Raw genomic sequence first — 40,448 nt, 5'->3', positions numbered from 1 at the left:
CTACGCCACCAACCCCGGACACGCAAATCGGCAGGTGGATCGGGTCGGCGTGCCTATCTCCGCAGGTCGAAGGCTATGCACGCCTGAGTCCGCTGCCCCCGGCATCCACACACTCGGCTGTGACGCCAGCCATATCGACGCAAAAGCAGAAACAAACGGGCTTCACGCGCGGGACAACGCCAAAATATGACCCGGCACGGCGAGGTCCGGTTCTACGTCCTCCGCGCGCTCTGCACCGCCCGCGGCTTCCTGAATCGGAACCACCCCCGCCCACACACCTCCAGCGACGATGTCGGCGTCGTCGTCGATCGGTCCGCCGGCACGCGCTTTCACGGATGCTTCGTACAGGGACAGCGCCAGCACGCTGGTCGCTGCAAGCTCTTTCCTCGTGTGCCCACGCAGGTGCGCGCTCCTACCTGGGACCACTTGATCGACTATGGCGTCCAGCGCACGCGTTCGTTCCTCTGGGTCCTCCACTCGACGCGGCCGCCCGACAACGACGGCGCTTCGATAGTTCATCGAGTGATGGAAAGCGGACCGGGCCAGGACCAACCCGTCGACGACCGTCACCGTCACGCAGATTTCCTGGTCAGGTGCCTCCATGAGGCTTCGGGCTGCGACCGAGCCATGGAGGTACAGGGTGCCCGCCCTGTCTGGCCCGTCCGGGTCCACGCCGTACACAGTCGGGAGAACTCGTGGCACGTTCCCCACGAGCACGCCCATATGACAGAGGCGGGCCGAGCGGAGAACGTCCATTAGCGCCGCCCGTTCCACACGGGCTCGCTGCCGACCACGGACCACCGTGGTTCGCGGAGTCGGGGACAGGGGTGCTTCGTCAACCGTCATGTCTACACGGTGCCGTGCATTTGGCCTGCAGTCATGGTCCAATGAGCCAGTATTTTGCTAGGCCACTTTCTGCCCTGGACGGGGATCCCGTAATGACCTTGCCGCCGAATTCGCTGTCGATCACGATCGATCGCGCTGACCGACGCACGCTGCCCGTTCAGGTGGCCGACAGTATCCGCGCGGCCATCGATCGTGGAGAACTCGAGCCCGATAGCCGATTACCCAGTACCAGAGCGCTTTCCGGCGAACTGGGCCTGGCTCGCGCAGTAGCGGAGCAGGCATACGAGCAACTCATTGCCGAAGGATGGCTCGACGCACGTCGCGGATCCGGGACGTACGTCCGAGAAATTCCGCATGCGGTTCGATCACGCCGTAACTCCCGACGAACGCCTCGAGACACTTCCCCGGCCGAACGCATCTCGCTCCGTCCAGGAATACCGTGGACTCCGCCGCGCGCATCCGATGCATGGAAACGAGCCTGGCGGGATGTAGGCGCATCTCCCCCACCTGCGGACTACCCCGATTCGGCGGGTTCACTCGAACTGAGAAGGCGCATCGCGGACTTACTGGGCCGTGCCCGCGGATTGCACACGACCGCAGATTCCGTCGTCGTCACAACCGGCAGCATCCACGGCCTGGACCTGGCGCTGGGCGCGCTGTCAGCGCCTGCTGGCATCGAACATGTTCTTGCACACGAGAATCCGGGCTACCGGGCTGCTACCGCCCTCGCTTCGCACCGTGGGTGGTCGGTTCACGATGTACCCGTCGACCCAGAGGGCCTGGTTGTCGAAGAACTCGAATCGGTACCTCTGGGAACCTCGGCGGTCTACGTCACTCCCTCACACCAGTATCCGACCGGCGGACTCATGCCCATCGGTCGTCGACGCGCACTGGCGGACTGGGCACGGAGTACCGGATCCACCATTATCGAGGACGACTACGATTCCGAATTCCGTTACGGCATAGCACCTTTGCCCACGGTCACCGAACTCGTTCCCGACCGTGCGGTCTACCTGGGAACCGTGTCGAAGACGCTGGGTGCAGGCGTACGCCTGGGATGGATGGTGGCTCCCCCGTCGATGGTCGAGCGCATCACCGAGACACGTCGCGCCATCGGTGACTTCCCCTCGATCCCCATCCAGCGGGCCATGACCTCGCTACTACGCGACGGCGAATGGGACCGAACCGTCCGCACTGCGCGTCGGATCTATCGGGCACGCGACCGCGTCGTTGCCGCGGCGCTCGCACGATTCGGCCAACTGCGAGGCGTCGGTGCCGGGCTGCACACTGTGCTGATAGTCGACGCAGACGTCGCACGCGACGTCGCGGCCGACTGTGCGGACAATGGAGTCGAGGTGAAGACACTCGCACAGTCGACACGATCGCCGACCGCCGACGGTGGGATCGTCGTCGGCTACGGCTCGATGACCGACGATCGATTCGAGCGCGGAATGCAGGTGCTCGTCCACGCTCTCGAGAAGTGGTCGGTCAGCTGACCCGCTCGATGCTTCCGCCCAGTGCGGTCAGGTTCTCCACGAATCGTGGATAACCCCGGTCGATGTGGAAAACGTCGTGTACCTCGGTTGTGCCGTCGGCCACCAGCCCTGCAAGCACCAGCCCTGCCCCGGCACGAATGTCGGACGACCACACCGGTGCACTGGACAGTTGCGGAACGCCGCGAACCACTGCATGGTGTCCATCGGTACGAGCGTCGGCACCCAACCGGATCATTTCCTCGACGAACCGGAAACGCGCCTCGAAGACATTCTCCGTGATCATCGACGTCCCGTCGGCGACGGTCGCGAGGCCGATGGCCATCGGTTGTAGATCCGTGGGAAACCCGGGATACGGCAAGGTTGCGAAGTTCACCGCTCGTGGCCGCTCGTGCTGAACGACGCGGAAGCCGTCCGGCTCGCTCGTCACCTCGGCACCTGCAGACCGCAGCTTGTCCAGTACCAGCGAGAGATGCTTCGGGTTGACGCCTCGCACTCGCACGTCGCCTCGCGTCATAGCCGCTGCGATTCCCCACGTGGCAGCGACAATTCGATCACCGATGACCCGATGAGTGGTCGGCTTCAGCGCGCTGACACCGCGAATGGTCAGGGTCGACGTGCCGGCACCCTGCACATCGGCACCCATCTCGTTGAGCATGTTGCACACGTCGACGATGTCCGGCTCGCGTGCCGCGTTGTCGATCACTGTCTCACCGGTGGCGAGTACTGCCGCCATCAGGATGTTCTCCGTTGCGCCCACGGACGGGAAAGCCAACCTGATGTTTGCCCCGCGAAGCTCGTCGGCTTCGGCAACGACGCATCCGTGCTGAATCTCGCTGCGTGCTCCCAGCAGTTGCAGACCGGACTGGTGCATGTCGAGGGGACGCGAACCGATCGCGTCACCACCCGGCAGAGCGACGACGGCTCTCTTGCATCGCGCCACCAGCGGACCCAAAACACACACCGAAGCCCGGAACTGACGAACGGCAGCAAAATCGGCGTGATACTTGGGCATCGCCGGGGTGGTGATGTGAACGACCGAACCCTCGAGCTCCACCTCGCACCCGAGCCCACGCAGAACCTCCGCCATCAACGGAACGTCCAAGATGTCGGGACAGTTGGTGATCGTGCTCGTGCCTTCGGCCAATAGCGCGGCAGCCATGAGTTTGAGGACGCTGTTCTTCGCGCCGCCGACCGCCACCTCACCGACGAGGCGGTTACCACCGTTGACCAAGAAACGTTCGCTCACTTCGACAGCGTAGCCAGCGGTACCGACCGACACCCGCGCGGTACCGTAGCCGCATGGCCGTTCACCTCACTCGTATCTACACCCGGACCGGCGACGACGGGACCACGGGATTGAGCGATTTCTCGAGGGTCTCCAAGAACGACGAGCGCTTGATCGCGTACGCGGACTGCGACGAGACCAATGCGAGCCTCGGAGTGGTTCTGGCACTGGGCAACCCGTCCGAATCGGTGCACGCGGTGATCCGCACCATCCAGAGCGACCTGTTCGATGCCGGGGCCGACCTCTCGACGCCCGTCGTCGAGAATCCGGAGTACCCGCCACTACGCATCGATCAGAGCTACGTCGACCGCCTCGAAGGCTGGTGCGACCAGTTCAACGACGATCTGCCCGCGCTGACGTCCTTCATCCTGCCGGGCGGAACGGCATTGGGTGCGCTACTGCACGTGTCGCGAACAGTGGCCCGGCGCGCCGAACGGTCGGCTTGGGCTGCGGTGCACGCAAGCCCGGAGTCCACCAGCGCACTCCCGGCGAAATACCTCAATCGGCTCTCGGACCTGCTGTTCATTCTGAGTCGGTATGCCAACCCGGAAGGCGACGTTCAGTGGGTACCGGGATCGTCTCGCACGTCCGGAGAGACCGCTACCGACGGGAACTGATCAAGCCGCTGGTCGGCCGCGCCGCGAGCGCCCCGACGGGCGAGATTCGACCCAGGACAGGAAAGCGGTCAACGCACTTCTGTCCAGAGCAATTTCGTAGTTCTTGCCGTTGTCCGACAGCTCCAGCACTGCGATGTCCGGAGTCATGATGTCGAATTCGGTGTCTCGCGGGGCCCGCCGGTCCCCCACGTGAATGTCCTGCCTGCCCAGACGATGATCGGGGCCGGGCCGCAGACTGGACAACTTGAAGAACACCAGCGTGTTGTCGCCGTACCGAATGATTCCGTGCCGCCAACCGGCACCACCTTCGGACGGCAACACACGCATGATCGCCGCCGTGCCTCCCCGCCGGAGCACCGCAAGACGATACGCAAAAGCCGCGACGAGCCCTGCAGGCAGCACAACCAGAATGATCAGTGCAATCAATCCGGAAGGCATCGCAGGTCTCGTCGCGGCTTCTCGTGAACCTAGGACCGCTCGACAGCGCGGATACGTCCCTTGGCCACCGCGATGGCCTCCAGGTCGTCGCCGTTCTCTGCCACTACGGACCGTGCCGCTTCGACATCGATGTCGTCGGCAAAATCGGCCGACTCCGCCAGCACGGTTACAGTCTTGCCCGTCACCGACAGAAATCCACCGTGGACGGCGGCAATGATCTTCTCGCCGTCGGTGGTCGTGATCGACACCGTGCCCGCCTCGACCAACTGGCCGAGGACAGGCTCGTGGCCGGCCATGATGCCGATTTCACCTTCGGTGGTCTGAGCACTGACGATGGTCGCGGTGCCGGACCACAGTTTCTGCTCCACAGCGACCAGAGAGACCTCCATGCCGCTCTTCTCGGAAGAAGTCACGTCGGTCTACTTTCCGGCCATCTTCTTCGCGGCTGCCTCGACATCGTCGAGACCGCCACAGCTGTTGAAGGCCTGCTCGGGAAGGTGGTCGTACTCACCCTTGGTGACCTTGTCGAACGCTTCGATGGTGTCGGAGAGCGACACGACCGAACCGGCCTCGCCGGTGAACTTCTCGGCGACGATGAAGTTCTGGCCGAGGAACTTCTGGAGGCGGCGTGCGCGACCGACCAGAACCTTGTCCTCTTCCTGAAGCTCGTCCATACCGAGGATGGCGATGATGTCCTGCAGTTCCTTGTACTTCTGCAGGATCCGCTTGACCTCGTTGGCGACGCGGAAGTGCTCGGCACCGACGATGCCGGGCTCGAGGATGCGCGAGGTGGAGCTCAGCGGGTCCACAGCGGGGTAGATACCCATCTGCGAGATCGGACGCGAGAGCTCGGTCGTTGCATCGAGGTGCGCGAACGTCGTGGCCGGGGCCGGGTCGGTGTAGTCGTCGGCGGGGACGTAGATCGCCTGCAGCGAGGTGATCGAGCGGCCACGGGTCGAGGTGATGCGCTCCTGGAGCTCACCCATCTCGTCCGCCAGCGTGGGCTGGTAACCGACGGCAGAGGGCATACGACCGAGAAGGGTCGACACCTCCGAACCGGCCTGCGTGAAGCGGAAGATGTTGTCGATGAACAACAGGACGTCCTGGCCCTGAACATCGCGGAAGTACTCCGCCATGGTCAGTGCCGACAACGCCACGCGCATACGCGTGCCGGGCGGCTCGTCCATCTGTCCGAAGACGAGGGCGGTGTCCTGGAGGACGCCCATCTCTTCCATCTCGAGGTGAAGGTCGGTGCCCTCACGAGTACGCTCGCCGACTCCTGCGAACACCGAGGTGCCCGAGAACTCACGTGCGATACGGGTGATCATTTCCTGGATCAGCACGGTCTTGCCGACGCCGGCACCACCGAACAGACCGATCTTTCCGCCCTTGACGTACGGCGTCAGCAGGTCGATGACCTTGATGCCGGTCTCGAGGATCTCGGTCTTGCCCTCGAGCTGATCGAAGGCTGGTGGCTTCCGGTGGATGCCCCACTGCTCGCCGTCGCGGCCGAGTCCGGGGGTGTCCAGGCAGTCACCGAGGGCGTTGAACACGTGGCCCTTGACGACGTCACCGACGGGAACCGAGATCGGCTTGCCGGAGTCGACGACATCGGTGCCGCGGACGAGTCCGTCGGTGGGCTGCATCGAGATGGTGCGGACCAGGTTGTCGCCGAGGTGCTGGGCGACCTCGAGCGTCAGGGTCTTGGCCACGGTCGGCAGAGTGATCTCTGCGTTGAGGGCGTTGAACAGTGCGGGAATCGAGCCGCGCGGGAACTCGACGTCCACAACGGGGCCGATGACCCGAACGACACGGCCGGACTGTGTGTCCGCTCCGCTCGCGTTCTCTTGGGCTACTGCTGCGGTCATTGCTTAGTCACTTCCTGCGCTGTCGGCCAACGCGTTGGCGCCACCGACGATTTCGCTGATTTCCTGGGTGATCTGGGCCTGCCGAGCCTGGTTGGCCTGACGGCTCAAGGTCTCGACCAATTCGTTCGCGTTGTCCGTCGCTGCCTTCATGGCGGTACGACGCGCCGCGGACTCCGACGCTGCTGCATCGAGCAACGACGCGTAGATCCTGGTGCTGATGTACTTGGGCAGCAGTGCCGAGAGCAGGGTGCCTGCTTCCGGCTCGAACTCGTACTGTGCCTGTACTTCCGCAGTCGGTGAGTCGGTCAACGCGTCCGCACCCATCTCGAATTCCTCGTCGGTGTACGAGATTTCGAGTGGTGCCATCCGGCGAACTTCGGGCTTCTGCGTGAGCATCGACACGAAGCGGGTGTAGACGATGTGTAACTCGTCCACGCCCTCGACGGTGCCTTCACCGTTGGGAGCGTCGACCTCGGTGCCGGATCCCGCCATGAACAACTCGACCAAGTGCTTGCTGGCCTTCGCTGCGTCGGCGTATCCGGGTTCCTGTGAGAAGCCGGTCCAGGCACCCTTCACGTCCCGCTCACGGAATGTGTAGTAGCCCAGGCCTTTTGCACCGAGGACGTAGATGACCGGATCCTTGCCCTCGGAGCGGAGAAGCTGGAACAGCTCCTCCGACTCCTTGAGGACGTTGGAGTTGTAGCCACCGCACATACCGCGGTCACTGGTCACGACCAGAACTGCGGCGCGCTTGGGCTCGGCTCGCTCGTTGAGCAGCGGGTGATCGAGCGAGCTCGATGCACTCGCCAGCGCGGAGAGCACCTTCGTGATCTCTTCCGCGTACGGCTTCGATGCGGCAACGCGGGCTTGCGCCTTGGTGATTCGCGATGTTGCGATCAACTCTTGCGCTTTGGTGATCTTCTTCGTCGAGTTGACCGACTTGATACGGGAGCGAAGCTCGAGAATGCTTGCCATCTAGCTGTTCACGCTCCCTTCTGTGCTCGTCATGTCACCTGTCATCGCAGGCCTACTTGCTGACTGTCTTGCGGGTGACGTTGACCTGTTCCTGGCTGACCTCGTCGGCGTTCAGAGTGTCTGCCTCGGCCTCGTTGACGACGCGGTTGCCGTCCGAGTCCACGAAGCCGGACTTGAACTTCTCGGTCGCTTCGGTCAGTGCCTTCTGGTTGTCCTCGTCGAGAGCCTTGCCACCGGCAATGCTGTCGTAGACGCCGCTGGCATTGCGGTGCAGATCCTCGAGCAGCTCGGTCTCGAAGCGGCGAACATCGCCGACCGGAACGGAGTCGTACGTGCCCTGGCCTGCGAGCCAGATCGAGACGATCTGGTCCTCGACGGCCACGGGTGCGTACTGATCCTGCTTGAGCAGCTCCACCAGGCGAGCACCGCGCTCGAGCTGCGCCTTGGACGCCGCGTCGAGGTCGGAGGCGAACGCCGAGAAGGCTTCCAGCTCACGGAACTGGGCGAGCTCGAGGCGAAGTGATCCGGAGACCTTCTTCATGCCCTTGGTCTGCGCGGCACCGCCGACTCGGGAGACCGAGATACCGACGTTGATAGCGGGACGAACACCCTTGTTGAACAGGTCCGACTCCAGGAAGACCTGGCCGTCGGTGATGGAGATGACGTTCGTCGGGATGTAGGCCGAGACGTCGTTGGCCTTGGTCTCGATGATCGGCAGCGCCGTCAAGGAACCTCCGCCGAGCTCGTCGGACAGCTTCGCCGAACGCTCCAGCAGACGGGAGTGCAAGTAGAAGACGTCACCGGGGTATGCCTCGCGGCCCGGCGGACGACGCAGCAGCAACGAAATCGCGCGGTAGGCCTCGGCCTGCTTGGTCAGGTCGTCGAACACGATGAGAACGTGCTTGCCCTGGTACATCCAGTGCTGGCCGATGGCCGAGCCGGTGTACGGAGCGAGCCACTTGAAGCCGGCCGAATCGGACGCGGGGGCCGCGACGATGGTGGTGTATTCGAGTGCGCCCTGTTCTTCGAGTGCAGCCTTGACGCCTGCGATCGTGGAGCCCTTCTGACCGATGGCGACGTAGATGCAGCGAACCTGCTTCTTGTCGTCGCCGCTCTCCCAGTTCGCCTTCTGGTTCAGGATCGCGTCGATGCAGACGGCGGTCTTGCCGGTCTTGCGGTCGCCGATGATGAGCTGACGCTGGCCACGGCCGATCGGGGTCATGGCGTCGATGGCCTTGATGCCGGTCTGCAGCGGCTCCTCGACGGGCTGACGCTCGAGCACCGAGGCAGCCTGCAGTTCGAGGGCACGGGTCTCGGAGGACTCGATGTCGCCGAGGCCGTCGATGGGCTTGCCCAGCGGGTCCACGACGCGACCGAGGTAGCCGTCGCCCACGGGGACGGACAGAACGTCACCGGTGCGCTTGACTTCCTGGCCTTCTTCGATGTGCTCGTAGTCACCGAGGATGACGGCACCGATTTCGGTGGCATCCAGGTTCAACGCGACACCGAGAACTCCGCCCGGGAACTCGAGGAGTTCGTTGGACATCGCCGACGGCAATCCGGACACGTGAGCGATTCCGTCGCTCGTGTCCGTAACCGTGCCGACCTCCTCGCGGGAAGACTCCGGTGAGTAGCTCGCGGTGAAGTTATCGATCGCGCTACGGATCTCGTCGGAGGAGATCGTCAGCTCCGCCATAGTGTTTCCTGCTCTTCCTTCGAATGATCGCGGTATGAAAAGCCTCGAATGCCGAGGCGATTCTTCTCGTTACTGTGTCCGTGTCGGACTATTTGAGCGTCTTTCGCAATGCAGCGAGGCGGCCTGCCCCGCTACCGTCGATGACCTCGTCGCCGATACGAACGACAAGTCCGCTGAGCAGTTCGGTATCGACCTCTACGTGCACCGTGACCTGCTTGCCGTATGTGCGGGTCAGGGTTGCGGTCAGCTTTTCGAGCTGACTGTCGCTCAGTGGGGCTGCGCTGCGTACGTGTGCAACTGCGCGGTCGCGCTGTTCGGCGGCCAGATCTGCCAGACCGTTCAGAACGTCGGCGGGTGCCGCCTTCCGTGGACGCGTGACAGCCTGAACTGCGAGCGCCTCGGTGACTGCGGTGACCTTGCCGTAGAGCAGACGACCGAGCAGTTCACGCTTGGCCTGTGAGGGCTTCGAGCGATCCGACAGGGCCTGCTCGAGCTGCGGGTTGCCGGCCACGATGCGCCCGAGTCGGAACAACTCGTCCTCGACCGTGTCCAGCTGATCCTGGTCGGCTGCAGCACGAAGCAAGGCTTCGCGTCCCAGCTCGACCAAGGAGTTCAGCAGGTCGCGGGCCGTGGACCAGCTTTCGCCGGCCGCGGCCTTCACGATGGTCGCCGTTGCGCTGGACACCTGGCCGGAGAAGACCTCTCCGGCCAGATTGCTCCGCCGATCGCCCTCGACCGAGGAGTCGGCGAGAGCGGTACGCAACGTGCGCTGCGCGTCGAGAGTCTCGACGACGGCGAACAACTCGGCACCGGTCTGAGCGGCGACGGCCGTGGCCTCGCCACCCGACGCGGACCCCAGAGCTTCGTGGGCGACCGACCGTGTGCGGGCGAGCGCCTCACGAGAAGTTGCGTACATGGTTCGACTCACTTTCCGGATGCGGAGTCCGCGGTGACGGAATCCAGCTCGTTGAGGAAGCGATCGATCGAACTGGAACGCTTCGCGTCGTCGGAGAGCTGTTCCCCGATGACCTTCTCAGCGAGTTCGACGGCCGTACGTCCGAGGTCGCCACGAAGTTCGGTGACGATCTGCTGACGCTGAGCAACGAGCTGACTGTGGCCTGCGGCCACGATCCGATCGCTCTCTTCCTGCGCCTTTTCCTTCATCTCGGCGAGGATCGCCTGTCCCTGGGTGCGTGCTTCCTCGCGGATCTGCGCAGCCTCGGAACGAGCGTCGGCGAGCTGAGCGTGGTACTGCTCGAGAGCAGCCTTCGCCTCGGCCTGTGCCTGCTCGGCCTTCTTGATTCCGCCTTCGATGAGCTCGGAACGTTCGGAGAGGACCGTCTGGAAACGCGGTACGACGTACTTCCAGAACAGGAAGCCGATGATCACGACACAGACGATCGACCAAACGATGTCGTATGTTGCGGGCAGCAGCGGGTTCTGGGATTCCTCCCCCTCCGCCCCGGCTGCGAGCAGCGTTATCGCGTTTGTCATCGCGCTCTCAGAGAATGAAGCCGGCGACGAGGCCGATCAGGGCGAGGGACTCGGTGAATGCAATGCCGAGGAACATGGTCGTACGGAGCTGACCGGCCAGCTCGGGCTGACGAGCGGTGGCTTCCATGTTCTTGGCGACGACGAGGCCGAGGCCGATGCCACCACCGATCGCTGCGAGGCCGTAGCCGATGGCGCCGTATCCGTTTGCGGTGATTTCCTGCGCCTGGGCCAGAACTTCAAGGCTCATTCGGTTTTCCGTTCCCTTTCTTCGGTCCACATCCGGGTGTCGGAGGTGGCGGGTGTAGCTAGTTCGGTCTGTTGGTCGGTCAGTGCGAGTCGGCGTGCAGCGACAGATCGATGTAGATCGCTGTCAGCAGCGCGAAGATGTATGCCTGCAGGAAGATCACGAGCATCTCGAACATCGTGAACAGGAAGCCCATGATGAGCGAAGGTGCCGCGAAGATCTTCAGGCCGGCCGAGGCCTCGAAGAGGAAGAACTGCGTGGCGCTGAAGAACAGCACGAGCATGATGTGACCGGCGAGCATGTTGGCCAGCAGACGCACCGTGAGCGTGAACGGGCGCAGCACGAAGTTCGAGATGAACTCGAGCGGGATCAGCAAGACGTGCATGGCCTTCGGGATGCCGGGGATGACGATCGTTCCCTTGACGAACTTGGCCGCTCCGAACTTCTTCACACCTGCGTAGACGAACGCGACGTACGCGACGGCTGCCAATACGATCGGTAGACCGATTCGCGCGTTGGCCGAGATGTTCAGGAACGGTATGACCGCACTGAGATTCACCGCGAAGACCGTGAAGAAGATGGTCATGATGACGGGCAGGAAGCGACGTCCCTGTTCCTTGCCGAGAACGTCCTCGGCCACGTGGATCCGAACGAAGTCGAGAGCGATCTCGGCGACGTTCTGGATACCGCGAGGAACGATCTTGGGGCTGCGCAGTGCGATCAGCATGAAGACGATCAGCAGAGCCGACATCAGGATGCGGATGAGCATCAGCCGGTCGAGCTCGAACGGGGTTCCCTCGAACAGCACCGCGGGAGGAAAGAAATCGGATAGTGACGGCGGATGGAACTCCGCAGCCAGATTGGTGACGCTCAGCGGTCTCTCCCGTGTTCGGGCCGCAACCGAGTAACGGCTGCGGTTCGATCGGACAATGACGATCTATCAAGTCGACGAAAATCGGCTCGCAATCGTCAGAGGCTGAGGCCCGGTCTTCATCGGCCAAGCGTCTGTCGGGTGTCGGCGACTCACGTCGACTCGGCAACTCTCAGGGCGAAACCTTACGTTGCCGAAGTCGGTGACTCCGGGCCTACTGTAAGGAAGCTCACGCTGATGGCTACCTGCGGGGGTCCAGTCCGGGGAAAAAGTCTCTTTCGTCCCGGTCTTGCCCACCGCTTGATGCAAACTTTATCAACAGAACTACGACGTTGTGTAGGCGGCCCTCAGCTTAACCGATTACGACAGGTTGTCGTACTACGACCTGTCGGGGTGACCGTCGGCAGGCGCGCTGTCGACATAGGCCACTTTCGTCTTGACGACCCCGAAGACCTCGGCACCCAGGACCACCACCAGCGCACCCAGAATCGTGAGCCCGAGCGAATACCGGTTGTAGAAGTCCGCGTCCTTGAGCGCGACGAGCACGATCAACGCGATCACCATCTTGACCAACCACCCACCGAGCAGCAGAGCTCCCACCGCCGAAGCCGGAAAACGAGTGGTCAACGCCACCGACAGAGCAGTCGTGATGACAAAGCCGCCACCGATGGCCACGCCGATGAGCGACCCCCACAGGCCGGGGGTGCCTGCCGCAGCAACCGAGATCCCCACGCTGACCACAGTCAGTACCACCAGACCGATGAGGCCGTAACGGACCGCGGCGCGGAGCGGCGCGAATTGGTCGGGCATGGACTGCGGGGTGAAGGTCACGGTTGCCGAGAATACCCGCGATGCAGCTCGGAACCGTCGACGGGATCAGCGGCTGCGTCGAGCACTTCGCCGTACGGGACGGTTGGATCGGTCCACTCTCAAGGTCGGCACGGCCGTTACCACCAGCGCAAACACCAGACCGGCAGCGACCAGGAGCACGACGATGCGTCGATCGAGGAGGGACGAGCCGACCGCCCCGAAGGCAAGGACACCGACCCACAGGTAGATCACCAGCACCACTCGACGATGCGAATGACCGATTTGCAGGAGTCGATGATGTAGATGCATCTTGTCGGGGCTGAAGGGGCTTCGTCCGGCCCGCGTGCGACGGATGACGGCCAGCAGCAGATCGAGTATCGGAATCAGCATGACGGCACCGACCAGCAGGAGTGGCGACAGCAAGCCCAACAGATCGCGTGGACCGTACGCCGTCAACGGGATACGTCCCGATGCACTGGTCGAGATGGTGGCCAGGGTCAGTCCGATCAGCATCGATCCCGAATCACCCATGAAGATGCGAGCGGGTTGAAAGTTGTGCGGAAGAAATCCCAGACATGCACCGGCCAACGCCGCAGCGATCAGAGCCGGCGGGTAGACGCCGACGTCGCCGCCCTGCTCCTGCAGCAACCCCACCGAGAAGATGCAGATCGCCACGGACGAAATGAGCCCGAGCCCGGCGGCGAGCCCGTCGAGGCCGTCGACGAAGTTCATGGCATTCACGATCACGACGGTTATCAGTACAGTCACGAGCCCGGCCTGCAGCTGATCGAGAACCAGGGTGGTGCCCGGTAGCCCTTCTTCACCGCCCCACGGTTGATACAGCACGTACCAACTGACACCCATGATCACCAGGACACCCGCCGCCGTCACCTGACCGACGAACTTGGTCAACGCGTCCAGGCCCCACCTGTCGTCGATGACCCCGACCAGCACGATCACGAAGCCGGCGACCAAGGCGGCGGGAATGTCGCGGTTATAGGCCACATCGAACCCACGGGCGAGCGCCGGAAGCTGCGAGGCGAACAGCAGAGCCGCGAGCATGCCCGCGTAGATGCCCACTCCCCCGAGTCGCGGGGTCGCTTGCACGTGCACGTCACGATCGCGGGGAACGGCGACGGCACCGAACTTGATTGCCGCCACTCTCACGCCGCCGGTCGCGAAGAACGTCACGACGGCAGCTGTGAGGAAGACCAGCAGCAGCTCGCGGATCGGAACGCCGGCACCCAGATTCGACTGAGCCAGCATCTCGACTCTCATACGTGAAGGACGGGCATGTCAGGACGCTCCCGGGACCAGGCTTTCGGCGGTGACACCGAGAACCTCGGCAATCTTCTCGGTGGGAATGGCACCGACCCGCAGAACTCGTGCACGGTCACTCGTCAGATCCACGATGGTCGACGCCACCGCGTGATCTGCCGGTCCACCGTCGAGATAGACCGCCGCCGATCCACCCAGCTGCTCCCGTGCCTGCGTCACCGTGGTGGCAGGAGGGCTTCCCGAGATATTGGCACTGGACACCGCGAGCGGGCCGACCTCGCGCAACAGCTCGAGCGCTACCGGGTGCAGCGGCATCCGCAGCATCACTGTGCCCTGAGCATCACCCAGGTCCCACGCCAAGGACGGTGCCTGCTGTACGACGATGCTCAAGGCACCCGGCCAGAACGCGCGAATCAGATCTCGGGTACGCGGCCGGACACTCTGGACCAAGCCGTCGATGGTGTTCCACGAGCCGACGAGCACCGGCACGGGCATATCGCGTCCCCGCCCCTTGGCGCGAAGCAAGTCTGTGACTGCGCTGCCGTCGAAGGCATCGGCGGCAATCCCGTACAGGGTGTCGGTGGGCATCACCACGAGCCGGCCGGATTTGAGGGCACCGCGGGCCGCGGTCAATCCCGCAGCGCGTGCATCGGCTTCACTGCAGTCGTAAACGGTACTCACGGCACCTATCCTTCCACCTTCGATCACGAAGTGATGTCAGGTGCCGCTCCCGCTGTTAGTCCTGGGCGGGGCGTGACCGGGTGGCGACGACGAATCTGGGTCGTCCTGCCAGGTCCGGATGTGCCACGACATGGGTGAACACCCGCCGCCGAGACAGCAGAGACGCCACCTCGGCACCGTTCGAGTCGTCGTGCTCGATCGCGACTCCGCCGCCGACCCGGAGCCACCGCGCGATGTTCCCGATCATCGGCTCGATGACCGACAACCCGTCCGTACCGCCGAACAGCGCCATTTGTGGGTCGTGATCGATCACTTCGGGATCCAGTTGCGCCCCTTCCGGGACGTACGGGGGGTTCGCAACGATCATGTCCACCGCACCGTCGAGTTCGATCAACGCACCGCGTGCCGTGACATCGCCGTGGTGCAGCGTGATCGGGGTATCTCCTTCACCGCTGCGCAGATCGGCATTGCGCCTCGCCCACGCCAATGCCGACGGATCCAGCTCGACGGCGTGCACCACGGCATCCGGCCGAGCGTTGGCGATCGCCAGCGCCAATGCTCCCGATCCCGTGCAGAGGTCGAGAATCACGGGCGGGTGGTGATCGACATTTTCCAGGAACGCCAGCGCCCAGGCCAGCAGCAGCTCTGTTTCCGGACGCGGCACGAAGACGCCAGGGCCCACTTCCACGTCGATGTTGCCCAGCGACGTCTTGCCCGTGATGTATTGCAGCGGAATACGTTTCGCACGCTGTTCGATGGTCCTGAAGTACGCCTCGACGAGCTCGGGTTCCACCAGCGGAACAAGCCCCAGACGGCCACGTTCCACACCGACGAGGTGTGCGGCGAGAAGCTCTGCATCGACACGCGGACTCGGCACACCGGCCGCTTCGAGAATCGATGTGGCTTCGAGGATGGCTAGGCGTAGCGGCTTGCGGCTCACCGGTTCAGACTGCCACGACGCTCCGACAACTCACTCACACCCGCCCCAGCAACTCCGACTTCTTGGAGAAGAACTCGTCGTCGGTGAGGAAGCCCTTCGCGTGCAATCCGGCGAGGGCCTCGATCGCAGCGGTGATATCGGAGATGTCCACCCCCACGTTGTTCCCACCCGACCCGGACTGGTTCGAGCCCTGCTGTGCCGAAGAGGACTGGGACGCTGCCGATTGCGACGCGGACTGGTTCTGCGACGGCGATCCGTTCGACTGTCCATCGACCCGAGGCAGGCTTCCTGCGGTGAACGTGCCGTACTGGCTGGTGAACTCCAACGACCCCGGTCCACCGCCCTGTTGTTGCTGGACACCCCCGATGGAGTGATCGAGCGTGTCGTACACGGCCAATTCGCCGCCCACGAGTACCGCAAGGCGTCGCGACCCCGGGAACACCGCGTACTGCGACCCGTTCTGGCCGCCACTCGAGCTCGGCGACCCCAGATCCGAGGGCCACCACGATCCCCCGCCGAACGAATTGCCCCCGAACGATCCTGTTCCGGCGTCGATCGGTGGGTAGACCTGATGCTGCGCCAACACTGCAGACAGATCGCGGCACAAACCGTCGACCCGGCTCTTGAGCCCATGATCGAACATGTTGCCCACCATGGTCATTCCGCCGCGCATCCACTGCCCACTGCCCCCGAGCTCGGGAATCTTGAACTGCGCCATGGTGCCGCGACCGTTGTTGACGGCGTCGAGCATGGTGCGGACCGCGTCGGTCGAAATGCCATAGCGCGACGACAGCTCGGTGACGGCGTTCTCGCCTGCGGGTGTCAAACGCTGGTTCATTGTGCTGCGCCTCTCGGGGCTCTGGTGTGGGATCGAACCTGGAGGCCAGGCTATCGCACCGAGCGGCGGCTCGGCCGATCGAAATCTGTAAAGCCTTGTGTCACAGCTACTCTGCCTGCATGCGCGCGTCGCGGTCCGCCTTGGCCAGCGCGTCGAGCAACGCATCCATGTCGCCGTCCAGCAGAGCATCGAGGTTGTGCGCCTTGAAGCCGATGCGGTGATCGGTGATGCGGTTCTCTGGGTAGTTGTAGGTTCTGATCCGTTCCGAGCGGTCGACGGTACGTACCTGGCTGGCTCGTCCGGCGGAAGCCTCTTCGTTGGCGGCCTCCTCTGCAGCCGCCTGCAGGCGTGCTGCGAGAACCTGCATCGCGCGTGCCTTGTTCTGCAACTGCGAACGCTCGTTCTGGCACGTGACCACGATGCCCGTGGGCAAGTGGGTGATGCGGACTGCGGAGTCGGTGGTGTTGACACCCTGGCCGCCCTTGCCGGACGAGCGGTAGACGTCGATACGCAGATCGGTTTCGTCGATCTGCACTTCCTCGACCTCGTCGGGTTCCGGATACACCAGAATGCCGGCCGCGGAGGTATGCACGCGTCCTTGCGATTCGGTGACCGGCACCCGCTGTACGCGATGGACGCCACCCTCGAACTTCAGGCGCGCCCAGACACCGTCGAGCGGATCCTTGGTCTTGATCGACAGGGTCGCGTCCTTGTAACCGCCCAGGTCGGAGACGTTGGCGTCGAGCACCTCCACCTTCCAGCCGCGACGTTCGGCGTACCGCACGTACATCCGGGCGAGATCCGCGGCGAACAGCGCGGATTCCTCGCCGCCCTCACCCGACTTGACCTCCATGACGATGTCGTCACCGTCGTGCGGGTCTCGTGGTGCGAGCAGGTCGGTGAGGGTCTGCTCGAGGTGCAGCACCGTGGCCTCGAGCTCGGGGATTTCGGCGGCGAACGACGAATCGTCGGCGGCGAGCTCACGAGCGGCTTCGAGGTCGTCCTCGGCCGCGGTCAACTTGGTGTGCGCAGACATGATCGGTGCCAGTTCGGCAAATCTCTTGCCTGCCCTCCGCGCTGCCGACGGATCGTTGTGCAGCGCGGGGTCGGCCAGTTGCTGCTCGAGGCCGGAATGTTCGGCGAGGATGTCGTCGATGGCCGAAGGCTTGTCTGTTCTCGCCATGGTGACGACTCACTCTCCGAACGGGTGAAACCGGGTGTGGACACAAAAAAGCCGACGCCCGTCCTGTGAATCACAGGACGGGCGTCGGCGAAACAGCTAGCTGTCTGCGTCGGCCTTCTTGCCGGCGCGCTTGCCATAGCGAGCCTCGAAGCGGGCGACGCGGCCGCCGGTGTCGAGAATCTTCTGCTTGCCGGTGTAGAAGGGGTGGCACTGCGAGCAGACCTCGACGCTGATGCGCTCTTTGTCGGTGGTGCTTCGGGTCTCGAAAGTATTGCCACAACCACAGACGACTGTCGTCAGTGTGTAGTCGGGGTGAATTCCTGCCTTCATGGTGTCCTTACCGTTCTTTGTAATGGTCGCCGGGTCGCCTTCGCCGATCGAAGACGTGAACCGGAACCGGACTCGGCCGTTGATTATGCCAGAGCGTCTATCTGCCCTGCTAATCGTCGGTACTTCTGTGCCGACAGATGCTTACAACGCACGCACCTGCCGGCTTGTTCCCCGGGTGCAGATCGGAGGAACGATCGATCAGTCGTTGTTACCGCCGGGTGCCGTCTTGGAGACTTCCATCAGGAACTCGAGGTTGTTCTTGCTCTTCTTCAGGCGGTCGACCAGCAGGTCGATGGCCTGGTGCGAGTCCAGTCCGGACAACACGCGGCGCAGCTTGTGTACCACCGCGGCCTCGTCGGGAGCCAGCAACAGTTCGTCGTGGCGGGTGCTGGACGGGTTGATGTCCACCGCCGGGAACACGCGCCGCTCGGCGATCTTGCGATCGAGCTTGAGCTCGGCGTTGCCGGTGCCCTTGAACTCCTCGAAGATCACGGTGTCGCCGGTGGAACCGGTCTCGACCATGGCCGTGGCGATGATCGTCAGCGATCCGCCGTGCTCGATGTTTCGAGCCGCACCGAGGAAGCGCTTGGGCGGGTACAACGCGGTCGAGTCGACACCACCGGAGAGGATGCGGCCCGAAGCAGGCGAGCTGTTGTTGTACGCGCGGCCCAGTCGAGTGATCGAGTCGAGCAGGACGACGACGTCCTGGCCGGCCTCGACCAGACGCTTGGCACGCTCGATCGCCAGCTCGGCGACCGCGGTGTGGTCGCCCGGCGGACGGTCGAAGGTCGAGGCGATGACCTCGCCCTTGACCGAACGCTGCATGTCGGTCACTTCCTCGGGACGTTCGTCGACGAGGATGACCATCAGGTAGCACTCGGGATTGTTGATGGCGATGGCGTTGGCGATGGCCTGCAGAACGCTCGTCTTACCCGCCTTGGGCGGGCTCACGATCAACGCGCGCTGACCCTTACCGATGGGCATCACCAGGTCGATGATGCGTGTGGTGAGGATGTTCTGCTGCGTCTCCAGACGCAGGCGCTGGTTGGGGTACAGCGGGGTGAGCTTGCCGAACTCCGGACGCTTGCGCGCGGCCTCGACCTCTCCCCCGTTGACCGTGTCCAGACGCACCAACGGGTTGAACTTCTGACGCTGACCCGACTGTTCACCTTCACGTGCCACACGAACAGCACCGGTGACGGCATCGCCGCGCCGGAGCCCGTTCTTGCGCACCAGGTTCATCGACACGTAGACATCGTTCGGTCCGGCGAGGTAGCCGGAGGTACGAACGAATGCGTAGTTGTCGAGTACGTCGAGGATGCCGGCTACCGGCTGGAGGACGTCGTCCTCGCGAATCTCGGTGTCGCGCTCGCGCCCGCCGCCACCGTCGTTGCCCTCGCCACGGTCGCGTCCACGACGACGTTCACGGAACCGGCGACCCCGGCGACCCCGGCCTTCGCCCTCGTCGTCCTGGTTGTTGTCACGGTTGTCGCGAGGACCGTTGTTGCGCTCCTCGTTGCGACCGTCGTTGCGGTTGTCGTTGCGGCCGTCGCCCTGATTGCGGTTGCGGCCGTTGCGATCGCCCTGATTGCGACCGGCGTTGTCACGGTTCGAGTTGTCCCGATCACCCTGGTTGCGATCACCCTGGTTGCGATCACCCTGGTTGCGATCACCCTGGTTGCGATCACCCTGGTTGCGATCACCCTGGTTACGGTTGTTGTCCCGGTTGCCGTTGTCCCGGTTACCGTTCTCGCGGTCGCCCTGGTTGCGGTTGCCGCTCTCGCGGGTCGCGGTGTCGCTCTTGCCCTCGGCGTCACGCTGTTCACGGTCGGTGCCGTCCTGACGGTTCCGCTCGCCGCGGCTGCGCCTCGGACGCTCGGGGGCCGCGTTGTCGCCGCCCTCGTCCTGCTTGTCGGACGGCGCGGTCTCCGGGGCAGCAGCGGTCTCCGGGGCAGCAGCGGTAGCGGCGGGCGCGGATCCAGCGGTGTTGTCACTGTCGTCCAACGGGAGCTGGTCGGGCGCACCGGCGCGGCGACCTGCAGCTCGACGGCCACGCGTGCGACGACCGGTCTCCGGTGCGGCGTCTGCCGCGTCGACCGGCGGTGTCGCCGAGGCGTCCGCAGCCGGCACTTCGGGTGCCGGTGCCGCCTCTGTTGCGGGTCGCTCTTCGACGGCGGGAGCCGAGGCAGCGGCGCGACGCGACTTGGGCGCGTCGGACTTGGCCGGGCTCGACTTCGCCGGCGCTGCACCCGATTGACGCTCGGAGATGGCTGCGATCAGGTCTCCCTTACGCATGCCCGAGATGCTCTTGATGCCGAGTTCGCCGGCGAGGCTGCGTAGCTCGGTGAGAACCATTCCGGACAGGCCAGCACGTCGGCGCGACGTTTCGGGCGCAGAGACAAGTTCCGTATCGGTCACGGAGGTCCTTTCCTTCCCTCGCTCGCTCGATGCGCAGCCGAGGGTTCGTTCCGCAGTTCGGCGTTCTACCGAACTCGGATGTATTGCCGTTCATGTTCGACGCGCTCCGTCGAATACACCGTCGATCGAGACCGCAGAGAACCACGGGAATGATCGAGTCAGGAGCGTCACATCACTCGGACGTTTGAATCCCCCGAATACAGCGACCTGATTGCCCTGACGAAACCGGCGTCTGAAGCGCACGATGTACGGACAGGGTTCACCATAGCGCCGTTGTCGTCGCTCGGCAAGAACCCTACGCGGCGTTCCTCACGCGACGGTGACTCCGTCGGCCACGTCGAGGTCGAGGACTCGCCACCCTTCGGCGGTCGCGGCATCGCGGAGATCCGCCGGAAACTCCTCGGTGCACAGCGCCATGACGGTCGGTCCCGCTCCGGAGACAACGGCCGCGATCGATCGGGCGCGCAGTGTCGCGATCCATCGGGTGGTGTCGGGCAGAGCCTGGGCCCGCTGCCCTTGATGAAGCAGATCCTCGGTTGCGGACAGCAACAGGTCCGGACGCTCGGTCAAGGCGACCACGGCAAGTGCACTGCGGCTGACGTTGAAGGCCGCGTCACGGTGGGGCACCAACTCGGGCAACAGACCCCGCGTGTGTGAGGTCGACGAGCGCTCCGACGGCACGAGCACAACGACCTTGATGCTGGGATGCACCTCCAGCCTGACAGCGGCGTACTTTCGCGCCGTCACACTGGCATTGGGCGGTTCGCTCCACGACACGACGGCTCCGCCGAGACAGCTCGCCGACGCGTTGTCGGGATGCCCCTCGAATTCCGACGACAACTGAACGAGCTGACCGTCCGACAACGCGCCGGACGGATCGACTTTCGCCGCCAGCGCGTTTGCGGCAGCGAGGCCCCCGACCACAGCCGACGCAGACGAACCCAGACCCCTCGAATGTGGAATTGCGTTGCGGCACTGAACGTCCAGGCCGTCAGCCCACACTCCGGCAGCTTCGAGTCCACGCTCGATGGCGCGCACCACCAGATGCGTCGGACCCCACGGGACATCTGCCGAGCCCTCGCCGTCGACGTGAATCCGCAGTCCCGACGCAGTGGTCGTGACCTCGATTTCGTCGTAGAGCCCCAGAGCGAGTCCGAGACTGTCGAATCCGGGTCCGATGTTGGCACTGGACGCCGGAACACGCGCGGTGACCGTGAGCCCGATCGGGAGTGTCGTCGTCATAGCCGGAGTTTCCGTCAACTCAGGCCAGCTCGAGCGCAGCCGCGACAGCGACGGGATCGACCGAGATGGGTTCTACGACAGGCATTCCCGACAGCGCGGTGTCGGGGTCCTTGAGGCCGTTACCGGTCACCGTGCAGACGACGGTCAGGCCCGGCTCGAGCCAGCCCTCCTTGCGGGCCGCCAACAGCCCGGCGACGCTCGCCGCAGAGGCCGGTTCGACGAACACGCCCTCGGTCTTCGCGATCAATCGGTATGCCTCGAGGATTTCCTCGTCGGTCGCCGCGCGGAATGCGCCGTTCGATTCTTCCTTGGCATTGACGGCACCGTTCCACGAAGCGGGTGAGCCGATGCGGATTGCGGTGGCGATGGTTTCCGGGTCCTTCACCGGCGCACCGTGAACCAGAGGAGCGGCACCTGCGGCTTGAACTCCGAGCATCCGCGGCTTGCGCGTGGTGAGGCCGTCACGGAAGTACTCGGAGTAACCGCGCCAGTACGCGGTGATGTTGCCCGCGTTGCCGACCGGCAGCGCATGGATGTCGGGCGCATCGCCGAGGGCGTCGCAGATCTCGAACGCCGCGGTCTTCTGGCCCTCGATACGTACGGGGTTGACGGAGTTGACCAAACCGATCGTCGGGAACTCCGCCGTGGTCTTACGAGCCAGTTCCAGGCAGTCGTCGAAATTTCCCTGAACCTGAATGATCTTGGCTCCGTGCATGACTGCCTGAGCCAGCTTGCCCATGGCGATCTTGCCCTGCGGAACCAGGACTGCGCAGGACATACCGGCCTTGGCCGCGTAGGCCGCAGCCGACGCCGAGGTGTTACCGGTCGAGGCACACAGGACTGCTTCCTGGCCCCTCGCGAGCGCGTCGGTGACAGCCATCGTCATTCCCCGGTCCTTGAACGAACCGGTGGGATTGAGACCCTCGACCTTGAGATGCACTGTGCAGCCTGTCAATTCGGACAGATGACCGGCAGGCAGCAGCGGAGTTCCGCCTTCGCGCAGCGTAACGGTCTTCCAGTCCGGTCCGATCGCCAGACGCGAGCGGTATGCCTCGATCAGACCGGGCCAGGGGGTGTGGACGCTCATACGGTGGTGCCTTCCAATCGGAGAACGCTGGCGACGTGGACGCCCACATCGAGCTGTTCGAGCGATGCAACGGTTTCGGACAGTGCGGAGTCGGCGGCAAGATGGGTGACGACGACGAGCCTGGCTCCGTCACCCGAGCCCTGCTGACGCACCGTCGAGATGCTGATGTCCCGCTTGGAGAACTCGGCGGCCACGGTCGCCAACACGCCGGGCCTGTCCTCGACCTGCATGCTGACGTAGTAGCGAGTGAGGATGTCACCCATGGGGGCCACCTTGAGCTTGGCGTATTTGGATTCGAGCGGGCCCCGTCCCCCGTAGAACTTGTTGCGCGCGGCCATCACCAGATCGCCCAGTACGGCGGACGCCGTGGGAGCCCCGCCTGCGCCCTGCCCGTAGAACATCAGGCGGCCGGCCGCCTCGGCTTCGACGACCACGGCGTTGAACGCACCGTTCACCGATGCCAGTGGGTGGTCGAGCGGAACGAGTGCCGGGTAGACCCGAGCAGAAATTCGTTCTTTCCCCTTCGCCGTCACGATGCGCTCGCAGATGGCCAACAGCTTGATGGTGCAGTCCAGTGACTTCGCAGTTTCGAGGTCGTCCGAGGTGATCTTGCTGATGCCCTCGCGGTAGACGTCGCCCGCGGTGACGCGGGTGTGGAAGGCGATCGAGGCGAGAATGGCAGCCTTGGACGCCGCGTCGTAGCCCTCGACGTCGGCGGTCGGGTCGGCCTCGGCGTAGCCCAGACGCCCTGCCTCGGCGAGGGTCTCGGCGTAGTCCGCTCCGGTCTCGTCCATGGCGGAGAGGATGAAGTTGGTGGTGCCGTTGACGATACCGGCAACCTTGTTCACCCGGTCGCCCGCGAGGGACTGCATCAGTGGACGGACGACCGGAATGGCTCCGGCCACCGCCGCCTCGAAGTAGAGGTCGGCACGCGACTTCTCGGCAGCATCGGCAAGTTCACCGGTGTACTCGGCCAGCAGGGCCTTGTTCGCCGTGATGACGGATTTGCCCTTCTCCAGGGCCGACAACACGAGCTTGCGAGGGATGTCGATGCCGCCGAGCACCTCGACCACGATGTCGACGTCGTCGCGACCGACCAGCTCGGCCGGATCGTCGGTGAGCAGCCCGGCCGGTACTCCACGATCACCGTCGACTCGACGCACCGCGATGCCCCGAATCTCCAGTGGCGCACCGATTCTCGCTTCGAAGTCCTCGGCATTCTCGGTGAGGATCCGAACGACCTCGCTGCCGACGTTTCCGAGTCCGAGTACGGCGACGCCTATCGGCTTCGATGTCATGGCTGAACCTCCAAGCTGAGCAGATCTTCGATGGTTTCCCGCCGCAGGATCAGGCGTGATTGCCCGTCCTTGACTGCGACCACCGCGGGCCGCGTCAGCAGGTTGTAGCGACTGGACATGGAGTAGCAGTAGGCGCCGGTGGCTGCGACGGCGAGCAGATCACCGGGCCCGACGTCGGCCGGCATCCAGGTGTTCTTGATTACGATATCGCCACTCTCACAGTGCTTTCCGACAACTCGTGCCAGCACGGCGGGTGCTTCGCTCGTTCGCGACACCAATCGGCAGTCGTACTCGGCCTGATAGAGCGAGGTGCGAATGTTGTCGCTCATTCCGCCGTCGACACTGATGTAACGCCTGCGCGTCGCTTTGTCGACGGTGACGTCCTTGATGGTGCCCACCTCGTACAGCGTGACCGTGCCGGGTCCGGCGATGGCGCGTCCGGGTTCGACGGCGATCGTCGGAACCGGCAGACCCACCGCGGCGGATTCGGTTTCCACGATGGCGGTCAACTTCGCTGCGAGCTGCTCCACCGGCGGTGGGTCGTCGCTCTCGAGGTACGAGATACCCATGCCGCCACCGAGATCCAACGTGGAGATCTGTGCGGTCTTGTCGACACCGAATTCGGAGACGATGTCGCGGAGCAAACCGATGACCTTGTGTGCCGCGAGCTCGAAGCCGTCGACCTCGAAGATCTGCGAGCCGATATGGCTGTGCAGTCCCACGAGGCGAAGGTTGTCGGCGGCGAACACCCGGCGGACCGCGTCGAGTGCCGATCCGTCGGCGAGGGAGAAACCGAATTTCTGGTCCTCGTGCGCGGTGGCGATGAACTCGTGCGTGTGCGCCTCGACGCCGACGGTGATGCGAATCAGCACGTCCTGAACAACTCCGGCACCGCCGGCAACGGCGTCGAGGCGGTCGATCTCGATGTTGGAATCGAGCACCACGTGTTCGACGCCCGCACGCACACCGGCCTCGAGCTCGGCGACCGATTTGTTGTTGCCGTGCATGGCAATTCGATCTGCCGGGAACCCTGCAGCCAGCGCGATCGCCAGCTCACCACCGGAGCAGATGTCGAGTGAGAGTCCTTCGTCGGCAACCCAGCGCGCGATCTCTCCGCACAGAAATGCCTTGGAGGCGTAGTGCACTCGTTCCGGTGCGCCGAAGGCAGCGGCCATCTCCCGGCAGCGTGATCGGAAGTCGTCCTCGTCGATGACGAACAGTGGCGTTCCGTACTGTTCGGCGAGTTCGGTCACCGGCACCCCAGCGAGACGGACCGTTCCGTCGTCTGCGCGCTCGGCATTGCGGGGCCACACCTGATCGGGCAGCGTCGTCATCTCCGATGCGTCGACCGGACGCTGGGATGTGGACTGTTTCGCGGGTGCATCGGCGTGCTTGGGTCCGGCCGGATGTGCGCTCACATGCGCTCCGGTGCGCTGACGCCGAGCAGTTCGACGCCGTTGGCCAGCACCTGCCTGGTCGCGTTCCCCAACGCCAGTCGTGCAGTGTTCACAGGTCCGGGCTCCTCGTCTCCTTGTGGAAGTACTCGACATGCACCGTAGAAACGGTGATATGCACCCGCCAGCTCCTCGAGGTAGCGGGCAATCCGGTGCGGCTCACGCAGTTCGGCAGCACTGGCCACGACGCGCGGGTACTCGCCGATCGTCCTGATCAACTCGCCCTCCTGCTCGTGCGTGAGCAGGCTCAGATCGGGATCGTCGGCCGAGATCCCCAGTTCGGCGGCATTGCGCGCGAGCGAGGCCAGCCGCGCATGGGCGTACTGGACGTAGTAGACCGGGTTCTCGTTGCTCGCGCTGGCCCACAAGGCGAGGTCGATGTCGATGCTCGAGTCGACGGACGACCGGACCATGACGTACCGGGAGGCGTCGACGCCGATGGCGTCGACCAGGTCGTCAAGAGTAATGACGGTTCCGGCCCGCTTGCTCATCTTCACCGACACACCGTCGCGCACGAGGTTGACCATCTGGCCGATCAACACCTCCACGGTCTCGGGGTCGTCGCCGAAAGCCGCAGCGGCTGCCTTGAGTCGACCGATGTAGCCGTGGTGGTCGGCTCCGAGCATGTAGATGCAGAGATCGAATCCGCGCTGCCGCTTGTTCTGGAAGTAGGCGATGTCGCCCGCGATGTACGCCGCGTTGCCGTCGCTCTTGATGACGACGCGATCCTTGTCGTCGCCGAAGTCGGTGGACCGCAGCCACCAGGCCCCGTCCTCCTCGTAGAGACTCCCCGAGGTCTTGAGGTACTCGACCGACTTCTCCACAGCCCCGGACTCGAACAACGAGTTCTCGTGGAAGTAGACGTCGAAATCGACACCGAACTCGTGCAGGTTGGCCTTGATCCGATCGAACATCAACTGGGTGCCGATGGATCGGAACGTCTCTTCCTGAGCCTCGGGGGCGAGAGCGAGTGCCTCCGGTTCTTTCGCCAGTACCTTGGACGCGATCTCGGCGATGTACTCGCCTGCGTAGCCGTTCTCCGGGGCCGGTTCACCCTTCGCCGCGGCGATGAGCGAGCGACTGAAGCGCTCGATCTGAGCGCCGTGATCGTTGAAGAAGTACTCGCGGGTGACCTCGGCACCGTGTGCTGTCAGGATCCGACCGAGCGCATCGCCGACGGCTGCCCAACGGGTACCACCGAGGTGCACCGGGCCTGTGGGGTTGGCCGAGACGAACTCGAGGTTGACTTTTTTGCCGGCCATCGACGAACCGCCGCCGAATGCCGAACCTGCAGCCAGGACGCGGGCAACGATCTCACCCTGCGCCGCGGCCGCCAGCCTGATGTTCAAGAACCCGGGGCCGGCGACATCCGCACTCTCGATCGCTGCGTCGGCCGTCAGCGCGTCGGCGAGCCAGCCTGCGAAGTCGCGGGGAACGGCCCCGGCCTTCTTCGCCACCTGCAGCGCCACGTTGGTTGCGTAATCGCCGTGCTCGGGATTGCGGGGGCGCTCGACCGTCAGCTTCGCTGGGAGAACGGATGCATCCAGACCGCGGTCGGCAAGCACCTTCGCGGCGGTCGCGTGAAGCAATTCGGCAAGATCGGCGGGAGTCACAGGTAGCCATCCTATTGGCTGGCGTGCGGCATACTCGCATCCGCTGCCCGTCCGATCGCGAGCCCACCCGGCCGAGGTGCTCGTCGCAGGCTCTGAGCACGCTCTCAGGCAGAGAACGTACAGTAAGGGCGCTCTGCGCGGACGGTCCTTCGTCACCGCCGTCACCAGCAGATACGCATGACCAGCGAGACCGACCACCCACTTTCCACGACTGAGAGAGCAACTACAGCGATGCCAACGGGTCCCGACAGAGGCAGTCAGAACAAGTCGGCTGCGAAGGCGGACAAAGCCATCAACGCAGCCAACAAGAAGTCCGCTCGCAAGAAGAAGGGCGGCGTCCCCGCCGCCAAGGGCAAGCAGATTCCCTGGCTGACGATTGCCGGTGTCGTCGTGGTCGTCGGCCTCGTGGCAGGTCTCGGCATCAACCTGTATCCGAAGTACCAGGATCGGGCCGAGGCGCAGAAGTTCGCGCCCAGCGAGAGCAACCAGGACCCGTCGACGGGCATCGACGGCGTCGCGATCCAGGAGTACCCGGCGGCTCTGCACGTCTCGCGCGCCCAACGGGTCGCCTACGACCAGTCACCGCCCTTCGGCGGACCGCACGACGCCGTGTGGGCCACCTGCACCGGAATCGTCTACCCCGAGGCCATCCGCACCGAGAACGCCGTGCACTCGCTCGAACACGGAGCCGTCTGGATCACCTACAACCCCGACGACCTGAACGAGGACCAGATCCAGTCGCTGGCCGATCGCGTCGACGGTGAAACCCAGATGATGATGTCGCCCTATCCCGGTCTCGACACCCCTGTCTCACTGCAGTCCTGGGGCCACCAGCTCAAGCTGGACAGTGTCGACGACGAGCGCATCGGCCAGTTCATCTCCGCTCTGCGCCTGAACCGTTTCGCCTACCCGGAGGTCGGTGCCAGCTGCGCATCCGTGCCGGGAGCCGGCGACAATGCCTTCGATCCGGACAACCCGCCACTGTTCGACGCCTCCGCCCCGGGCGCGGACGCCGTTCCGATGGACGGAGCGGGTATCACTCCCGACGCGAGTGAGACCAGCGGCGCCGGTGGTCTGCCGGGTGGCCTGCCCGGCGGAGCGCAGCTCCCCAGCGATCTTCAGGTCCCCGCGAGCTGATGACGGAATCGACAGTGGAGTCGGCCACCGGACCGTCCCGGACGAAGCCGAGCCAACGCACCGCCCTGGTCGCGCTGGCGCTGATCGCCGTGCTGGCGATCGGCTTCGCACTGGGCTTCCTGGTCCAGAGTCCGTTCCGTGACGGTGACAATGCGCCGGCCGCGGATTCCGTGGATGTCGGCTTCGCGCAGGACATGACTGTGCACCACAACCAGGCCATCGAGATGGCCGCGGTGGCCTTGACCAATGCGCCGGACCAGGCCGTCAAGAGCCTGGCGTTCGACATGCTCACCTCGCAGCAGAACCAGGTGGGCCAGATGCAGGGCTGGCTGGCCTTGTGGGATCGTGCACCGATCTCGACCGACGGATACATGACCTGGATGACCGAGGACGACTCGCACGGCCATTCGATGGGCGGAATGTCGATGGAGCCGGGATCCTCCGACCCCACCAAGGCAATGCCCGGCATGGCCAGCTCGGCGGAGCTGGCAGCTCTTCGCCAAGCCACCGGCACGGACGTCGACGTGATGTTCTTGCAGCTCATGCTGCGCCACCACGAGGGGGGTCTGGCGATGATGGAGTACGCCCAGACGCACGCGCAGTCTCCTGCGGTGATCAACCTGGCGAAGTCCATGGTGGCAACGCAGACCAGCGAGTCGACGTTGATGAAGCAGATGCTCTCCGCAAAGGGTGCGCAGCCGCTGCCCGAGGGGTGATTTCGACTCCCGTCGCACATGCGCTAGTCTTTCGTACAGCCCAACAGGCACACCGGTTTCTCGCCGGTGCGCCCCCGTAGCTCAGGGGATAGAGCGTTCGCCTCCGGAGCGAAAGGCCGCAGGTTCGAATCCTGCCGGGGGCACACATATTTCACGCACGCCACCTGATCACGGTGACTGCTCGAACGAGACGGTGGACTTCGATGTCCGAGAATCTCCCCGGTGTCGAGACCGTCGTCGACGACCTGTATTCGCTGGCACCCGCCGATTTCGTTTCTCATCGCTCCACGTATGTCGCCCGGTTCAAGAAGGCCGGCGACAAGGCCGGAGCCACGCGAATCGGTGCCCTGCGCAAGCCGACGGTCGTGGCATGGCTGGTCAACATGCTCGCCCGTCGAGACGAATCGGCTCTGGCGGAACTGTTCGAGCTCGGTGAACAGCTCGAGCGTGCTCAACAGCACGGCGACGGACACCGTCTGCGCGAGTTGTCCACTGCTCGAAGCACTTCGATACGCGCGCTGACCGAAAAAGCCATCTCGTTGGGGCGCGACCTCGGAGTGACCGTCGGCGACAACGCTGCTCGCGAGATCTCGAACACCCTCAATGCCGCGATGGCCGATCCGGAGATCCGCGACCGGGTTCGGGCGGGTCGGACGGTGGTCGCCGAAACATACAGCGGCTTCGGCCCCGCGCTGCTCTCGCTCGTCCCGGATCCTCCCGAGACCGAGCCGGATCATCCCGTGACCGAGACCGACGGCGAACCTGACCCTGCCGAGGACGCGCCCGAATCCGCAGCGGAATCCGATGCCGAGAACGAAGCCGAGCGGCTGCGCAAGGCCGAACACGATCGCCTGGTTGCCGAACTCGACTCTGCCGACACCGCATTCGCCGCCGCGCGCGAGGCGGCCAACTCTGTCGACAAAGATACGGAAGACGCCGCAGCCGAACGACGCAGCGCCACAGCAGAAGTCGAGAGACTCGAAGCCGAGTTGGACGCCGCCAGAGACAGAGCGAAGGCAGCGCGGGCAGCAGAGAGAACGAGCGTCGAGCAGGCGGAGTCGGCAGCCGAGGCACTCGAGGCGGCACGGGCCCGCGTGGCCGAAGCCCGGTCGGCCCTCGACGAACCGAGCTGACCTACCCTGGCGACATGACCACACGCTGGCAAGCCGAGAACTCCGCCGACGACTCCGCTCGGTACATCGAGCGATTCGATCGTCTCGCCGAACGCGGCGTGGATCTGCACGGTGAAGCCCGCATGGTCGACGCGGTGGTCTCCCCCGCGTCGAGCATTCTCGACGCCGGCTGCGGTACCGGCAGACTCGGTGCCGAACTGGCGCGACGTGGCCACCACATCACCGCTGTGGATCTCGATCCGATTCTGGTCGAGAAAGCACGCAGCAATGCCGAACTCGAGGTGCATCTCGCGGATCTGACGACGCTCGAGTTGAACCGCACGTTCGACGCGGTCGTCGCAGCGGGCAACGTGCTGGTCTACCTGAAGCCAGGCACCGAACGGACTGCGCTCGACCGTATGTGGGCCCACCTGAACGACGGCGGTGTGTTCGTCACCGGTTTCGCCACCGATCGGGCCTATACGGTCGACGAACTCCACCAGGACCTGACGGCCGTCGGATTCGACGTCGAACATCGTTTTGCGACGTGGGACCTGCGGCCCTGGCGCGCCGACGCGGACTGGGCCGTGACCGTGGCGCGAAAACCGGCTCTGCTCGCCTGAGAAGAATCGTGACCGGCTGCTGCCGGCCGGCCTCGACGTGGAGCAAGCGGCGGGATTCGACGTCAGGGTGTCGTTTCGCTGCTGGGCGGGAAGACTGTCGCTCATGCAGGAACACATGGCGCGGTTGCGGGAATCATTCTGGTTCATTCCCGCCGTCCTGGGAGTCTGCGCGCTCCTACTCGCGCAGGCCCTGGTGAGTCTCGATCGCTATCTGCTCGACACACGAGTGGATCTGACGGGCTCGCTGCTCTATCACGTCGGGGCGAGCGGCAGCCGGGACATCCTCGGGGCGATCGGTGGCTCGATGTTGGGCGTGGCCGCAACGTCGTTCTCCATCACCATCTCCGTACTCGCCACGGCCAGTTCGTCATACGGCCCTCGCCTGGTGCGCAACTTCATGGCAGATCGCGGAAATCAGGTGGTACTGGGCATCTTCGGTGCCACGTTCCTGTACTCGTTGATGGTGCTGCGGTCGATTCGATCGATCGAATCCGACGGCGCGGTGTTCGTCCCGGACATCGCTGTGAACGTGGCCGTTGCACTGGCGGTTGTCGACGTCGGTGTACTCGTCTACTTCATTCATCACATCGCGCAGTCGATTCAGGTGTCCACCCTGTCTGCCAGAGTCCGCGACGAGTTGTCGGAATCCGTCGACTCCCTCTACCCGACCGAGCGCCCCGAGGACGCCGTGTCGATCGATGGCATCGCGAAACCACCTGTCTACGTCACTGTCCTGGCCGAGACATCGGGGGTGATAATCGACATCGACGAGGATGCGCTGCTGGACATCGCGAGCGACAACGGCACGCTGATCGAGATTCACCGGGTCCCGGGCGACCACATCGTCGCCGGCGAGCCGCTCGTCGACATCCTCGCCGACCGCTCGGCCGACATCTCCGCCGCATCGATCGACCGCGTCCGCGGGTCTTTCGAAATCGGTACCAGTAGGACGCCGCGCCACGACATCGCGTTCGCAGTCGAGCAGATGACGGAGATGGCAGTCCGGGCGCTGTCGACCGGCGTCAACGACCCCTACACGGCGCGCAATGCCATCGACGACCTCTCCGTCGGTCTCGTGGCCCTGGTCCAACGGCCGGCACCGTCACGGGGACGGCGCGGAACCGACGGACAAGTGCGACTGATAATTCGGCGGGTGACCGTCTCGACTTTGATCGACCACGCGCTCGATGCCGTGCGCATCTACGGAACCGGCAGCCCCATGGTGGTCCAGGCCGGACTCCGCCTCGCCGAGCGAGTCGGCCGCGCGGCGAGCTCCACCGACGATGTCGACGCCGTGCTGGCGCAACTGGACTTGTTGGACGCTGCCCTGGCCGTCGCCGATACCGACAACGCGCGCACAGCCGATGCCCGCGAGCAGATTTCACGGACCCGAGCAGCGATCACCGATCGAGTTCCACTCGCGGTACTTCGCACCGTGATTCGGTAGACGCGCGAACCGGACACCGTGGGAGGATGGTCGGTATGCCAGCACCGTCGCCGCTTCCCCTCGACCCCATTGCAGAGGCCCACCGTCAGTGGACCGAGCACGGGTGGTCCGATGCCGCCGACGGTATGGCCGCTGTCACCTCGCTGATGCGGGCGCAACAGATCATGCTGGCCCGCGTCGAGGAGGCCCTGAAACCGACCGGACTCACCTTCTCGCGCTACGAGCTGCTGACATTGCTGACGTTCACCAAGAACGGCGCTCTGCCGATGGCCAAGGCGAGCGCCCGATTGCAGGTGCACCCCACGAGCGTGACCAACGCTGTCGACCGGCTCGAATCGGTGGGGTACGTTCGGCGCATTCCGCATCCGAGCGATCGTCGCACCACCTTGGTCGAAATCACCGACGCAGGACGGACATTGGCAGTGCACGCCACCGAGCGGCTGAACTCACTCGTGTTCGCCAAACCCGGTCTCGCGCGCGACAAACTGATGGCGCTGGTGCGCATCCTTGCAGAACTACGTTCGGATGCAGGCGATTTCGACAGTGATGACATAACCACATCGTTCTGACTTCTGTCGTGACTCGTCACAACTTTGTGGCACACCCGTACCGTTCATGGTGGAATGGCTACGCGAACAGTGCGGAGTCGATCTGCTGAAGGGCGGGGCGGGGTGCTGGTGTTGGGGGTCGGGGCGGGTGCGCACGGTGCACGCGCGATCTTGACGTATCTGGACAGCCCCCACCGAACTCCCATCGTGTCGCGCACGGTGCGGCGCGCACCCGGACAGTCGCTGTCCACCACCATCGCTACCGGTGTCGACGCCATCCATTCCATCGCGGCGACAATGTCGCTCCCGGTGCAGTTTTCGGCCATCGCGTACCGAGTTGCCACCGATCCCGGAACGGTCGCCACTCACGGCACCGCCCGCACCGCGTCACTGGTGCCGGAAACTGCTGCGCAAGTACGCTATTTGCGATTCATCGGCATGGTACCCAATCACGGGGTCACCGTATTGTGCGATATCGGGAGCACCGGAACAACGGTCACCGTCATCGATCTGGCGTCTTCGAGGACGCTGATGACGCGGCGTACGGCCACGTTCTGCGGCGACGATCTCGACCATTCGGTTCGTCGACTGCTCTCCTCCAACGGCGTCCACGTCGGAATCGACGCGAGCCGGTCGTTCAAGGAGCAACTGAGCATCGACGCCGTCGTCAGCACCACGGATTCGTCCGGTACCGCCCGGCATGTGCTGACCCGGCGCGACTTCGACGATCTGATTGCCGGACCAGTTCGCTACGCGGGCATGCTGGTGGACCAGACCATCGAATTATCCCGTGCCAGACCGCAGTCCATCGTTGTGGTGGGCGGCGGCGCGAACATCACCTCGATCGCCCGGTCCTTGGAACTGAGGACCGGTCTGACGACACTGGTGCCGGCGATGCCCGAGTTGGTCTCGGCGCGCGGTGCCGCCCTCCTGTCTCCCGACCGGTAGGGCGACACCGGTAGGGCGACACTCACGAGTGGAGCGCTAGCGGTGTTGGAAGTTGGGCGTCCGCTTCTCGATGAAAGCCGACATGCCTTCCTTCTGATCCTCGGTGGCGAATGTCGAGTGAAAGACGCGACGCTCGAACAGAACACCCTCGGCCAAGCTCGACTCGAACGATCGATTCACCGCCTCCTTCGCCATCATGGCGACCGGGAGAGACATGTCGGCGATCGTGGTGGCTGTGGCGATGGCGTCCTCGAGCAGGTCTGCCGCGGGCACGATGCGCGAGACGAGCCCCGCTCGCTCGGCTTCCTCGACCTTCATGTTGCGGCCGGTCAGACACATCTCCATGGCCTTGGCCTTGCCCACCGCACGCGTGAGGCGCTGCGATCCACCGATACCAGGAATGACGCCCAGCTTGATCTCGGGTTGCCCGAACACAGCTGTGTCCGAGGCGATCAGCACATCACAGAGCATGGCGAGCTCGCACCCGCCGCCGAGCGCGTAGCCCGACACCGCCGCGATCAACGGCGTCCGAGCCGATGCCAATCGGTCCCACGCCGCGAAGAAATCGTCCAGGTAGACGTCCATGTAGGACTTCGGCTGCATTTCCTTGATGTCGGCACCGGCCGCGAATGCCCGCTCGGATCCGGTGATAAGAATGGCACCGATGTCCGAGTCGGCGTCGAGTTCCTCGACCACCGACACCACTTCACGCATCAGCTGGGAATTGAGCGCGTTCAACGCCTTCGGACGGTTGAGCGTGATGATGCCGACGCGTCCACGGCGTTCGAGCAGGATGGTCTCGTAATCGGTCACTGGGCAGCTCCGTTCGAGCGTTCGCGGATGTCGTTGATGATGCCGGAGAAGTCCACGTCGGTTCCGCCGCCGGACGTCTCCTTGAACTGCGCGTAGAGCTCGGCTGCACGCAGCCCGAGTACACCCTCGACGCCGTTGTCGCGCAATGCATTCGCAGCCAGGCCCAGATCCTTGTCCATGAGGGCCGCCGCGAATCCCGGCTTGTAGTCGTTATTGGCGGGGCTCGTCGGGACCGGTCCGGGCACCGGGCAGTTGGTCGTCAACGCCCAGCACTGGCCGGATGCAGTCGATGCCACATCGAACAGTGCCTGATTGCTCAGGCCCAGCTTCTCGCCCAGCACGAAGGCCTCACTGATGGCGATCATCGACACACCGAGAATCATGTTGTTGCAGATCTTGGCGGCCTGCCCGTTCCCGGCCGGTCCGCAGTGCACGACCTTGCGGCCCATGACGTCGAGAACCGCAGCGGCAGCGGCGAAATCGTCCTCCGAACCACCGACCATGAATGTGAGCGTCCCTGCGGCCGCTCCCCCGACACCGCCCGAGACCGGAGCGTCGAGGCTACGGTGCCCGGCCTCGTGCACCAGCTTGTGTGCGGCGTGGGCGTCGGCGACATCGATGGTCGACGAGTCGATGAACAGAGTCCCCGGTGCCGCGGCAGGAAGCAGGTCGGCGTAGAGCCCGAGTACCAGCTTTCCGTTCGGCAACATGGTGATCACGATGTCGGCTCCGGCGACGGCCGCGACTGCCGACTCCACCACCGTGACGCCGTCCTTCGTGGCCTGCTCCAGCGCCGCGGGGACCAGGTCGAAGCCCTGCACCGTGTACCCGGCTGCAGCCAGGTTTGCGGCCATCGGTCCACCCATGTGCCCGAGGCCGATGAATCCGATCGTCTTCTCGCTCATGACTGCTCACCTTCTGTGTGTGCTTTCGACAGACCGAGTTCGGCGTCGCCCAGTGGCGCGAAGTACCGGTCGACGTCCTCGGCCGTGACCTCCGCCGACGTGGCCGGCTGCCATTGCGGATTACGATCCTTCTCGACGACCTGGGCCCGGATCCCCTCGACCAGATCGTGACTGCTCAGCGACGCGACCGATACGCGGTACTCCTCGTCGAGCACGGCCTCCAGCGACGGCAGCGTCGCCGCCCGACGCAGTGACCGCAGTGTCACCGCCAGAGACACCGGAGATTTGGACGCGATGTCCTTCGCCGCCTGCTGCGCTTCCGGAACCGAGGACGCGGACAGCGCGTCGACGATGCCCTGGATGTCGTCACCTGCGTAGCACTCGTCGATCCACTCCTGCTGAGCAGCAATGGTGGATTCGGGAGCCGCTTCGCTGAACGTGTCGACGGCCTCCCCCACACTGACCGTGTCGAGGGCGGTGTAGAACTCCTCGAGCTTGTTCGACGGAATGTAGTGATCGGCGAATCCGACCGCGATGGCGTCGGCCGCGTTCATCCGCGCCGTGGTGAGGCCGAAGTGAGTTCCGATCTCACCGGGCGCACGCGAAAGAAGGTACGTACCACCGACGTCGGGGATGAAGCCGATGCCGACCTCGGGCATCGCGATCTTCGAACGTTCGGTCACGATGCGAGTGTTCGCGTGTGCCGAAAGCCCGACGCCTCCGCCCATGACGATGCCGTCCATGATCGCCACGAACGGCTTGGGAAAGCGAGCGATCGCCGCATTGAGAACGTATTCGTCTCGCCAGAAGTCCTTGCTGCCGCTGCCGCCATCCTTGGCGTCGTGGTAGATCGAGACGATGTCACCACCCGCGCACAGGCCTCGATCGCCGGCACCGGTCAACAGGACGGCGTCGACACTCTCGTCGGTTGCCCACTGCGCCAACGCCGGAGCGATCTCCAGCACCATCGCATGCGAGAGGGCGTTGATGGCTTTCGGCCGGTTCAGGGTGATACGACCGATCCCGCCCGAAACCTCCAGTAGGACATCACTCATGCTGCACCCACGATCGAACGAGCTACGACGACGCGCATGATCTCGTTGGTACCTTCCAGAATCTGGTGGACCCGAAGGTCACGAACGATCTTCTCGACACCGTACTCGGCGAGATAACCGTATCCGCCGAGTAGCTGCAGCGCCCCGTTCGCGACCTCGAATCCGGTATCGGTTCCGAAACGCTTGGCCATCGCACACATTTCGACCTTGTCGGCTGCATTGTTCTGCAGCCCATCCGCTGCTCGCCAGAGCAGAGTTCGAGCAGCTTCGAGCTCGGTCTTGAAATCCGCCAGTCGAAACTGCAGGGCCTGTGAGTCGAGCAACCTGGCACCGAAGGCATTCCGATCCGCCAGGTACGCAACAGCCTTGTCGAGAGCGGACTGCGCACCGCCGATCGAGCACGCGGCGATGTTGATGCGTCCGCCGTTGAGGCCGTTCATCGCGATCCGAAATCCGTCACCCTCGCTGCCGAGCAGATTCGCTGCCGGAACTCGGACACCGTCGAAGATCACCTGGCGGGTGGGTTGAGCGTTCCACCCCATCTTCTTCTCGTTCGCTCCGAACGACAGGCCCGCGGTGTCCTTCGGCACGATGAACGCCGAAATACCCCTCGGACCCGGCGCACCGGTGCGGGCCATGACCACGTACACCTCGGATGTGCCTGCGCCGGAGATGAATTGCTTCACTCCGTCCAGCACGTACTCGTCACCGTCCCGGACGGCTTTGGTACTGAGCTTCGCAGCATCGGATCCAGCGCCGGGTTCGGTGAGGCAGTAGCTACCCAACTGGTCCATCGAGCACAGTCCCGGAAGCCAGCGCTGCCGCTGCTCGTCGTCGCCGTACGTGTCGATCATCCACGCGACCATGTTGTGGATGGAGATGTATGCCGCAATGGACGGATCTCCGGTGGCGAGTTGCTCGAAGATGCGCACGGCGTCGACGCGCGTCAGTCCCGATCCGCCGACGTCCTCACGAATGTAGATGCCGCCCATCCCGAGAGCAGCAGCCTTGCGCAGCACATCCACCGGAAAGTGCTTCTGCTGATCCCATTCGACGGCGTTCGGGGCGAGGAACTCGTCTGCGAAATCACGAGCGGTGTCGTTGATGGCCCGCTCGTCCTCGTTCAACGTGAACATCGCCGATCAGTCCATGTTCGGGATGACGAAGTGATTCTGTGCAGCTGCTTCCTTGGTACCCGACGGCCAACGCTGAGTGACGGTCTTGGTCTTGGTGTAGAAGCGGATGGAATCGGGTCCGTGCTGGTTCAGATCGCCGAATCCCGAACGCTTCCAACCACCGAACGTGTGGTACGCGATCGGCACCGGAATCGGCACGTTGACGCCTACCATGCCCACCTGGACGCGCGAGCAGAAGTCGCGAGCGGTGTCACCGTCGCGGGTGAAGATCGACACGCCGTTGCCGTACTCGTGCTCGGTGGGCAGGCGCAGCGCATCTTCGTAGTCTTTCGCGCGCACGACTATCAGGACAGGTCCGAAGATTTCTTCCTTGTAGATGCGCATGTCGGTGGTCACCTTGTCGAACAGCGTTGCGCCCGCGAAGAAGCCGTTCTCGTGGCCCTCGAGGCTGAATCCCCGCCCGTCGACGACCAACTCGGCACCCTCGTCCACGCCGATCTGGGTGTAGTCGTTGACACGCTTGAGCGCATCGCTACCGACGAGCGGGCCGAAGTCCGCATCGGCGTCGTCGCTGCGGCCGATCTTCAACTTCGCGACCCGCTCGGTCAGCTTGGCTACCAACGCGTCGGCGGTTTCCTCACCGACCGGTACGGCGACGGAAATCGCCATGCAGCGCTCGCCCGCCGAGCCATAGGCGGCTCCGAGCAGTGCGTCGGCAACCTCGTCGAGATCGGCGTCGGGCATCACCAGGGCGTGGTTCTTGGCTCCACCGAAGCACTGCGCGCGCTTGCCGTGCTGCGCCGCGGTCTCGTAGATGTACTGCGCGATGGGCGTCGAGCCGACGAAACCGATCGCCTTGACGCGATCGTCGGTGAGCAACACGTCGACGGCGGTCTTGTCGCCGTTGACGACGTTGAACACGCCGGGCGGCAGCCCTGCTTCGAGGAACAGCTCGGCGAGCTTGAGCGGCACCGACGGATCGCGCTCGGACGGCTTGAGAATGAAGGCGTTACCGCAGGCGATGGCCGGGCCGGCCTTCCACAGCGGAATCATCGCCGGGAAGTTGAACGGGGTGATACCGGCGACCACACCGAGCGGCTGACGCATCGAATAGACGTCGATGCCGCCGCCGGCACCCTCGGTGTATTCGCCCTTGAGCAGATGCGGGACGCCGACGGCGAATTCGACGACCTCGACGCCGCGCTGGATGTCGCCCTTGGCGTCGGCGATGGTCTTGCCGTGCTCCGACGACAGCAGCCGCGCGAGCTCTTCGGTGTCGCGGGTGACGAGCGCGAGGAACTTCATCAGCACCCGAGCGCGCCGCTGCGGGTTCCACTTCGCCCACTCACGCTGCGCCTGTTCGGCGTCGGCGATCACGGCCTCGACCTCGGATACATCGGCGAGGGGCACGCGAGCCTGGACTTCGCCGGTGTTCGGATCGAAGACGTCCCCGAATTGTCCTGAGGTGCCGGCAACGTGCTTGCCGCCGATGAAGTGGGTGAGTTCGCGAGCCATGGAATACATCCGTCCTCGAGCTTGGAGTGTGAAGTACGCTCATCCTATAGTCGGAAGTCCACGTAAGTCCAGATGCCCTCACATTCGGTCGTAGAACTGCCTCAGATCGGCGACGGCTCGGCTCACCTCGGCCTCGGTGTATCCGTCGGTGCGGAAGATACGACGCAAAATCAACGGGTCGAGGTCGTCCATCGCGGGGACGAACGACACCTGGGGAAGGTCGGGAAACGACGCGTGATCGCCGAACCAGTCGTCGGCGTCGAACTCTTCGCCGGCGTCACCGACACTCTCGATCAGTTGGTCGAGGTCCACTCCCCGCAAAGTCAAGATGGTGGCCGCGGACGCATCGATGTGTTCGGCTGCGATGTACATCAGCGCCGCCGCATGCTTGCACGGCCACCCGTCGTCGGGGCAGGTGCAATCGAAGTCCAATTGACCCTTGTCGTGCGGCAACAACATCGAAGCCAAGGCTTGCGGAATGGCGTTCGAGGCCAATTCGGCCAGCATCCCGGGATTGGATCGCACTCGATCGATCAGGGCGGCCACCTCACCGGACGTCAACGGGTCGACGGTGACCGAGGCCGAGAACGGCTCGAGTTGACTGCCTTGAACGTCGCCGTAAATCTGCCCGCGCTCTATCCCGAGAGTGAGCACCTGCCCTTGGCGGGCGTACGTTCTACCCCGCGCGATGCGGCCCGGATCTGCCAAATCCTCCATTGCAGCGACGAAATGCCTACCCCACCACGTCTGCCCGAAGGCACCTCGCTTGTTGCGAGATTCGATGCCGCCCTTGGCTTGTCGACGCTTGCCGTACTGCGAGAAATCGACCATCACTCGCCCACCGCATCGTCGCTGAGGCGGAACAACTCCTGCAGTTCCGCGGTGTCCATCTCGGTCACCCAATTCTCGCCGGTACCCACCGCCAGATCCGCCAGGCCCTGCTTCGAGACGAGCATCGAGTCGATTCGCTCTTCCACGGTGCCGACACACAACAGTTTGCGTACCTCGACGTTCTTGCGCTGCCCGATACGGAAGGCGCGGTCCGTCGCCTGATTCTCCACTGCCGGATTCCACCAACGATCCAGATGAACGACGTGATTGGCGGACGTGAGATTCAACCCGGTACCGCCGGCCTTGAGCGAGAGCATCATGATCGGCGGACCGTCGTCGCTCTGGAACCTTTCCACCATCGCATCGCGTTTGGTCTTGCTCACCCCGCCGTGCAGGAACGGCACCTCGGCTCCGAAACGATCCGCGAAATACGGTGCGACCAGTTCGCCGAATTCCCGGAACTGCGTGAACAACAGCACCTTCTCGTTGTCACCCAGAATCGAGTCCAGCATGTCCTCGACCAACCCGATCTTGCCCGACCGATGGTGCCCCTTCTTCAGCACCGACGAGCCGTCGGACAGGAAATGGGCCGGGTGGTTGCAGACCTGCTTGAGTCGGGTGAGCGCGGACAGCACCGCGCCCTTGCGCTTCATACCCTTG

General features: G+C 64.3%; 40 protein-coding genes and 1 tRNA gene (1 of these 41 only partly in view). 10 read left to right on the top strand and 31 right to left on the bottom strand.

Annotated elements, in window-relative coordinates; genetic code table 11:
- Positions 1-162: 162 nt before the first annotated feature.
- The gene (locus tag ACFI9K_RS24375; protein ID WP_462665897.1) at positions 163-846 is read right to left on the bottom strand and encodes a pyridoxamine 5'-phosphate oxidase family protein; all 684 of its coding nucleotides are present in this window, start codon (positions 844-846) and stop codon (positions 163-165) included.
- 92 nt (positions 847-938) lie between these two features.
- Here ACFI9K_RS24375 and pdxR point away from each other — a divergent pair, with 92 nt between their 5' ends.
- Positions 939-2,342: a MocR-like pyridoxine biosynthesis transcription factor PdxR gene (gene pdxR, locus ACFI9K_RS24370; RefSeq protein WP_462665896.1), complete on the top strand. Its 1,404-nt coding sequence runs from the start codon at positions 939-941 to the stop codon at positions 2,340-2,342.
- Here pdxR and murA read toward each other — a convergent pair.
- The gene (gene murA / locus ACFI9K_RS24365; RefSeq protein ID WP_222095814.1) at positions 2,335-3,588 is read right to left on the bottom strand and encodes a UDP-N-acetylglucosamine 1-carboxyvinyltransferase; all 1,254 of its coding nucleotides are present in this window, start codon (positions 3,586-3,588) and stop codon (positions 2,335-2,337) included. The two genes, pdxR and murA, sit on opposite strands and share 8 nt — an antisense overlap.
- Positions 3,589-3,641: 53 nt before the next feature.
- Here murA and ACFI9K_RS24360 point away from each other — a divergent pair, with 53 nt between their 5' ends.
- Positions 3,642-4,244 carry a cob(I)yrinic acid a,c-diamide adenosyltransferase gene (locus tag ACFI9K_RS24360; protein ID WP_222095815.1) on the top strand — a complete coding sequence of 201 codons (603 nt, stop codon included), beginning with the start codon at positions 3,642-3,644 and terminating at the stop codon, positions 4,242-4,244.
- Here ACFI9K_RS24360 and ACFI9K_RS24355 read toward each other — a convergent pair whose 3' ends face one another.
- The 22 genes from ACFI9K_RS24355 to argS all read right to left on the bottom strand — a co-directional run bounded on the left by ACFI9K_RS24355 (position 4,245) and on the right by argS (position 27,002).
- Positions 4,245-4,682, bottom strand: a complete 438-nt coding sequence (locus tag ACFI9K_RS24355) for a DUF2550 domain-containing protein (protein ID WP_462665895.1) — start codon at positions 4,680-4,682, stop codon at positions 4,245-4,247.
- Positions 4,683-4,711: 29 nt separating this feature from the next.
- Entirely contained in the window at positions 4,712-5,071 is a 360-nt protein-coding gene (locus ACFI9K_RS24350) for a F0F1 ATP synthase subunit epsilon (RefSeq protein WP_032378882.1), read from the bottom strand.
- 30 nt (positions 5,072-5,101) lie between these two features.
- Positions 5,102-6,550: a F0F1 ATP synthase subunit beta gene (atpD, locus tag ACFI9K_RS24345; protein WP_222095817.1), complete on the bottom strand. Its 1,449-nt coding sequence runs from the start codon at positions 6,548-6,550 to the stop codon at positions 5,102-5,104.
- A 3-nt stretch (positions 6,551-6,553) separates the two neighbouring features.
- Complete coding sequence (locus ACFI9K_RS24340; RefSeq protein ID WP_222095818.1) at positions 6,554-7,525, bottom strand: F0F1 ATP synthase subunit gamma; 972 nt, start codon at positions 7,523-7,525, stop codon at positions 6,554-6,556.
- 52 nt (positions 7,526-7,577) lie between these two features.
- Complete coding sequence (atpA, locus tag ACFI9K_RS24335) at positions 7,578-9,221, bottom strand: F0F1 ATP synthase subunit alpha (RefSeq protein WP_222095819.1); 1,644 nt, start codon at positions 9,219-9,221, stop codon at positions 7,578-7,580.
- Between the two features lie 88 nt (positions 9,222-9,309).
- Positions 9,310-10,137, bottom strand: a complete 828-nt coding sequence (locus ACFI9K_RS24330) for a F0F1 ATP synthase subunit delta (protein WP_462665894.1) — start codon at positions 10,135-10,137, stop codon at positions 9,310-9,312.
- Positions 10,138-10,145: 8 nt separating this feature from the next.
- The gene (locus ACFI9K_RS24325; protein ID WP_027497903.1) at positions 10,146-10,715 is read right to left on the bottom strand and encodes a F0F1 ATP synthase subunit B; all 570 of its coding nucleotides are present in this window, start codon (positions 10,713-10,715) and stop codon (positions 10,146-10,148) included.
- Between the two features lie 7 nt (positions 10,716-10,722).
- Entirely contained in the window at positions 10,723-10,962 is a 240-nt protein-coding gene (locus ACFI9K_RS24320; protein ID WP_027497904.1) for an ATP synthase F0 subunit C, read from the bottom strand.
- A 79-nt stretch (positions 10,963-11,041) separates the two neighbouring features.
- The gene (gene atpB / locus ACFI9K_RS24315) at positions 11,042-11,767 is read right to left on the bottom strand and encodes a F0F1 ATP synthase subunit A (protein ID WP_462665893.1); all 726 of its coding nucleotides are present in this window, start codon (positions 11,765-11,767) and stop codon (positions 11,042-11,044) included.
- Between the two features lie 441 nt (positions 11,768-12,208).
- Positions 12,209-12,640, bottom strand: a complete 432-nt coding sequence (locus ACFI9K_RS24310) for a hypothetical protein (protein WP_462665901.1) — start codon at positions 12,638-12,640, stop codon at positions 12,209-12,211.
- Between the two features lie 66 nt (positions 12,641-12,706).
- Positions 12,707-13,918, bottom strand: a complete 1,212-nt coding sequence (locus ACFI9K_RS24305) for a glycosyltransferase family 4 protein (RefSeq protein ID WP_462665892.1) — start codon at positions 13,916-13,918, stop codon at positions 12,707-12,709.
- Between the two features lie 18 nt (positions 13,919-13,936).
- Positions 13,937-14,599: an L-threonylcarbamoyladenylate synthase gene (locus ACFI9K_RS24300; protein ID WP_222095822.1), complete on the bottom strand. Its 663-nt coding sequence runs from the start codon at positions 14,597-14,599 to the stop codon at positions 13,937-13,939.
- A 55-nt stretch (positions 14,600-14,654) separates the two neighbouring features.
- Positions 14,655-15,539 (bottom strand): peptide chain release factor N(5)-glutamine methyltransferase, encoded by an 885-nt coding sequence (gene prmC / locus ACFI9K_RS24295; protein ID WP_462665891.1) that lies wholly within the window; start codon positions 15,537-15,539, stop codon positions 14,655-14,657.
- Between the two features lie 34 nt (positions 15,540-15,573).
- Complete coding sequence (locus ACFI9K_RS24290) at positions 15,574-16,377, bottom strand: SHOCT domain-containing protein (protein WP_222095824.1); 804 nt, start codon at positions 16,375-16,377, stop codon at positions 15,574-15,576.
- Between the two features lie 106 nt (positions 16,378-16,483).
- Positions 16,484-17,560, bottom strand: coding sequence for a peptide chain release factor 1 (gene prfA, locus ACFI9K_RS24285; RefSeq protein ID WP_222095825.1), 1,077 nt, complete (start codon positions 17,558-17,560; stop codon positions 16,484-16,486).
- A 96-nt stretch (positions 17,561-17,656) separates the two neighbouring features.
- Positions 17,657-17,890 (bottom strand): 50S ribosomal protein L31, encoded by a 234-nt coding sequence (rpmE, locus tag ACFI9K_RS24280; protein WP_008715081.1) that lies wholly within the window; start codon positions 17,888-17,890, stop codon positions 17,657-17,659.
- Between the two features lie 198 nt (positions 17,891-18,088).
- Positions 18,089-20,308 carry a transcription termination factor Rho gene (gene rho, locus ACFI9K_RS24275; RefSeq protein ID WP_462665890.1) on the bottom strand — a complete coding sequence of 740 codons (2,220 nt, stop codon included), beginning with the start codon at positions 20,306-20,308 and terminating at the stop codon, positions 18,089-18,091.
- A 309-nt stretch (positions 20,309-20,617) separates the two neighbouring features.
- On the bottom strand, positions 20,618-21,550 hold the full coding sequence (thrB, locus tag ACFI9K_RS24270) for a homoserine kinase (protein ID WP_462665889.1): 933 nt from the start codon (positions 21,548-21,550) through the stop codon (positions 20,618-20,620).
- A 19-nt stretch (positions 21,551-21,569) separates the two neighbouring features.
- Positions 21,570-22,637, bottom strand: a complete 1,068-nt coding sequence (thrC, locus tag ACFI9K_RS24265) for a threonine synthase (RefSeq protein ID WP_027497914.1) — start codon at positions 22,635-22,637, stop codon at positions 21,570-21,572.
- Positions 22,634-23,935, bottom strand: a complete 1,302-nt coding sequence (locus tag ACFI9K_RS24260; RefSeq protein ID WP_462665888.1) for a homoserine dehydrogenase — start codon at positions 23,933-23,935, stop codon at positions 22,634-22,636. Before ACFI9K_RS24260 ends, thrC begins: the two co-directional genes overlap by 4 nt.
- On the bottom strand, positions 23,932-25,353 hold the full coding sequence (gene lysA / locus ACFI9K_RS24255; protein ID WP_462665887.1) for a diaminopimelate decarboxylase: 1,422 nt from the start codon (positions 25,351-25,353) through the stop codon (positions 23,932-23,934). Before lysA ends, ACFI9K_RS24260 begins: the two co-directional genes overlap by 4 nt.
- Positions 25,350-27,002 carry an arginine--tRNA ligase gene (argS, locus tag ACFI9K_RS24250; RefSeq protein ID WP_462665886.1) on the bottom strand — a complete coding sequence of 551 codons (1,653 nt, stop codon included), beginning with the start codon at positions 27,000-27,002 and terminating at the stop codon, positions 25,350-25,352. The genes lysA and argS overlap by 4 nt, the downstream gene beginning before the upstream one ends.
- Positions 27,003-27,233: 231 nt before the next feature.
- On the opposite strand from argS, the gene ACFI9K_RS24245 reads away from it, so the two are divergent.
- From ACFI9K_RS24245 to ACFI9K_RS24210, 8 genes are all read left to right on the top strand, one after another.
- Complete coding sequence (locus ACFI9K_RS24245) at positions 27,234-28,139, top strand: DUF3105 domain-containing protein (protein WP_462665885.1); 906 nt, start codon at positions 27,234-27,236, stop codon at positions 28,137-28,139.
- Positions 28,139-28,855 carry a DUF305 domain-containing protein gene (locus tag ACFI9K_RS24240; RefSeq protein ID WP_462665884.1) on the top strand — a complete coding sequence of 239 codons (717 nt, stop codon included), beginning with the start codon at positions 28,139-28,141 and terminating at the stop codon, positions 28,853-28,855. Before ACFI9K_RS24245 ends, ACFI9K_RS24240 begins: the two co-directional genes overlap by 1 nt.
- 70 nt (positions 28,856-28,925) lie before the next feature.
- Positions 28,926-28,998 (top strand) — tRNA-Arg (locus ACFI9K_RS24235).
- Positions 28,999-29,058: 60 nt separating this feature from the next.
- Positions 29,059-29,988 (top strand): hypothetical protein, encoded by a 930-nt coding sequence (locus ACFI9K_RS24230; protein ID WP_462665883.1) that lies wholly within the window; start codon positions 29,059-29,061, stop codon positions 29,986-29,988.
- A gap of 14 nt (positions 29,989-30,002) precedes the next feature.
- The gene (locus ACFI9K_RS24225; protein ID WP_462665882.1) at positions 30,003-30,590 is read left to right on the top strand and encodes a class I SAM-dependent DNA methyltransferase; all 588 of its coding nucleotides are present in this window, start codon (positions 30,003-30,005) and stop codon (positions 30,588-30,590) included.
- A 103-nt stretch (positions 30,591-30,693) separates the two neighbouring features.
- On the top strand, positions 30,694-32,037 hold the full coding sequence (locus tag ACFI9K_RS24220) for a DUF2254 domain-containing protein (RefSeq protein ID WP_462665881.1): 1,344 nt from the start codon (positions 30,694-30,696) through the stop codon (positions 32,035-32,037).
- 35 nt (positions 32,038-32,072) lie between these two features.
- Positions 32,073-32,606 (top strand): MarR family winged helix-turn-helix transcriptional regulator, encoded by a 534-nt coding sequence (locus tag ACFI9K_RS24215; RefSeq protein ID WP_462665880.1) that lies wholly within the window; start codon positions 32,073-32,075, stop codon positions 32,604-32,606.
- 54 nt (positions 32,607-32,660) lie between these two features.
- On the top strand, positions 32,661-33,533 hold the full coding sequence (locus ACFI9K_RS24210; protein WP_462665879.1) for an Hsp70 family protein: 873 nt from the start codon (positions 32,661-32,663) through the stop codon (positions 33,531-33,533).
- Between the two features lie 36 nt (positions 33,534-33,569).
- Here ACFI9K_RS24210 and ACFI9K_RS24205 read toward each other — a convergent pair whose 3' ends face one another.
- The 7 genes from ACFI9K_RS24205 to ACFI9K_RS24175 all read right to left on the bottom strand — a co-directional run.
- A complete protein-coding gene (locus ACFI9K_RS24205) occupies positions 33,570-34,346 on the bottom strand; it encodes an enoyl-CoA hydratase (protein WP_462665878.1) in 777 nt (258 codons plus the stop codon).
- Positions 34,343-35,251, bottom strand: a complete 909-nt coding sequence (mmsB, locus tag ACFI9K_RS24200) for a 3-hydroxyisobutyrate dehydrogenase (protein WP_462665877.1) — start codon at positions 35,249-35,251, stop codon at positions 34,343-34,345. Before mmsB ends, ACFI9K_RS24205 begins: the two co-directional genes overlap by 4 nt.
- Entirely contained in the window at positions 35,248-36,306 is a 1,059-nt protein-coding gene (locus ACFI9K_RS24195; RefSeq protein WP_462665876.1) for an enoyl-CoA hydratase/isomerase family protein, read from the bottom strand. Before ACFI9K_RS24195 ends, mmsB begins: the two co-directional genes overlap by 4 nt.
- Positions 36,303-37,442 carry an isobutyryl-CoA dehydrogenase gene (locus ACFI9K_RS24190; protein ID WP_462665875.1) on the bottom strand — a complete coding sequence of 380 codons (1,140 nt, stop codon included), beginning with the start codon at positions 37,440-37,442 and terminating at the stop codon, positions 36,303-36,305. Before ACFI9K_RS24190 ends, ACFI9K_RS24195 begins: the two co-directional genes overlap by 4 nt.
- 6 nt (positions 37,443-37,448) lie before the next feature.
- Positions 37,449-38,957: a CoA-acylating methylmalonate-semialdehyde dehydrogenase gene (locus ACFI9K_RS24185; RefSeq protein ID WP_462665874.1), complete on the bottom strand. Its 1,509-nt coding sequence runs from the start codon at positions 38,955-38,957 to the stop codon at positions 37,449-37,451.
- A gap of 78 nt (positions 38,958-39,035) precedes the next feature.
- Complete coding sequence (locus tag ACFI9K_RS24180; protein ID WP_462665873.1) at positions 39,036-39,788, bottom strand: SWIM zinc finger family protein; 753 nt, start codon at positions 39,786-39,788, stop codon at positions 39,036-39,038.
- Positions 39,788-40,448, bottom strand: partial view of a DEAD/DEAH box helicase gene (locus ACFI9K_RS24175; RefSeq protein WP_462665872.1) — the end only. It continues 2,168 nt past the right edge of the window; 661 of the gene's 2,829 nt are visible here — the last part of the coding sequence; its start codon lies beyond the right edge, outside the window; it ends in the stop codon at positions 39,788-39,790. The genes ACFI9K_RS24180 and ACFI9K_RS24175 overlap by 1 nt, the downstream gene beginning before the upstream one ends.

The sequence above is a fragment of the Rhodococcus sp. PSi06 genome (assembly GCF_054960675.1).
Note: the sequence above shows the minus strand (reverse complement) of the source record. Positions and strands in the feature narration are given on the sequence as shown.

What these genes read in the sequence shown, in the direction of transcription:
- ACFI9K_RS24320 (WP_027497904.1), bottom strand. Translation starts at nt 10,962, where the DNA reads ATGAGCCTTGAAGTTCTGGCCCAGGCGCAGGAAATCACCGCAAACGGA.
- ACFI9K_RS24355 (WP_462665895.1), bottom strand. Translation starts at nt 4,682, where the DNA reads ATGCCTTCCGGATTGATTGCACTGATCATTCTGGTTGTGCTGCCTGCA.
- ACFI9K_RS24240 (WP_462665884.1), top strand. Translation starts at nt 28,139, where the DNA reads ATGACGGAATCGACAGTGGAGTCGGCCACCGGACCGTCCCGGACGAAG.
- rpmE (WP_008715081.1), bottom strand. Translation starts at nt 17,890, where the DNA reads ATGAAGGCAGGAATTCACCCCGACTACACACTGACGACAGTCGTCTGT.
- ACFI9K_RS24230 (WP_462665883.1), top strand. Translation starts at nt 29,059, where the DNA reads ATGTCCGAGAATCTCCCCGGTGTCGAGACCGTCGTCGACGACCTGTAT.
- ACFI9K_RS24305 (WP_462665892.1), bottom strand. Translation starts at nt 13,918, where the DNA reads ATGAGAGTCGAGATGCTGGCTCAGTCGAATCTGGGTGCCGGCGTTCCG.
- ACFI9K_RS24260 (WP_462665888.1), bottom strand. Translation starts at nt 23,935, where the DNA reads ATGACATCGAAGCCGATAGGCGTCGCCGTACTCGGACTCGGAAACGTC.
- mmsB (WP_462665877.1), bottom strand. Translation starts at nt 35,251, where the DNA reads ATGAGCGAGAAGACGATCGGATTCATCGGCCTCGGGCACATGGGTGGA.
- prfA (WP_222095825.1), bottom strand. Translation starts at nt 17,560, where the DNA reads ATGGCGAGAACAGACAAGCCTTCGGCCATCGACGACATCCTCGCCGAA.
- ACFI9K_RS24220 (WP_462665881.1), top strand. Translation starts at nt 30,694, where the DNA reads ATGCAGGAACACATGGCGCGGTTGCGGGAATCATTCTGGTTCATTCCC.
- thrC (WP_027497914.1), bottom strand. Translation starts at nt 22,637, where the DNA reads ATGAGCGTCCACACCCCCTGGCCCGGTCTGATCGAGGCATACCGCTCG.
- ACFI9K_RS24190 (WP_462665875.1), bottom strand. Translation starts at nt 37,442, where the DNA reads ATGTTCACGTTGAACGAGGACGAGCGGGCCATCAACGACACCGCTCGT.
- ACFI9K_RS24290 (WP_222095824.1), bottom strand. Translation starts at nt 16,377, where the DNA reads ATGAACCAGCGTTTGACACCCGCAGGCGAGAACGCCGTCACCGAGCTG.
- ACFI9K_RS24245 (WP_462665885.1), top strand. Translation starts at nt 27,234, where the DNA reads ATGCCAACGGGTCCCGACAGAGGCAGTCAGAACAAGTCGGCTGCGAAG.
- ACFI9K_RS24330 (WP_462665894.1), bottom strand. Translation starts at nt 10,137, where the DNA reads ATGTACGCAACTTCTCGTGAGGCGCTCGCCCGCACACGGTCGGTCGCC.
- atpA (WP_222095819.1), bottom strand. Translation starts at nt 9,221, where the DNA reads ATGGCGGAGCTGACGATCTCCTCCGACGAGATCCGTAGCGCGATCGAT.
- ACFI9K_RS24225 (WP_462665882.1), top strand. Translation starts at nt 30,003, where the DNA reads ATGACCACACGCTGGCAAGCCGAGAACTCCGCCGACGACTCCGCTCGG.
- ACFI9K_RS24360 (WP_222095815.1), top strand. Translation starts at nt 3,642, where the DNA reads ATGGCCGTTCACCTCACTCGTATCTACACCCGGACCGGCGACGACGGG.
- ACFI9K_RS24185 (WP_462665874.1), bottom strand. Translation starts at nt 38,957, where the DNA reads ATGGCTCGCGAACTCACCCACTTCATCGGCGGCAAGCACGTTGCCGGC.
- ACFI9K_RS24375 (WP_462665897.1), bottom strand. Translation starts at nt 846, where the DNA reads ATGACGGTTGACGAAGCACCCCTGTCCCCGACTCCGCGAACCACGGTG.
- ACFI9K_RS24210 (WP_462665879.1), top strand. Translation starts at nt 32,661, where the DNA reads ATGGCTACGCGAACAGTGCGGAGTCGATCTGCTGAAGGGCGGGGCGGG.
- ACFI9K_RS24350 (WP_032378882.1), bottom strand. Translation starts at nt 5,071, where the DNA reads ATGGAGGTCTCTCTGGTCGCTGTGGAGCAGAAACTGTGGTCCGGCACC.
- thrB (WP_462665889.1), bottom strand. Translation starts at nt 21,550, where the DNA reads ATGACGACGACACTCCCGATCGGGCTCACGGTCACCGCGCGTGTTCCG.
- ACFI9K_RS24310 (WP_462665901.1), bottom strand. Translation starts at nt 12,640, where the DNA reads ATGCCCGACCAATTCGCGCCGCTCCGCGCCGCGGTCCGTTACGGCCTC.
- ACFI9K_RS24180 (WP_462665873.1), bottom strand. Translation starts at nt 39,788, where the DNA reads ATGGTCGATTTCTCGCAGTACGGCAAGCGTCGACAAGCCAAGGGCGGC.
- ACFI9K_RS24195 (WP_462665876.1), bottom strand. Translation starts at nt 36,306, where the DNA reads ATGAGTGATGTCCTACTGGAGGTTTCGGGCGGGATCGGTCGTATCACC.
- ACFI9K_RS24215 (WP_462665880.1), top strand. Translation starts at nt 32,073, where the DNA reads ATGCCAGCACCGTCGCCGCTTCCCCTCGACCCCATTGCAGAGGCCCAC.
- ACFI9K_RS24325 (WP_027497903.1), bottom strand. Translation starts at nt 10,715, where the DNA reads ATGACAAACGCGATAACGCTGCTCGCAGCCGGGGCGGAGGGGGAGGAA.
- pdxR (WP_462665896.1), top strand. Translation starts at nt 939, where the DNA reads ATGACCTTGCCGCCGAATTCGCTGTCGATCACGATCGATCGCGCTGAC.
- ACFI9K_RS24340 (WP_222095818.1), bottom strand. Translation starts at nt 7,525, where the DNA reads ATGGCAAGCATTCTCGAGCTTCGCTCCCGTATCAAGTCGGTCAACTCG.
- atpD (WP_222095817.1), bottom strand. Translation starts at nt 6,550, where the DNA reads ATGACCGCAGCAGTAGCCCAAGAGAACGCGAGCGGAGCGGACACACAG.